This is a genomic window from Collinsella sp. AM18-10 (assembly GCF_003471585.1).
Taxonomy (GTDB): domain Bacteria; phylum Actinomycetota; class Coriobacteriia; order Coriobacteriales; family Coriobacteriaceae; genus Collinsella.
Map to the genome: position 1 here is coordinate 1 of NZ_QRJO01000007.1, position 56,259 is coordinate 56,259.

Sequence of the window (56,259 nt, forward strand, 5' to 3'; positions counted from 1 at the left end):
CTCAAGAAGGAGTAATATCGGGACTTGCAGCGACGGACCTCAGGACGCTCTTACACCACGTCTGCGCGCGCCACCGATTCGGGCGCGTTCAAAATGCGGATTCGGGCGGTGCTTGCCGCCTGCCAGACACGCCAGTGGTCAAAAAACGCCGTTTGTGAGTACTGTCACAAACGGCGTATCACTTTAGGTGCGGAAAATAATGAACAAAGTTATAAGAACTGTACGTTAATGAGTGACCATCGACTTCCAATTTGGCGCTAGCTGACGGTGATTAGGAAGTTTCAAGTCGAGTTTTACCGATTTCGACCAAGAATCGCTGCTACTAAAAAGGTAACAGTACTCATATTTGCCCTTTTTTGGCCACAAGTCCTAAAACAAGCCTCGCCAAGGTCGGGAAGCGGGCCAAATCGCCGGCCTCGAGGCTTATTCCACCGTTCCGTAGACGGCGCCCCAGCCGTGGGCGGCCAAGGCGGAGTTGAGCTGGTCGCAAAGTGACTGGCGGTCGTAGTAGCCGGGCGGCAAAAGGTTCACGATTTCCATGAGGTCGGGCGCCAGGTCCAAGATTTCGGCCTGTACGATCAGATCCAGGCGGTCGATGGCGTGGCGGTCGTAAAACAGTCCGTCGACCAGGCGCTGCAAGTCGCCGAATTCCTCGGCCTGAAACGATCCGTACTCCATAGTGCCTCCTTGGGCGCCCCACGCCGGCATGCGCGGCGATTCGTAATTGATTGCGATGAACTTAATCTATCACGGCTTCATAACGTTGCGACGATGGCGGTCTATACTTAGACGAACTGCAACGTACCGCTTCGCGAAAGGTCGCACCCCATGCAGACGATCTACCAGAAGATGGAAACCACCGAACTCGATGCCGCCATCGAGGCGCTCAAAGCCGAGGTCGCCGAGGTCAAGGCCAAGGGCCTGGCGCTCGACATGGCCCGCGGCAAGCCGTCGCCCTCCCAGGTGGACATCTCTCGACCCATGCTCGATATCCTCAATGCCGATGCCGATCTGCATGACGGCAACGTCGACTGCTCCAACTACGGCTGCTTTGAGGGCATTCCCTCGGCACGCAAGCTGGCGGGGGAGTTCCTGGGTTGTCCTGCCGAGCAGACGCTCGTACTGGGCTCATCGAGCCTGCTGATCGAGCACGATATCGCCGGTATGTTCTGGCGTTGCGGCTCGTGCGGCAGCGACCCTTGGGAGGCTTACGAGGCAGCGCACGACGGCAAGAAGGTCAAGTTCCTGTGCCCTGTTCCCGGCTACGATCGCCACTTTGGCATCACCGCCGATCTGGGCATCGAGAACGTCCCCGTCGCGATGACCGACAACGGCCCCGACATGGACGAGATCGAGCGCCTGGTTGCCGCCGACGATTCCATCAAGGGTATCTGGTGCGTGCCCAAGTATTCCAACCCCACGGGCATCACCTTTAGCGAGGACACTGTGCGCCGCTTGGTCGAGATGCCCACGGCCGCGCCCGATTTCCGCATCTTCTGGGACAACGCCTACTGCGTGCACGACCTGTACGACGAGACCGACGAGCTCGCCAACATCTTCGATCTTGCCCGCGCGGCGGGCACCGAGGACCGCGTGGTGGCCTTTGCCTCGACGTCCAAGATCACCTTCCCGGGTGCCGGCATCGGCTTTATCGGTGCGAGCCCCGCGGTCATCGCCGAGTTCTCCAAGCGCCTGAAGGCTGGTCTTATTAGCGCCGACAAGCTCAACCAGCTGCGTCACGTGCGCTTCCTTCCCACCATCGAGGCGGTCAAGAAGCACATGAAAAAGCATGCCGAGTTCCTGCGCCCGCGCTTTGAGGCCGTTGAGCGCAAGCTCACCGAGGGCCTGGGCGACACGGGTTGCGCCACCTGGACGCATCCACGCGGCGGCTACTTTGTGAGCTTCGATGGTCCCGAGGGCTCGGCCCAAAAGGTCGCCGCGCTCTGCGCCGACTTGGGCGTCAAGCTCACGCCGGCCGGTGCCACCTGGCCTTATGGCAAGGACCCGCGCGACACCAACATCCGCATCGCGCCGAGCTATCCCACGGTCGAGGACCTGGAGGCCGCGCTCGATGTGCTGGTGCTGGCCGTTAAGCTTGTCGCTGCCGAGCTTGCGCGTGCCGAGCGCGCCTAACGCGTAGGGCCCCGCAAGTCCGCGCCTAGTACTATCCGCACTTTCGATACGTAAAGGAGCGTATACATGGATTTGGGTATTTCCACAAACCCCACGCCAGAGCTCTACACCATTAAGGTGACCGGTGAGATCGATATCTCTAACGCCGATAGCCTGCGCAATGCCATCGACCTGGCACTCGAGCAGCCCACCGAGGCCGTTGAGCTCGATTTTGCCCAGGTGAGCTACATTGATTCGACGGGCATTGGCGTGCTCGTGGGCGCCGCGCACCACGCGGTTGACCACGGCAAGCGCTTTAGCTGCACCAATGTGCAGCCCCCGGTGATGCGCGTGGTTCAGCTGTTGGGTGTCGACCAGGAGATTTCGATCACCGCTGCATAATCTTTGCCCCAAAAGGGCGTGCCGTTTGGCATATGTTTGTGATGCGCTCGGACGTTTTGGCGTCCGGGCGCTATACTTGACCGAATGAATAGACGAGTTCCGGCCGAATGGCGCGGTGCGGGCTCGACTCACATCGAGCCTTGGAGGTATGTGTGTTTGGTATTGGAGAGGGTGAGCTCGCGATCATCGTGGTCTTCGGCTTTTTGCTGTTTGGCCCGGATAAGCTCCCGCAGATGGGCCGCACGATCGGCCGTGCCATCCGTCAGTTCCGCGAGACGCAGGAAAAGATGACGGCCGTTGTTCAGTCCGAGATTATCGATCCGGTGAGCGAGGCCGCGTCGGCCCCGGTCAAGCCCAAGAAGACTGCTGCGACCGACGACGATTCCGATGCGGACGAGGATGCCGCCGAGACGGCAGCGCCCGCCAAGAAGGAGACCTTTGCCGAGCGTCGCGCCCGTCTTGCTGCCGAGAAGGCCGCAAGCGAGGGTGCTGCTGAGGGCGAAGGCGCTGTTGATGAGGCCGAGGGTACAGAGCCTGCCGCTGCCGCCAAGCCTGTCGTCGAGCCCGAGCCTGCTGCAGAGCCGGAGCCCGAGCCCGAGCCGGCAGAGCCCACGACGGCTGACCTCTACGCCCGTCGTCCCCGCAAGCGCAAGGCCGTCGTCGACCAGCTCGCTCGCGAGCTCGAGGCCGAGGACGACGCCGTTGCCGCCGACGCCCCGAAGGGAGGCGATGAGTAATGCCTATCGGACCTGCGCGCATGCCGCTCTTCGATCACCTGGGCGAGCTCCGTCGCCGCCTGACCATCGTGGTCGTGTCGGTGTTTGCCGCCGCCATCGTGCTGTATTTCGCCACGCCCGTGGTGCTCGATATCCTGGAAGATCCCATCCGCTCGTTTGTGCCGGACGGTAAGTTCTACATCACCACCACGCTCGGCGGCTTTGGCTTGCGCTTCTCGCTGGCCATCAAGATGGCCGTGGTCATGTGCACGCCCATGATCATCTGGCAGATTCTGGCATTTTTCCTGCCGGCACTGCGTCCCAACGAGCGCAAATGGGTCGTGCCCACGGTGCTCGCCTCGACGGTGTTGTTCTTCCTGGGCGCCATCTTCTGCTACTTCATCATCATCCCGGCAGGCTTTGAGTGGCTCATCGGCGAGACCTCGGCCGTCGCCACGGCGCTGCCCGATCTGGAGAACTACGTCAACATGGAGCTGCTCTTTATGATCGGCTTTGGTGTGGCGTTTGAGCTGCCGCTTATCATCTTCTACCTGTCCGTCTTTCACATCGTGTCCTATGCGGCCTTCCGCAGCGCCTGGCGCTACGTGTACGTAGGCCTGCTCGTGGGTTCGGCTGTGATTACGCCCGATGGTTCGCCCGTTACGCTGGGCCTCATGTATGGCGCCCTGCTCTCGCTCTACGAAATCTCGCTTGCCATCGCCCGCGTGGTCATTACCGCGCGCGAGGGCAAGGAGGGCCTGTTCGTGAGCCGTCTGGACCTGTTCTCGGACGACGAGGACGACGAGGAGTAAATCGGTATGCACGAGGTTGGCATTGTCAACGGCATACTCGATACAGTGATTCGTGCGGCGCGTGGGGCGGGGGCCTCGCGCGCCGTTTTGGTAACGCTGCGTATCGGGGATATGACCGAGGTCGTGCGCGAGGCGCTCGACTTTGCCTGGGAGACGTTTCGCGACGAGGACCCGCTCACGCGCGGCTGCGAGCTTGCCGTAGAGGAAGTCCATCCACAAAGCGAGTGCCTGGACTGCGGCGAGGTCTTTGATCACGACCGTTTCCATTGTCGCTGCCCCCAATGTGGTGGCGCCAACGTGCGCCTGCTGCACGGCCGCGAGCTCGACATCGCCAGTATCGAAATCGAAACCCCCGACGATTAGCCCGCTAGCCATCTGGTGATGGGGTATAAAGGGGCCAAATTAAGGAGCGCTAAGTATGACCGAGAAAACGATTGATATCGCATCGCCGATCCTGTCGCGCAACGAGCGCTTGGCAGATCAGCTGCGTCAGCGTTTTAATGAGACAAACACCTATGTGATCAATGTACTGTCGAGCCCTGGCTCGGGCAAGACCACCACGATTCTGGGCACCAACGAGCGCCTGCGTGACAAGGCGGGCCTGCGTTGCGCCGTCATCGAGGGCGATATCGCCTCGGATGTCGACGCCATCACCATGAAGGAAGCCGGCATGCCCGCCATCCAGATCAACACGGGCGGTCTGTGCCACCTCGAGGGCAACATGATCATGGAGGCCGTTGACGCGTTCGACCAGGCGGTGGGCCTTCAAAACATCGACGTCATCTTTATCGAAAACGTGGGCAACCTGGTCTGCCCAGTCGACTTTGACCTGGGCGAGAACCTGTCCATCATGATTCTCTCGGTGCCCGAGGGCGACGACAAGCCCATCAAGTACCCGGGCATCTTCCAACACGCCGGCGCGCAGCTGCTCAACAAGGTCGACGTAGCTCCGGCTTTCGATTTTGACATGGATAGGTATACTAAGACACTCGATGACCTCAATCCGCAGGCGCCGCGGTTTGCCGTGAGCGCGCGCAAGGGCGAGGGCATGGATGCCTGGTGCGATTGGCTCATCGGGCAGATTGAGCAAGCAAGGGCGTAAGTCGGCCGCCATACGGGCGGGCGTAGCCGCAGAGATACGAGATAGGAGCCTCTTTTGAAGCTCATCATCGCCGAGAAAAACGACGCCGCGCGTCAGATCGCCGAGCGGCTGTCCACGGGTAAGCCCAAAAAGGACAAGGTGTACAACACCGCCATCTACCGTTTTGAGTGGAAGGGCGAGGAGTGCGTGACCATCGGCCTTGCCGGTCACATCCTGGCGCCCGATTTTTGCGACAGCGTGCTGTTCGATAAAAAGCTGGGTTGGTATTCGGTGACCGAGGACGGTGAGATGTTGCCGGCCGATATGCCCGATGGCTTGGCCCGCCCGCCGTACGACACCAAGCGCAAGCCGTTCCTTGCTGATGGCATTTCCATCAAGGGCTGGAAGCTCGAGAGCCTGCCTTACCTCACCTGGGCGCCCGTCATTAAGCTACCGGCCGAGAAAGAGCTCATCCGCTCGCTCAAGAACCTTGCCAAGAAGTCCGACAGTGTCATCATCGCCACGGACTTCGATCGCGAGGGCGAATTGATCGGCTCGGATGCCCTCAACAAGGTGCGCGAGGTTGCGCCCGATTTGCCGGTCGCCCGTGCCCAGTATTCTTCGTTTACCAAGGCCGAGATCACGCAGGCCTTCGACAACCTCGTCTCGCTCGACCAGAACCTGGCCGATGCCGGCGAGAGCCGTCAGCACATCGACCTCATTTGGGGCGCGGTGCTCACGCGCTATCTGACGCTCGCCAAGTTTGGCGGCTTTGGCAACGTGCGTTCCGCCGGTCGTGTGCAGACGCCGACGCTTGCCCTGGTGGTCGAGCGCGAGCGCGAGCGCATGGCGTTTGTGCCCGAGGACTATTGGCAGATTCGCGGCATGGGTGCCGCTCAGGGTGCTGCCGAGGATGACCGCTTTAAGATTGCGCACAAGACGGCACGTTTTACCGATAAAGATGCTGCCGAGACGGCGTACGGCCACGTCGACGGCGCTACGACGGCAACCGTCGCCGCGGTGACCAAGCGCTCCCGCAAGCAGCAGCCGCCCACCCCGTTTGCGACGACCTCGCTGCAGGCTGCCGCCGCGGCCGAGGGCATCTCACCTGCACGTACCATGCGCATCGCCGAGTCCCTCTACATGGCGGGCCTCATCAGCTATCCGCGTGTCGACAACACCGTGTACCCTGCGACGCTCGATCTGGGCGCCGTGGTGAGCGACCTGGCAAAGATCAACCCGGCGCTGGCGCCCGTGTGCAAAAAGGTACTCGCCGGCCCCATGAAGCCCACGCGCGGCAAGGTTGAGACCACCGACCACCCGCCCATCTACCCCACGGGCGAAGGCGATCCGTCCACGCTCGATGGCGGCCAGCGCAAGCTCTACGACCTCATTGCCCGCCGCTTCCTGGCGACGCTTATGGGTCCCGCGACCATCGAAAACACTAAGCTCGAGCTCGACATGAACGGTGAGCCGTTCGTGGCCTCGGGCGACGTGCTCGTGACCCCGGGCTTCCGCGAGGCCTACCCGTACGGCCTTAAGCGCGACGAGCAGATGCCGCCGCTGGAGCAGGGCGACACGGTCGACGTGTTCGACATTAAGCTTGAGGCCAAGCAGACCGAGCCGCCCGCGCGCTACAGCCAGGGCAAGCTCGTGCAGGAGATGGAAAAGCGCGGCCTGGGCACCAAGTCCACGCGCGCGAGCATCATCGAGCGCCTGTATGCCGTGCGCTATCTCAAAAACGATCCCGTTGAGCCGAGCCAGCTGGGCATCGCCATCATCGACGCGCTGACGCAGTTTGCCCCGCGCATAACGAGCCCCGATATGACCAGCGAGCTCGACGGCGACATGACTCGCGTCGAGCGCGGCGAGGACACCGAAGAGCATGTCGTGACGCACTCGCGTGCGCTGCTGGCCGGCGTGCTCGACGAGCTGCTCAAGCATACGCGGGAGCTCGGCGACGCCATCAGCGACGCCGTCACGGCTGATGCGCGCGTGGGCGCCTGCCCCAAGTGCGGCAAGGACCTGGTTATGAAGACGAGCGCCAAGACCCGTGGCAGCTTCATTGGCTGCATGGGCTGGCCCGACTGCGACGTGACCTATCCGGTCCCGAGCGGCGTCAAGGTGAGCCCGCTCGAGGGCGAGGCCGCCGTGTGCCCCGAATGCGGTGCGCCGCGCATCAAGTGTCAGCCGTTCCGCCAGAAGGCTTTCGAGATCTGCGTGAACCCGACGTGCCCCACCAACTACGAGCCCGACCTTAAAGTGGGCGAGTGCAAGGTGTGTGCCGAGGCCGGACGCCATGGCGACCTGATCGCGCACAAGAGCGAGAAGAGCGGCAAGCGCTTTATCCGCTGCACCAACTACGATGACTGCGGCGTGAGCTATCCGCTGCCGGCGCGTGGCAAGCTCGAGGCGACGGGCGAGACCTGTCCCGAGTGCGGCGCCCCCATCGTGGTGGTCAACACGGCGCGCGGTCCGTGGCGTATCTGCGTCAACATGGACTGCCCGACCAAGGAGAAGAAGCCCGCCCGCGGTCGCAAGACCACAACCAAGGCGAGCACGGCAAAGAAGACGACGGCGGCCAAGAAGACGACGGCTAAGAAAGCCACTGCCGCCAAGAAGACGACCGCGAAGAAGTCGACTGCCAAGAAAACAGCCGCCGACAAGTAACGGCGCAGTCGAAACATTGCCCAAAAAAAACGAGCGAGGACCCCGCGATCCTCGCTCGTTTTTTTGACCGGCAGTTAGGGACGTTCTTTTTCTGCCGGCAGTTTGGGAACGTCCCTAACTGCCGGCTCGGGAACGACAAAGCGCTAGTTCACCTCGACAGGCTTGGCGCCGGGATAGCGCTCCTCAAAGTCTAGGCGGTACTTATTGTCATTGGTGCCCGCCACGTTGTCGCGCGACAGCGGCGCCACGATCTCATTCTTGTGGTCCGCAGGCTTGGCGTATTTCAGGCTGATCTCCCAGGCATCACAGATTGCGTCAATGCGGTGATCCAGGTCGTCGTACAGGGCGATGATGTCCTTCCAGGAGCTGTAGTTCTTGGAGCTCGTCGGGACGTCCAGGTCCTCGACGATGTCGTAATACTGCTCGATGGTGTCCTCCGTGCGCTCGGCGACGTCGGCGAGATTTTGACGGGTGGTTCGATCCTCTTCCAGATAGTTGCCGTTGAAGTTCTGCGCGCAGCCACGGACCTGGCTGTCGAGATCTTCGAGCAGGTCGTAGTATTCGCTCAGTCGGCGGTAGAGGTTCTGCTCAGAGAGCGTTGCTTCGCCGCCATCCTCGTCGTCATCATCGTCATCGTCGTAAAGGCTATTGGGATCGCCGAGAGGCTTTAGGCCATCGTCGTCGACGTCATGGTGCAGCTTAGCTACCTCGGCAGTCGTCTGCGTGGCGGCGTTGTCGAACGGTCTGATTGCAAAGAAGATGACCAGGGCGATGATGATCGCCACCAGCACAACGATAACGGCGATAAGCGGCCCGGTGCCGCTCTTTTTGGAAGCGGGGGTTTGTGGCGAAGCGGGCACGTATGCGGGAACCGGCTGCTGTTGGGGCGAGCCGCTCGCGACGGGTATGCGCTGCGTGGTCTCGACGGTCTCGGTCCTTGCGGCGGGGTCGGGGCTATAGGCGAGGGAGTCGTCCGCCTTGGCTTGCGGCGTATCAAGGGAGCCGGTCTGCTCAAAAGCGGGCTGGCTATCGCTCGCGGCTGTTTGCTCAACGGGTGCACCGCACGAGGTGCAGAACTTGGCATCATCTGCAAGACGCTTGCCGCACGAGGCGCAATACCGAGACATTGCCACTCCTTTCGCCACATTTCAATGCAATACGACGATTATACCCAGCATCCAAAATTCCCCATCATAAGTTGCGGTGAAATAGGGACTGTTTGGCGGTCTCAGAGCTTCAATCAGTCCCTATTTCACCGCAACTTTGGAAAGGCGCCTTTAGCCATTGGGGACGTGCCGAGCACTGGGGTATCATGGCTTGGTTGCTGTAACTCGCATTTACGCGCCTTGTAGGAAGGGGCTGCGCCCATGGCTTTTGAGCCTGCTCAACATAGCTTTATCACGCTCGAGGGCGTCGACGGTGCCGGCAAGTCCACGCAGGCGCACCTGCTCGCCCGTGCGCTCGAGCTCGCTGGCCACCAGGTTGTGAGCCTGCGCGAACCGGGCGGCACTGCCATCAGCGAAAAGATCCGTGCTCTGTTGCTCGACCCCGCCAATACGGCGATGGGCGACACCTGCGAGTTGCTGCTCTACGAGGCAGCGCGCGCCCAGTTGGTGCACGAGGTCATCGCACCCGCCCTTGCTGTCGGCAAGGTGGTACTGTGTGACCGCTTCTACGATTCCACAACCTGCTACCAGGCGTTTGCCGACGGCCTCGATCGCCAGATGGTGCGCGATGCCAACAACCTGGCCGTCGCCGGTACGCACCCGGCGCTCACACTCGTCTACCACATCACGCCCGAGCAGGCGGCGTTGCGCATGGCCGCCCGTGGCGCGGCAGATCGCATGGAGGCAAAAGGCATGGCATTCCAGGAGCGTGTCTACCAGGGCTTTTGCGCAATTGCTGCCGAGGAACCCGCCCGCGTAAAGCTCATCGACGCCACCGCGACCATCGAGGAAGTCTTCGAGAAGACGGTCGAACAGGTTCGCGCGTACGGTCTCGACATTCCGCAAGATGCCGTCGCCGCCGCGCTTGCCAAGGAGGCCGAGTAACATGGCCCCCGCTCAGACAAGCCTGCTGGCCAAGCTCGACACCCAACAGCGCGTGCGCGATTTTTTGACCAACGCCGTTGCTAGCGGCCGCGCATCGCACGCCTACCTGTTTTTGGGCGCTCCCGGCGCCGGCAAGCTCGACGCCGCGTGGGCGCTCGCCCAAGCCTTCCTGTGCGAGCAGGACGGCTGCGGCGCATGCGACAGCTGCGTGCGCGTCGCCCGCCATACGCACCCCGACGTGCACTATTACACGCCCGAGAGCGCCACGGGTTACCTCATTGCCCAGACCCGCGAGCTGCTCGATGACGTGCCGCTGGCGCCCATCCGCGCCAAGGCAAAGGTCTACATCATCGACCGTGCCGAGCAGCTGCGCGCCAATACCGCCAACGCGCTGCTCAAAACGCTCGAGGAGCCGCCCGAGGGCGTCATGTTCATCCTGTTGGGTACCTCGGCCGACGTGATGCTGCCCACTATCGTGAGTCGTTGCCAGTGCGTGCCGTTTCGGCTGGTATCGCCCGCCGTCGCCGCGCAGGCCGTGAGCCGCGCCACCGGTCAGGACCCTGCGCGTTGCCGCATGGCGGTCGCCGTGGCGGGAAGCCCCACACGCGGCATCGAGTTTCTTAAGAGCGCCGAGCGCCAAGACGCCCGCCGTCAGATGGTCCGTGCCATCGACTCACTCATTGCCGCCGACGAGGCCGACGTGCTCAGTCGCGCCAAGTCGCTCATCGTCGCCGTTAAGGCGCCGCTCGCCGAGGTCAAGTCCACGCAGGAAAAGGTACTCGAGCAAAACGCCGACTACCTGTCGCGTGGAGCATTGAAGCAGCTTGAGGACCGCAACAAGCGCGAACTCAACGCGCGCGAGCGTTCGGGTATCATGGAAGCGCTGGCGAGCGCGCGGACGCTCATGCGCGACGTGCTGCTGACACTTCAGGACGAGGCAGCCGACGTGGTGAACGAGGATGTGCGCGACACGATCGGTCGGCTTGCCGCCGCGACCAATGTTGCGGGTGCCACCCAGGCGCTCGAGGCGGTCGCGACCGCCGAGCGCAACATCGCCAGAAACGTTACTCCCCAGCTGGCCATCGAGGTCATGCTGTTCGATATCAGGAAGGCACTGAAATGCCGTTAGTCGTACCCGTTAAGTTTACCTACGCCTCGCGCGACCTGTGGTTTGACCCGCAGGACCTGGATATCCTCGAGGCCGATTATGCCATTTGCTCCACCGAGCGCGGAACCGAGATCGGCTTGGTTACGGCCGATCCCTTCGAGGTGCCGCAAGACGAGATCGGTCAGCCGCTCAAGCCCGTGCTGCGCGTGGCGAGCGACATTGACCTGCAGCTTGCCGACGACCTTGCCATCCAGGGCGACGAGGCCATGGTCGATTTCCGCCGTCTGGTCAAAGAACTCGACCTCGAGATGAAGCCGGTCGGCGTCGAGTACCTGTTTGGCGGCGAGAAGGCCGTGTTCTACTTTGCGGCCGAGGAGCGCGTCGATTTTCGCCAGCTCGTCAAGGATCTGTCCTCGACGCTGCACATTCGCGTCGACATGCGCCAGATCGGCGTGCGCGACGAGACTCGCCTGGTGGGCGGCTATGCCCAGTGCGGCCAGGAGCTCTGTTGCACGCGCTTTGGCGGACAGTTTGAGCCCGTCTCGATCCGCATGGCAAAAGAGCAGGACCTGCCGCTCAATTCCTCCAAGATCAGCGGCGTTTGCGGCCGCCTGATGTGCTGCCTGCGCTATGAGTTCGAAGCGTACAAGGACTTTAAGAGCCGTGCGCCCAAAAAGAAGACGCTCATCGATACGCCGCTCGGCAAGGCGCGTATTCAGGAATATGACACGCCGCGTGAGCAGCTGGTGCTGCGCCTGGAGAACGGCAAGGTCTTTAAGGTCAACCTGGCCGATATGACCTGCTCGGAGGGCTGCAAAAAGAAGGCCGCCGAGCAGGGCTGCAACTGCCGCCCCGACTGCGTGACGCGCGACGTGCTCGAGCGCATCGAGTCGCCCGAGATGCGCCTGGCGCTCATGGAGCTCGACCGCGAGAACGGCGTCGACGTGGGCGATGGCCTGTCGAGCGCCGACCGTCTGGCCGGTACGTCGATGCCCAAGCGCCGTCGTCGCGATGCCGATTCCGATGCTCGCGCCGGTCAGGGGCAGGGCGAGGGCCGTGGCCGCGGAAAGGGCCGTGGCAATGCCGCAACGCCTGAGGCCGAGGAGGCCGCCGGTGGCCGTCGTCGTCGCAAGCGCGCGGGCTCGGGCGATGTCGGCGAGGCTGCAGCTGCAGGCAAGAACGCCTCCCGCGAGCGCGAGGTTCAGCAGCCCCAGCAGCAGAATCGCGGCGGTGGTATGAACCCCACGCGTCGTCGCCGCCGTCACCTGTCGAGCGAGGAGCGCGAGGATGCCTTCCGCGCCGCAGCTGCTCGCGAGACCGGTGCCGCTTCCAAGGGTCCCTCGGCCTCCGATGTGCCTGCCGACAAGGGCGGCAAGTCACGTGGCGAGGATGAGCGCGCGCCGCGTCCGCGCCGTCGCCATTCCTCGGGCACGCAACAGAAGCCCTCAGTGCCCTCCGTTGCCGATCAGGTCTCGGATGGTGAGGTCAAGGTCACGCGCCGTCGTCCCGGAGATGGCGGGGGAGCGGCTGCCAAGGCTTCGCGTGGCGCCGCTCGCGACGAGCGCGAGCCGCGCGAGGATCGCGGTGGCGAGGGCTCGGCCGACCAGGGTCAAAAGCGCCGTCGTCGTCGCCGTTCCCGCAAGCCGCGCCAGGATGGTGGCGAGGGCTCGACCCCGTCTGCGGCCGCACCACAACCGCCCGCCGGCGAATAACGCCCGCGAGCGGATTTAGCTCGCCTTACCCCGAGCGCATCGGGGTATCATAGCGCTGAATCAACAACCCTCCCTGCGACCGAACGTAGGGAGGGTTGTGTCTTGAAGAGCCATCTGAACAAATTGAGCCGTCTGCAGGGTGCCGGCACCCTACCGTTTGCGGACGAATTGCTACCGTTTGCCGAGCGGGTGGCACGCGAGACGCTCGAGGCATTGTCGCCAACACGATGTGCCGGCTGCGAGCGCGCCGGTGCGCTTATTTGCCAAGACTGCCTGGCCGCGCTCACGCTCATCGACCCACGTCATAGCTGTACCCGATGCGGCGCCCCGTTTGGGGATTTGCTGTGCACTGAGTGTTCGGTCGAGGGCACGTCCTCGGCAATGGCGGAGGCGCTCGACCGCTGCCTGGCGTGCTCCGTCTATGCGCATCCGCTGCCGCGCATCATTAAAGCGTACAAGGACGCGGGCGAGCGACGTCTGGCTCCGTATCTGGCGGAGCTGCTTTACGACACCGCCCTGCATGCCCAGGTCGTAGCGCCCGAACGCTTAGGAGGCGTGCTGTCCGGTGCGGATGCGGTGGTGTTTGTGCCTGCGACGGCGGCAGCATTTCGGCGGCGTGGCTTTGATCATATGGAGGCCATTGCGCGCCCATTTTGCGAGCTGTCGGGTGTTCCTCTGCTCGATGCTCTCGTCAAGTACGGGCATGGCGACCAGCGCGAACTCGGTCGTGAGGAGCGTCGCGAGCGTGCCCAAGGCATGTACGAGACGGTTGAGGACGTGCACGGCCGCCGCCTACTGCTTATCGATGACGTTATCACCACGGGCGCGACCATGGCAGCAGCCTCGGCGGAGCTCAAGCGTGCCGGCGCTGCGGCAGTCGATGGCCTTGCTATCGCACGTGTTTGGTAGGGGTGGTTTTGTGGCAGTGAAGATTGAGCGGCGCAACGAGCCGACAGGCGAACAGCTAGCGGCTTCCGTAATCCTAACAGGCGCTTCAGCGCTGCGCATGATGCGCGCCGAGCGCCGGCAGATGGGCTATATCAGCTGGAAGGACCTTAATCCCGATGAAGAGCGCCGTGTGCTGCGCATGTCGCCGCCCTCGATCGAGGATATCTATCTTCCCGACTTGGTGCGAATTGGAGCCAAAAGCGGCGAGGTGCAAGAAGATCTGTGCTTGCTGGTGGGATCTGCGGCGCAGCGCCGCCGCATGCCTGGCGTGGGCTGGTCCGTGTGTTCCGGGTTGCCTGCCGGCTCGATTCTAGAGGTGGAACCGGGGGTGTACAGTCTATCTCCCGAGGCCCTTTGTGTTGCCGTTGCCCGCGAGGTCGGCTGTATCCAGGCATTTGCCCTGGCCCAGGAACTGTGTTCCAAGATTTCACTGAGCGATCGCGGGAAGTATCTGCCTCCCTACACCTCGCCTGTTGCGAATAGGCTTGCAAAGGACAAGGACCAGCCAGCAGACGTGGGCTACTTTGAAGTCGAACCGGTGCTGACGCCCGATCGCCTGGCAGATTACCTTGCGACATGCAAGGGGAATGTGGCCAAACAACTGCTGCGTCTGTTTCCCTACCTGTCAGAAAACCTGCTCTCGCCCATGGAGTGCATCATGCTCGCTCTGTTTTCGCTTCCGTTTTCCTATGGCGGGTTTGCCTGCGGTCCCTTTAAGTCCGACTACAAGATCGAGTTCGATGACCGTGCGCAGGCAATCTCGGGGATGCCTCATGCAGTTTGCGATGCGTATCAAGAGACAGCCCGGTTTGACCTGGAATACAACGGTGAGCTGGGCCATTCCTCCCGGAGGGGACGTATCCATGATGAAAAACGCAACACGGGCTTGATTACTATGGGAATCGAGGTCGCGACGGTCAACAACGAAATGCTCTGTGACATGGAAGCGATGGAAGTGCTCGCATGGCGCATCCACCAGCGCATGCGAAAGCGGTACCGGAATCGTGTCGATGCCCGCAGGAAGAAGCAAGAGGCGTTGCTTAACGCGCTGCGGGCGTGTTTTGGGCTTAAGCCGGTCTAATTCACGTCGAAAATAGGGGGTTAATCATATGCCCTGGCCAAAATATGGCAAATATGAGTACTGTCACTAAATCAGTAACAGCAAAATCAAGGAATATAGGACTCGGAGGCGTCATAAAGTAAGAAGATAATAAACAAATGTAGAATAACTAAGCATCAGGTTGGCGACACTGAGCGCATAATCTGTCCGAGAGGCCAAAAATGCCTGTTACTAAATTGGTGACAGTACTCATATTTGCCATTTTTTGGCCACAGCACCCTAGGAAGGGTGCCCCGGAGCTCCCCATAGGGGAGCTCCGGGCTTCACAGGGGCACGAATAGCCCACTCCGACCTGCGAAATCTGTACTCGCGATGCGAATGACGCCCCTAACCTTAAACTTTAGCTTGAACTTAGCTATAATGCGCTACGTTCCTACCAGGCTGTGGTTGCGGACGGACGAAATGCCCGTCCTAGTCCAAGACAGACGCGGTCAAAGGGATCCACGTAAGCGACCGCGTGCGCGCGGCGCGATCATGGCGCGTCCTAGATGTAAGCCGCACCGTCCGTTCTACTTTCTTTGGGGCAATACCGCCTCGCGGGCGAGCGGGCCAGTCGTGAAGGTGGCTGCGGCCTCCCGAGCAAACACCCCGGTGCGCAAGTGTGGGGTCAAATACCAGGTCAGCTGGTGGGAACAATCTGATATTTCGTGCAACGCACGGATCGTATACGACACAGAAGGCAGGGTAGTGGACATGGTGAGGGGCAGCTTGATGCACGCGGCTCGGTTAGGTGCTGGGACCGCAGCGGTCATCGCCGTTTTGGGCCTGAGCGGATGCGCGTTCAACCCGCTGTCTACGTTCACGACTCCCACGATCGACCAGATCGAGTACGAGACCGTCACGCCCGCGGTGTCGGATGATGCCCTGGTCACCCCCGGTACCCTGACGGTTGCCCTCGATACCTCCGATGCGCCGCAGGCCATGCAGGGCGCTGACGGCGAGCTCACGGGGTATGCAGTCGACGCTGCCCGCGCCCTCGCAAGCCGTATGGGCCTTAAGGTCGCCTTTGTCGATGCGTCCTCGGCAGGTTCCGCGCTCGGCGACAAAAAGGCTGATATCTTTATCGGCGAGATCAACTCCACGGACGGGGACGTTAGCTCGCTCGGCACCTGCCTGTACGATGCCGCTTCCGTGTTCGGTAAAACCAGTGATGGTGGGTCGCTAAGCGTTTCCACCGATACCCTTAACACGTCTACTCTAGGTGTCCAGATGTCCTCGGCCTCGCAGGAGGCGCTTGCTAAGCAGAGCATCACCGCCAACCAAAAGACCTACTCCAACATCAACGAGTGCTTTGAGGCACTCGAGTCCGGCGAGGTCGACTATGTAATCTGCGACTCCACGGCCGGCGGCTACCTTGCACGCCTGATGAGCGAGGTCTCCTATGCCGGTTCGCTCGAGGCGCCCTCGACGCTTGGTGTTGCGGGCCTCTCGTCCAATGACGAACTGTGCCGTGCCGTGAGCGATGCCCTCGACGGTATTACGGCCGACGGCACGCTCGAGGCGGTCCACTCTGTCTGGTATGGCAGGATGCCCTACGACCTCACCACTAAGACGGTTTCGGGCGCTAACGTGCAGCCGGGCGACTCTGAGTCCAGCGAGACCACATCCTCCGGCAGCGAGTCCTCCGATTCCAACAATGAGACCGCATCCTCCGAAGACAAATCGTCCAGCCAGGAAGACACCATCACCGACGACGACATTAACAAACTCAATAGCTAGTTATTGCTAGGGGTGGCATCTCCTATGCGCTAGGAGAGGCGCCTCTTCACGGTTTCAACACGCATTGCCGGGCTCTCCCAACAGGGGAGCCCGGCTTTTTCGTTCCCATAAAACCAGCAGGTCAAAGACATTTTTTAGGTGCAAAACCAAAGCCGCCGGCTCCCTCCTATAGCGCACTTTGCCACGGAAAAGTGCGAGACTTCGGTATGCGGTATCAAGCAATCGTTATTCGGGTCTTTAGGAATCCGCGTGATTAAATGCACGGCAATGGGTACATAGCCAGTACAGTAAGTCCCCGAGGCAGATTGGAGCCACGTATGGATATCAAGGTTTCTGGACGCAAGACGACGGTAACCGATGCTCTGCGTGCGCATGTGGACGAGAAGATCGGCGAGGCGCTCAAGGTTTTCGATATCGAGCCCATGACAGTCGACGTCGTGCTTCGCTATGAGAAGAACCCCTCGAACCCCAACCCGGCAATCGTCGAGGTTACGGTTCGTGCCCGCGGTTCGGTGATTCGCGTTGCCGAGCACGGTGCAGATATGTACGCTGCCATCGACCTCTCCGCCGATAAGGTCACCCGCCAGCTGCGCAAGTTCAAGACCAAGGTCGTGGACAACCGCCAGGGCGGTGCCAGCGCCGCGGATGTTGCGCCGGTCGAGCGCGTTGACGATCTGGCCGACCTGCTGCTGCCCGAGGAGGAGGACGACCTGCTCGTCCGCGAGAAGGTCATCGATGTCACCCCGATGACTGAGGAGCAGGCGCTGGTGCAGACCGATCTGCTCGGCCATGACTTCTACGTGTTCGAGAACGCGACGACTGGCCTCATCAATGTGGTGTATCACCGTAAGAATGGTGGATATGGCATCATCAAGCCCCGCATCGAAACACTTGACGAGTAAAATACGTTAACTTGCATGAGTTAACGGCCGGCGGTCATCCCATGCGGATGGCCGCCTTTTTTACGTAAGGAGTCGCTTTGATGGACAAGGCTGCATCTACCGGCCATTCTGACCGCTGCCGCATCGTCGTCGATACCTGCTGCGACTTTAGCCCCGAGGTCGCCGCGAACCTCGATGTCGATATCCTGGGTTTCCCCTTCATTATCGATGGCGAGGAGCGTACGGACGACATCTGGTCGAGCATCACGCCCAAGGAGTTCTACGACCGCATGCGCGCCGGTGCCCGCGTGTCCACCTCGGCTGTGTCGCTCGGTCGCTATATCGAGTTCTTTACCGAGTGCGCCAAAGAGGGTACGCCCACGGTCTACCTGTGCTTTACCTCGGCGCTGTCGTCGAGCTACAACTCCGCGTGCCAGGCGGCGGACGCCGTGCGCGCCGAGTATCCCAACTTTGAGCTGTACGTGGTCGACAACGCTCTGCCCTGTGCGACCGGCGAGCTTTTGGCGCTTGAGGCCGTGCGCCAGCGTTCGGCGGGACTGACCGCCAAGCAGCTGGTCGACTGGGCAAACGAGGCCAAGACCTATGTCCACGGTTACTTTACGCTCGAGAGCTTTGACGCGCTGGCTGCCGGCGGCCGCATTCCGCCCGCGGCGGCACAGCTCACGGCAAAGCTCGACGTCAAACCCGAGCTGTCCTACGACCTGGCCGGCTCGCTGTCGCTGATCGGCGTCAACCGCGGTCGCAAGAAGGCGCTCAAGTCCATTCTCAAGTCGTTCCGCGAGAACTATGTGCCCGATCGCACCATGCCTATCGCCATTATGACGGCCGATGCCGAAAAGGACGGCGACTGGCTCGAAGCCGCCATCCGCAAGGAGGAGGGCTGCGCCGACGTCACGATCATTCGCAGCTCCGTGGGTCCCACCATCGGCTCGCACGTGGGCCCCGGCATGGTGGCCTGCGCGTTTTGGGGCAAGAACCGCGCCGACAAGGCGTCGCTTTCCGACCGCATCGCCCGCCGCGTGCGCGGTCAGTAGGCAAGTAACGCGGCCGTAATCGATCCCAACTCACAGCCCAAACGCTGGCACCGAGTATTCAACCTGGTAACAACACCCAACCCAAAAGGAAAGGTTTCATGGCAAACAAGCTCTCCGTCGCATTTATCGGCACCGGAATCATGGGTGCCCCCATCGCCGGCCACATCCTGGACGCCGGCTATCCCGTCACGGTCAACAACCGCACCAAGTCCAAGGCCGCAGCGCTCGTTGAGCGCGGCGCCGTCTGGGCCGATACGCCGGCCGATGCCGCGGCGAACGCCGATGTCGTCTTTACCATGGTGGGCTATCCCTCCGAGGTCGAGGAGCTCTACCTGGCGGGCGACGGCCTGCTCGCGTGCACCAAGCCCGGCGCGGTGCTGATCGACCTCACCACGAGCTCCCCCGAGCTGGCGCGTGACATTGCCGAGGCCGCCCAGGTTTCCGGCCGCATGGCGTTTGACTGCCCCGTCACCGGCGGCGAGTCGGGCGCTATCGCCGGCACGCTCACGGCTATCGTGGGCGCCACCGAGAACGACATCGCGCCGGTCCGCGACATCCTTGCCACCTTTGCGGCAAATATCTGCTGCTTCGATGGCGCCGGCAAGGGCCAGGCTGCCAAGCTCGCCAACCAGGTGTCGCTGGGCGCCTGCATGGTCGGTATGGCCGATGCGCTGGCGTTTGCCGAGCTGAGCGGCCTTGACCTGGAGAAGACCCGCCAGATGATCCTGGGCGGCACCGGCAAGTCCGGCGCCATGGAGAGCCTGGCCCCCAAGGCGCTCGACGGCGACTACAAGCCCGGCTTTATGGTCGAGCACTTCATTAAGGACCTGCGTCTGGCGCTCGCCTACGCCGATGACCGCGAGCTCGCGCTGCCCGGCGCCGACGTGGCCTTTACGCTCTACGACATGCTCGACGCCATCGGTGGTGCCAAGCTGGGTACCCAGGCCATCACGGTCCTCTACAAGGAGGAGGCCGACGCCATCGCCGCCGGTCTGGACTGGTCGCAGTATCGCCCCGAGGAGCACGGTGCCCACGAGGACGGCTGCGGTTGCGGCGAGCACGGCGACGAGCATGAGTGCGGTTGCGGCCACCATCACGGCGAGGACCACGAGTGCTGCGGCGGCCACGGCCATGATGACGGCCACGAGTGCTGCTGCGGCCACCATCACGAGGAGTAGCGCCCATGAGCTGGACGTTCGTGGTGCTTGCGCTGGTGCTCTTTCTCTTTGCGATCTACATCGGCTTTTTGTGCGGCCAGTGGGCGTGCGAAAAGCGCGTCATCACCAAGCGCGACTACTGGATCGCCAACTTTGCAGGAGCGGCGGCAGTCGTCCTGCTGACCTGGGTGTTCTCGCTGTTCCCGCTGGTGCAGTTTGCGCCGATCGGCTGGCTCGGCGGCTTTATCGCCGGTCTTAAGATGAGCTTTGGCGAGTCCGTCGGCCCGTGGCGCAAGCACGACGAGGTTTTTAACGTCAACAAGGCCCATCGCGCCGCCGCCGATGCGGGCGACGCCGAGGAACGCCGCCGTGCGCGTCGCAATGGTGCGGCCGACCGACAGCTCATCTCGGTCACCGATGACAGCAAGGGTGCTGGCAAGCACGCTAAGAAATAGTAAGAAGAGGTAACTATGGCAGAAAATAAGGAAGAACAGCTCACCGACGAGGAGCTGGCACAGCTTCAGCTGGCAGAGGAGAACGAGAACGCCGTCGACCGCCTGGTCCAAGAGCTCGGCTGTCCCACGCGCCGCATCCGCCAGTTTGCCGCCCGCGTGCTGCATCTGCTTGCCGAGCGCGATCCCCAGCGCGTCGTGCCCTGCGTGCCCGCGCTGATCGAGGCACTCGACCGCCCCGAGGCGCAGACCCGCTGGGAGGCCCTCGATGCCCTGACGGCGCTCGCCACCACCTGCCCCGAACAGCTGGGCGATGCCTTTGAGGGCGCCGAGACCGCGCTGTTCGACGAGATTTCCTCCACGCTGCGCTACGCCGCCTTCCGCCTGCTGTGCGTGTGGGGAGCCACGGGCGTCGAGCGTTCGCGCGAGGCTTGGCCGATCCTGGACGAGGCCATCCAGTGCTACCACGGCGACCTCGAGTATCGCGACATGCTCGGTTGCCTGTACGAGTTTTGCCAGGGCGAGATCGACGCCGAGGTTGCCGAGAAGCTCGCGCTGCGCCTTAAGTTCGATGCCGAGAACGGTAAGGGCAGCTATCTCAAGGCCCGTTCGAGCGAGATTTGCGAAATGCTTGTTAAACGTTTTGGCCTGGATCTCTCCAAAAAGAAGAAGCGTGCTAGCGTTAAAAAATCTGACGACGCCGAAGACGAGGAGTAACAGATTATGGCGCACGATGTAGTCCTGATTCCCGGTGACGGCATCGGTCCCGAGATTACGCAGGCCATGCGCCGCGTGGTCGAGGCCACCGGTGTCCAGATCAATTGGAACGTCCAGGAGGCCGGCGCCGGCGTCATGGACGAGTTTGGCACGCCGCTGCCCCAGCACGTGCTCGACGCGGTCGCCGAGACTAAGGTTGCCATCAAGGGCCCCATCACCACGCCGGTCGGCACGGGTTTCCGCAGCGTTAACGTGGCCCTGCGCAAGCACTTTGACCTGTATGCCTGCGTGCGTCCCTGTCTGTCGCAGCCGGGCGACGGCTCGCGTTTCCGCGACGTCGACCTGGTCATCGTGCGCGAGAACACCGAGGACCTCTATGCCGGCATCGAGTTCGACGAGGGCGCAGCCGAGGTCGAGGAGCTCTCGCAGCTTGTCGAGCGTTCGGGCCAAAAGACATTCGCCGCCGATTCCGCCATCTCGATCAAGCCCATCTCTATCGCCAAGAGCCGCCGTATTGTGGAGTACGCCTTTGAGTATGCCCGCCGCTGCGGCCGCAAAAAGGTGACGGCCGTGCACAAGGCCAATATCATGAAGGCGACCGACGGCCTGTTCCTGCGCGTTGCGCGCGAGGTGGCCGCGGGCTATCCCGATATCGAGTTCAACGACAAGATCGTCGACGCCACCTGCATGGGCCTGGTCCAGAACCCCAACGACTTCGATGTTCTGGTGCTGCCCAACCTGTACGGCGACATCGTGAGCGACCTGTGCGCCGGCCTGGTGGGTGGTCTGGGCATGGCCCCCGGCTCCAACATCGGTGCCGACTGCGCCATCTTCGAGGCAACGCACGGCTCCGCGCCCGATATCGCGGGCCAGGATATCGCCAACCCCACGGCCGAGATCCTTTCTGCTGCGATGATGCTCGACCACTTGGGCGAGAACGATGCTGCCAATCGCATTCGTGCCGCCGTATCTGCCACGCTCGACGAGGGCGAGCAGGTTACCGGTGACGTGCGTCGTGCCCAGACCGGCTCCGTTGAGGGCGCTGTGGGCACGCAGGCCTTTGCCGATGCCGTTATCGCGCACCTGGCCTAAGGCATGCACGCTGCAAACGCCTAAATAGTACTTAAGTGTTTGCGTATAACCTAAGAATCAATACGCCCGGCGCCTCGTCGGGCGTATTCTATTGAAGACTATGTTTCCTAACAAGGAGTAACTGATATGGGTCTGATTCAAAAGAAGGACGAGAAGGACGAGATCGACGGCATCCAGATCATCGAGCGCGGCGAAGGCCCCGACGGTGATGAGGACGAGAAGATCGACCTGGTCGCCGGTACGTCTGCCGAGCACATTGCTGCCGGCACGACCGCCGAGGAAGAGGACGCTCGCCTGGAGGCAAAGGTCGCCGCGGACGCCGCCGACGAGAACCTCATGCCCGAGGAACAGGACGAGGACGACGACTCCGACGCGGACGACCATGCATCCAAGCACAAGAAGACGATGATCGCCGCCTTCGTGGTTGCAGTCGTGATCGCTGCGGTGGTCGGCTTCTTTATTGGCAATGGCGGCTTTGGCGGCAAGGGTGTCGGTTCGTCGACCCTGACCGAGGACCAGCTCGATTCGACCGTGGCAAGCTATAGTTATAACGGCAAGAAGAGCGACATCACCGCGCGCGAGGCCATCGAGAGCCAGTACAGCCTCGATACCGTCAAGGATAGCGATGGCAACTACACCGCTCCTTCTGCCGATGTCATCCTGTCCTACGTGCGCAACAAGATTCTGCTCGATGCTGCCGAGGACGAGGGCATTACCGTCTCTTCTAAGGAGATGAAGAAGTACGCCGAGGATTCCATCGGCACCTCCGACTACAAGACCATGGCAAAACAGTACGGCGTGTCCAAGGATCAGGCCAAGCAGATCGTCCGTCAGTCCGCGACGCTGCAGAAGCTCTACAAGAAGAAGGTGGGCGATGCTTCCGCGAGCATGCCGACCGCTCCGACCGAGCCTTCTGACGGCAACGAGGAGACTGCGAGCAAGGACTACGCCGACTACATCATCAAACTTGCCGGCGACGAGTGGGATAGCTCGAAGGGCACCTGGAAGGACGCCGACAGCACCTACGCTAAGGCCTTCGCCGACGATGCCTTTACCGCCGATAGCGCCACCTATAAGCAGGCCATGACCGCCTATTACACCGCTTACCAGCAGTATTCTTCGCAGGCTTCGAGCGCCAGCTCCAAGTGGACCGAGTACGCCAACAGCCTGTACGCCAAGGCCAACATCAGCATTTACGGCCTGTTTGCGTAAGATCTGCCTGAGCTTACCGATCGCGTAGCCGAACTATCTGAATAAGCCCGCTAGAACGATATCCGTTCTAGCGGGCTTATTACGTCGGAGGTACCGGTAGTTAAATAATCTCAATTAATCTTTAAGTCCAAAGAGGTTATCGGCTTCATCGTCAGGCATATATTCCAGTACATCGCCCGGTTGGCAGTCGAGTGCCCGGCATATCGCGTCAAGAGTTGAAAAGCGCACGGCAGAAACCTTGCCCGTCTTGATGCGCGACATATTGACCTGGGAGATGCCCACGCGTTCCGCAAGCTCTTTGGATGAGATCTTGCGTTCGGCGAGCATGCGGTCGAGCCGCAGAATAATCATGGATTCCCCCTAGAGCAACTCGTCATCTTGTATTTGCAGGATACACCCGTACTGGAAGACGCTGGCAATCAGGCTAATAATCAGGCCTGCAAAGACCATAGAGAGGTCGAGGTGCTGGCCGCCAAGCGCATCCGTAAAGTTGCCGCCAAATCCTGAGAGTATCAGCCCCGTGACTATGGCACCAAGAAGCTTCACAGCAACGCCGCCAATAAGGAACAAATGTCCTACTTGACGTAGTATGCGGATGCATTCGAGGTCAAAGGGCCTGCCCGCCTTTTCAATGGCGGAGAAAAACCTGTATGCGCTTAGCACAATGGCAAGCGCAAGGCATGTCATCATGGCGCTCCCTATGGCAGTATGACCGTCGTGCGCGACAAGCATAAGAGGGGTCTGTTCATTGGCGCCGACGAGAGCGAGAGATGGCCCTTCGCCGGCATTAAGCTCTACGGATTGGAGGCAGAACCCTTGGGAGAGGCTAGGCAATATGAGTAGAAGCTCGATTGCAATGACTGCGAGAAGTCCCAGAGCGAGCGCTACGGCGGTGCAGATTGTGGCCCATTTGCAGATGTGAGCGAGCTTCCTCAGATCGGCTATTGCCTGTTCGCGGTTGATGGATTCATTCGATTTGGATACGTTCCAGCGGATCATAGCTCCTCCAACCAATGTCTAGGATGATATTTAAATCTTATAACATACTTAATGATAAACGATAAACAAATACAGATTAGAGTAAGTTATGTTTGTAAGACGAATAGCGAGAGCTTATGGCATATTTAGGGAGTGAGAGTTTGGCACGTGGGGGATGGACGAGTATCGAAATTTCCCGCAACCGCGCAAGTGCTTCATCGGGTTTCCCCAATTCATCCAGGAAAACGGCCGTAAACGATTGGAAATAACCGCTGAGCGGTCGAAAACTACCGTTCACCGATAATTTCTAAACTGGTTCTAACTGGTATTAAGTCAAAAAGACCAATTCACAAATCTTCACAATGACCTGCAGTTTTTCTACATGCCATTTTTGGCCACCCTGCGTTGTTTAGGCACAGAAAAGGTTCCGATCATTCGTCGAACCATTTCGAAACGGTTTCAAAGCCGCAGGTAGAAGTGTTAACGAGCGGTAAACGGTCGATTTATCGCCGTGAGCGGTGCAAAAACGTTTTACTGCGTGAATCAGCGAAAGCGACCTCTTCTGTGATGATATAGTGACAACAACACGTCACGTGGTTACTACCAGTTGAGAGACCACTGGTCTTCAAAGAACGCTTTCCAAGAAGCTTTAAGGGCGTCCGCCCGCTGGCTTCCGAAAACATCGGACTCAGATCGTACACACCTTCGGAAGGGAAATTTGAATGGTTGGCTTTATTCTTACCGGTCATGGACAGTTCGCACCCGGCCTCGCAAGCGCTATCGCTATGGTCGCCGGTGATCAGCCCGCTTTTACCGTCGTTCCTTTCGAGGGCGACCAGGCTGCTTCCTACGGTGAGGATCTCCGCGCCGCTATCACCGCCATGCGCGAGGAGTGCGATGGCGTGCTCGTCTTTACCGACCTGCTTGGTGGTACCCCGTTCAACCAGGCAATGATGATTGCCCAGGATGTCGACAACGTCGAGATTCTGACTGGCACGAACCTTCCCATGGTTATTGAGCTTCTGTTCCTCCGCGGCAACGCTACGCTCGCCGAGCTTGGCGAGCAGGCCGTGACCGTTGGCCAGACGGGCATCACCGCCCAGACGGTTGCCTCCGTCGCTGGTGCCGAGGAAGAGGATATCTTCGGTGACGAGGACGGCATCTAATGGCCGATTTCGGAGCCAACGTCCTGAGCTCCTCGGTCGCCCTTTTAGGCTTGCTTGTCATCATGGGCTTGATTTACACCATCTGGTCGCAAATCAACATGAAGAAGAAGCAGAAGTACTTCAAGGAGCTGCACACGGAGCTCAAGCCGGGTCAGGAGGTTCTTTTCGCCGGCGGTATCTACGGAACCGTCAAAGGCATCGAAGGCGAAAAGGTCCAGATCAAAGTCCGATCCGGTGCCGTCGTAGATGTTTCGCGTTACGCGATTCAGGAGATCAAGTAACTGTCGTCAGCAAATAACGAAAGGAAGCTGATCAACATGGCAGAACCCAACATTCTTCTTACCCGCATCGATAACCGACTGGTCCATGGTCAGGTCGCTACCCAGTGGAACTCCACCCTGGGCTCCAACCTTATCCTCGTCGCCAACGACGATGTGTCGACCAACACCATGCGCCAGAACCTCATGAAGATGGCCGCTCCCGCCGGCGTCGCTACGCGTTTCTTCTCCCTGCAGAAGACCATCGACGTCATTGGCAAGGCGAGCCCGCGCCAGAAGATCTTCATCGTGGCCGAAACACCGGAAGACGTGCTTACGCTCGTCAAGGGCGGTGTGCCTATAAAGAAGGTAAACATCGGCAACATGCACATGTCGGAAGGAAAGCGCCAAGTCGCCACCTCCGTCGCAGTTAACGACGAGGATGTCGCTGCGTTTAAAGAGCTGCAGGAATTGGGGGTGGAGTTGGAGATCAGGCGCGTTCCGAGCACGCCTGTTGAGGACACGAGCAAGCTCTTCTCGTAATCCTCGTGATCCACGTTGTCAGGAGTGAAACCCTGACGTTCTGTACGTGATATCCAAAGTGCGTACATACATTTTGAAAGGAGGAGCAAGATGGAATACTCGATCATCCAGGTCGCTCTGGTCTTCATCGTCACGTTCGTCGCGGCAATCGACCAGTTCAACTTCCTCGAGTCTCTCTATCAGCCCATCGTCACCGGCGCCGTCATCGGTCTTATCCTTGGCGACCTCAACACCGGTCTTCTCGTGGGTGGTACTTATCAGCTCATGACGATCGGCAACATGCCGATCGGAGGCGCTCAGCCGCCTAACGCCGTCATCGGCGGCATCATGGCAGCCATTCTCGCTATCGCTACGGGTCTCGAGCCCAACGCGGCAGTCGGCCTTGCCATTCCGTTCGCTCTGCTTGGTCAGCTCGGCGTTACCCTGGTCTTCACGCTTATGTCGCCCCTCATGTCCTCCGCGGACAACATGGCTCATAACGCTGACACCAAGGGCATCGAGCGTCTGAACTACTTCGCCATGGCTTTGCTCGGCCTGATCTTCGCTGTCGTCGTCACCCTGTTCTTCATCGCTGGCGCTACCATCGGTCAGACCATCGCTTCCGCCATCCCGACTTGGCTGCAGACCGGTCTGTCCGCTGCAGGCGGCATGATGCGCTTCGTCGGCTTCGCCGTCCTGCTCAAGGTTATGATGAACCGCGATATGTGGGGCTTCTTCCTCATGGGCTTTGGCCTCGCGCTCATCACCGTTGCCAACGATTCCCTGGCAACCCCTGCCCTGCTCATCCTCGCTCTCATCGGCTTCGGCATCGCTTTCTGGGACTTCCAGCAGCAGACCGAGCTGAAGGGTGCAGCTGTTTCTGACGGAGGTGACTTCGAAGATGGCATCTAATGAGTATGTGATCCCGGAGCACTACGAGGATCTCACTCCTGCTCCGCAGCTCGACCAGAAGACCCTCAACAAGATGGCTTGGCGCTCCTGCTTCCTGCAGGCATCGTTCAACTACGAGCGCATGCAGGCCGCTGGCTGGCTTTACTCCATCATCCCCGGTCTGGAGAAGATCCACACCAACAAGAACGACCTCGCGGCTTCCATGAGCCACAACCTGGAGTTCTTCAACACCCACCCGTTCCTCGTCACCTTTGTTATGGGTATCGTGCTTTCGCTCGAGCAGAACAAGGTTGACATCCCCACGATCCGCGCCGTCCGCGTCGCCGCAATGGGCCCGCTCGGTGGTATCGGTGACGCCCTGTTCTGGCTGACGCTCGTGCCTATCACGGCCGGCATCACCTCCAACATGGCCATCAACGGCAACGCCGCTGCGCCGATCATCTTCCTGGTGATCTTCAACGTCGTCCAGTTCGCTCTGCGCTTCTGGCTCATGAACTGGTCCTACAAGCTTGGCACCAGCGCTATTGACGCTCTGACTGCCAACATGCAGGCCTTCACGCGTGCCGCTTCCATCATGGGCGTCTTCGTCGTCGGTTGCCTGGTCGTCACCATGGGTGGCACCCAGATCAACCTCCAGATCCCCAACGGCACCACCCGTGGCCTCTCCGCTACTACCGTGATCGTCTCCGAGAAGGAGGCCGAGAACTTCACCGGTATGGAGGGCATCGATACCGAGACCGCTGAGGCCGGTACCATCGCCATGACCGATGAGGACGGCAACGCCCTCACCGCTTCCGATGCCGACGGCAACGCTGTCGAGTGCGGCGTCACCGATCTGGGCAACGGCATGGAGTCCGTTACCTACGGCACCGTCACCGAGGATCCGGTCAACTTCTCTGTTGCCGACACCCTCAACACCATCGTCCCGAAGCTCGTCCCGCTTATGCTTACGCTGCTGCTTTACTACATGTTCGCTAAGCACAGCTGGACCCCGACCAAGGGCATTCTGCTGCTCTTCGTCCTGGGCATCCTGGGCGCTGGCCCGCTTGGTCTCTGGCCGAGCATCTGGTAAGGCTCTAGCTTGAGGGGTGTGTCCCTACGCGGCTCACACCCCGACCCCTTAAGCCATGTGTATGTTAAAAGCCGCGTGCTCGAAAGAGCGCGCGGCTTTTGTTTTCTTGATGATTCGGGTGTTGCAGACCGATAATGCTTAACACCCAAGGTAGTAGCCTAGTTTGAGCAAAAGGGAGGATAGGATGGCGATTGGAGCGCGTAAGCAACCGCTGTACGATCAGCTGGTCGATATTCTGACCGAAAAGATTGACCATGAATATCGCGCCGGTGACATGATTCCTTCCGAGCGCGAACTTTCGGAGCGCTATGGTCTCTCGCGCACTACGGTACGCCTGGCTCTGCAGGAACTGGAGCGTTTAGGACTGGTGGTTCGGCAGCACGGTCGCGGTACCTTTGTGACCGACCGTTCGGCAAAGGCAACCAATCTTATGCAGTCCTACAGCTTTACCGAGCAGATGCGCGCGATGGGTCGCGACCCCGAGACCACGATTCTCGATTTTTGCGAGATGGAGGCCGATAAGAATCTGGCCGAGCATATGGGATTACGTATCGGTGATCGCATTTTTAAGCTCAAGCGCCTTCGTTCTGCCGACAACATGCCCATGATGGTCGAACGCAGCTATCTACCGGTTCGTCAATTTCTGTCCCTAAAGCGACCGCTGCTGGAGCGCAAGCCGCTTTACGATGTGATTGAGCAGGACTTTCAGCAAAAGATACGCGTGGCTGAAGAGGAGTTCTATGCGAGCATAGCCCGTCCCACCGACGCCCACCTTTTGGGAATTGTCGAGGGCTCGCCTGTGCTCGATTTGGTCAGGACTACGTATAACGAGTCAAACGAGGTTGTGGAGTATACACTCTCGGTTGCTCGTGCCGATCAGTTTAAATACAAGGTTTACCATCAGCGTAGCAACTAGTGTCCGCATCGTTTCCATATGGTGATTCTTTGCATTTAACTGGTTACTACCAGATAACCAACCGAAGTGTATAATTGCACGTCAGAGGATTACTTCTAGAGAGAGGTATTAGAAATGTTCGAGAAGAGTGTCGAGGAGCTCACCGAGCTCGGCGCCCAGATCACCACGGCCGAGATTGCTCAGCAGCCCGAGCTTTGGCGTGATACGCTCAACATCTATCGCGAGAACAAGGAGGCCATCGAGGCCTTCCTGGCCGAGGCTCGTGCTATGGGCGAGGGCCGTCTGTCCGTTGTCTTCACCGGTGCCGGTACGTCCGACTACGTTGGCGATACCTGCGCCCCGTACCTGCGTCACGCTGGCAACACTGATCTCTACGACTTTAAGCCCATCGCCACGACAGACATCGTGAGCGCTCCGCGCGATTTCCTGCGCGCCGAGGATCCCACGCTCGTGGTTTCCTTTGCCCGCTCTGGCAACAGCCCCGAGAGCCTTGCCGCCGTTGCCGTTGCCAAGGAGCTCGTTCACAACGTCAAGTTCCTCAACATCACCTGCGCTCCCGAGGGCAAGCTCGCCGTTGAGTCTGCCGATGATCCCAACGCGCTGACGCTGCTCATTCCGCGCGCCAACGACAAGGGCTTCGCCATGACCGGCTCCTACACCTGCATGACCCTGCTCTCTACCCTCATCTTTGACGAGGCTTCCGACGAGCAGAAGGCCGAGTGGGTCGAGACCATCGCCAAGATGGGCGAGGAGGTCATCGCTCGCGAGTCCGAGGTTGCCGACTACCTCGCTGGCGACTTCAACCGCGTGACCTACTTGGGCTCCGGCTCCTTTGGCGGCCTTGCTCAGGAGAGCCAGCTCAAGATCCTCGAGCTCGCTCACGGTCTGGTTGCTACTTCCTACGACACCTCCATGGGCTATCGTCACGGACCTAAGTCTTTCGTCGACGATAAGACGCTCGTCTTCGTATTCGTCAACAACGACGCCTACACCCGTCAGTACGACATCGACATCCTCAACGAGATCGGTGGCGACGATATTGCTCAGCACACCGTTGCCGTTCAGCAGGATGGCGCTACTGTCTACGAGGGTGAGTCCTTCACCTTTAAGGGCTATGAGGCACTCCCCGAGGGTTACCTTGCTCTGCCGTTCGTGATGTTTGCCCAGGCAATCAGCCTGCTCAACTCCGTGCGCGTGGGCAACACGCCCGATACGCCGAGCCCCACCGGCACGGTCAACCGCGTGGTCAAGGGCGTGACGATTCACCCCTTCACCGCTTAATCGCGTCCCCCTGTAAGGGCGCCCGTCCGCTCATAACGGCGGGCGGGCGCTTTTTGTTTTACGTGAGCTGGGTATAAGCATCACCACAGTCAACTGCTTTAGAAGCAAGGAGTGCATATGAGCACGTACGCAATTAAGGCTGACAAGTTCTTCTTGCCGGCAGGCCCGCAACTGGGCGGCTATCTTATGGTCGAGGATGGCGTCTTTGGCGCCTGGCAGGCCGACGAGCCCTCTTGCGAGATTAAGGATTACACGGGATCGTGGATCGCACCGGGTATGGTCGACACCCACATCCATGGCTTCTATAACCACTCGACTACCGATAACGATCCCGAGGGCATCGATATCAGCTCGACCGAGCTCGCCCGTCGCGGCACCACCAGCTGGCTGCCCACGACGTTCACCGATGGCGTCGAGCAGATCAAGGACGCCTGCGCCGCCATCGCCCAGGCGGACGAGGGTCGCGGCCCCGACTTCTGCGGTGCTCGCATTCAGGGCATCTACCTGGAGGGCCCCTTCTTTACCATGAAGCACGTGGGCGCGCAGAACCCCGCTTATCTGATCGACCCCTCCGAGGAGGTCTTCGATCAGTGGCAGGAGGCTGCGGGTGGCCGCATCGTTAAGAGCGCCATGGCGGCCGAGCGCGACGGTGCCGCTGCTTATGCGGCTGCTCTGAACGCCAAGGGTGTGGTGACCAGCATCGGTCACTCCGACGCCACCTACGATGAGTGCATCGCCGCCATCAACGCCGGCGCCAGCTGCTTTACGCATACCTATAACGGCCAGCGCGGGCTGCATCACCGTGAGCCCGGTGTCGTGGGTGCTGCCATGTCCACGCCCGAGACCTACGCCGAGATCATCTGTGACGGCAAGCACGTGAACCCTGCCGCCATCAAGGCGCTGCTGCAGGCAAAGGGCTGGCAGCATACGGTGCTCATCACCGACTGCCTGGGCTGCGGCGGCATGCCCGAGGGCAGCTACACCAGTGGCGGCATGGACGTCATCATGAAGGACAACTTGTGCTGGCTCGCCGACGGCAAGAGCATTGCCGGCTCGGTGCTCACGCTTGCCCAGGGCGTCAAGAACATCGTCGACTGGGGCATCGCCAGCGCCGATATCGCCATTCGCATGGCAACCGAGGTGCCGGCGCGCTCCGCGCACATCGAGGATAAGTGCGGCAGCATCATGCCGGGTCGCGACGCCGACTTTGTCGTGTTCGACCGTGAGCTCACCCTCGTCGAGACGTATGTTGGCGGCCAGAGCGTCGGCAACGCCTTTACCGAGTAACGATAGAAAAAGACGGCGGGCCCGAATCTGCTCGGACCCGCCGTATGGGTTAAACGCTCAAAAGCACCTTAACAGTTACAGCTTGTTAGCGATCTTCTTTGCCGTGCGCTTAACGCCGGCCACAAGACCTCCCGCAGGATGCTCCTTTTCGTAGGCTAGACGCTTCTCGCGCTTGGCGTACTCTTCGACGATGATGTCGCCATACTCGTCTTCGATCTTGTCGAAGAAGTCGACGGCGCCCTTAATTTCCTCAGCGGTCGGGTGTCCCTTTTGGACACCGCCGGTGAGTTTGAACGGCCCCCACGTATCAAAGCCGGGGCAGCCGTAGACGCCCATAAAGATGGCCTGCCTCATGCGGCAGATTCCATCGATATCCTTGCCGTACCACTTGTTTTTGCCACCGTAGGTCATAAGGCCAAACACCTTGTCCTGCGGCTGCAGCACGTTAGTGAGCACGCGCGCCATATCTTTGTCGATCTCGGAGTAATAAATGCCCGTGGCGACGCCGATCAGATGGTATTCGTGCAGGTCGGGGTACTCGTTTTTACCGAGCGCCTTGACGTCGAGGGTATCGATTTCGGGGTGCGCCTCAACGATGGCGTCCACGAGCTTTTTCGTATTGCCGTGGTGGCGTGAGGCATAGAGGATGATGGTTCGCATAAGAACGCCTTTCAGCTGTAATTGCATCAATGTCTATATGGTACCCCGTTGCATGGCTGGGATACCGGACACATCGATGAACGTGCGGGTTTGTCCTTTGGTCAGGGCCGAGACGGGTACTTGCGAGCAAAAAGCAGTTGTTCGAAAGGATGGGCAATGGAATACGCTCTCTCCAACGATTCGATTTCTATTAAGGTGTCTACGGCCGGCGGCTCGTTTACCTCGATTGAGGCCGACGGTCGCGAGTATCTGTGGCAGGGTGATCCCACCGTGTGGTCCGGCCAGGCGCCGATTTGCTTCCCGATTTGCGGAGGCTTGCGCGACAACAGCGCCATGACGTTTGCCGGGCATCATGTAAAGCTCGCTCGCCACGGCTTTGCGCGCAAGCAGGAGTGGAAGCTGCTGAGCCAAAGCACGAACGAGCTGGCTGTGTGTCTGGCTTCGGAGGATAACGCCGCGCTGCTGAGCGATTATCCGTATCCGTTTAGGCTCGTCGCCCGCTATACGCTCGAGGACGCCGCCGTGCGTGTCTCCTATGAGGTTACCAACGAGGGCACCGAGGACATGCCGTTCTTTATCGGTGGGCATCCCGGCTTTAGGTGCCCGCTCGATGAGGGCGAGGCCTATACGGACTACGAGTTGCGCTTTGAGAAAGAAGAGGCTGCAGAACTTTGCACCGCTGTCCCTTCGACTGGCTTGATTGACGTGGATAAGCGCTCCAAGAACCCCATGGTGGGAAAGACGCTGCCTCTATCGCACGAGCTCTTCGATTTTGCGGAGACCATCTTTGACGTGCTCGAGAGCCGCCAGGTCACGCTTTCCAAAAAGGGCGAGGACAAGGGCGTCCGCCTGAGCTTTGAGGGCTTCCCATATCTCATTGTGTGGAGCAAGCCCGAGGGTGATTTTGTGGCAGTTGAGCCTTGGGGCGGCCTTTCGACCTGCTCCGATGAGGACGACGTGCTTGAGCATAAGCGTGGCTGCCTTGTCGCCAAGCCCAAGGAGACCGTCGTTCGCTCGTTCACGATTGAGATTCTGTAATTCCGTTTTGTCGACTCGTATCGCGAGGCACAAGGAGCCTGCGAGATAAGGAGCTAAAAATGATCCTCACCGTTACGATGAACCCGTCCGTCGATACACGCTATCAGCTCGATGAGCTCATTATCGACGACGTTAACCGTGTGACGCCCGAAAAGACCGCCGGCGGCAAGGGTCTCAACGTGGCCCGTGTACTGGGTCAGCTGGGCGACGACGTTGTGGCAACCGGTCTACTCGGCGGCCACATGGGCGCCTACATGGCCGAGCTCATGGATGCCAACGGCATTAAGAATGATTTTGTACCCATCAAGGGCGAGACTCGCATTTGCCTTAACATCCTCCACGCCGGCAACCAGACCGAGCTACTCGAGAGCGGCCCGACGATTGCCCCCGAGGAGCTCGATGCCTTTACCGCCAAGTTCGCCGAGCTTGCGAGCAAGGCCGCTGTCGTTACCATCTCGGGTTCGCTGCCCCGTGGTGTCGAGGCGGGCTACTACGCCAAGATCACGGGTATTGCCGAGAACGCCGGCGCCAAGGTGCTGCTCGATACCTCGGGTGCTTCGCTTGAGGCCGCCCTTAAGTCCGAAATTAAGCCCGAGCTGGTCAAGCCTAACCTGACCGAGATCAACGGCCTTTTGGGTACGAGCTTTACCACCGACGATGTGAACGAGCTCCGCGCCGCGCTCGCCTCTGATGCCCGCTTCTCCGATATCCCCTGGGTCGTCGTGTCCATGGGCGCTGCCGGCTCCGTGGGCTTCCATAATGGCCGTGCATTCCGCGCCAAGACCCCCGATATCCCCGCCGTTAACGCTACGGGCTCTGGCGATTCGACCATTGCCGGCTTCGCGCATGCGATTGCTGCTGGCGCGGATGACGAGACGGTGCTGCGTACCGCCAACACCTGCGGCAAGCTCAATGCCATGGATCCCATGACCGGCCATCTGGTCATGGACCGTTGGGACGAGGTCTACAACGGCGTTGTCGTGACCGAGCTGTAAAAGCCTGGGCGTCGGCCCCGGCATTGCTTGCTAGCTCATGTCGACGACAAGTGCGGTAGCATTATGCTGGGGCGCGACGCCGAGTTTGTCGTGTTCAATCCCGACCTTACCCTGGTCGAGGCGTATGTGGGTGGCAACAGCGTCGGTAACGCGTTTGCCGAGTAGCCGCCAAAGAAGCGATCCGAGAGGGGATTTAGATGATTTACGGTGCATTGGGCGATATCGAGGAGTACCGCGGAATGCTCAAGGGCCTCGACGTGCTGATCGACTGGCTCGAGGAGAACGACCCGGCACAGCTCGAGGTCGGCAGCCATCCGATTTTGCGTGAGAAGGTCTTTGCGAACGTCATGTCTCCCACGACGCGTCCCGAGGCTGAGGCTCACTATGAGACGCATCAGCGCTATCACGACCTGCAGATCGACGTCGAGGGTCGCGAGGCCTTTAAGGTTGCCACGGGCAGCCTGACGCTGGTCCAGGAGTTTGACGAGAAGGACGACTACGACCTGGTCGATTCCGACGCTTCGATCGCCGGCGATCTTGCTGACGACAAGTTTGCACTGTTCGTTGCCGGCGAGCCTCACATGCCCACACTCGAGTTCCCGGGCGATGGCGCGCAGCCGGTCAAGAAGATCTGCTTTAAGCTGCTTGCAGACGCTTACTGGGAGGAGTAACGCGCTGCTCGGCTGAGTTGCGCGTCTGATGGCGTGATTTCCCCAGGGAAATCACGCTAGGACCCCGCCAAGCGTATTTCCCTGGGGGAATCACGCTTGGCGGGGTTTTCTGTTTTTGAATAGGGAAGCCTCATTTATTTGCGAAGAACATCGGCTAGCCGCAGGATTGAAATCATCGACCGATAAGTGAGTTCCACTTTTTCGCCCGCAAGCAGTCGTTTCGAGCCAATCTCATCTAGCCCCACAAGCCGAGAAAACAGCGGGCCGCTCATCGTGCCCTCGTCAATTGACTCCCTTATGGTCTTCAAAACGTCCGTATCATGAAGCGATGCCGAGCTGTAGGGGGCAACACGAGCGGAACTCTCAATTAACGACGAGACAAAAGGATGGAGATGCTTTGGACATAGTCCATCAAACACCACATCCCCATTGTCGTTCGAGCCGACCAGGCGCCAAGTATAATGATCGACCCAGTCATCCCCGTCATATATGGCGTCCATGAGCAACTTCCCGTCTAGAGAGAGAAACCTATTTGGACATCGGGGCGCAAGACCGCAATCCATATCGGGCCTGCAGCAGCTCCAACCCAACGCACCACATAGGTTCCCTTTCGTACATGTGTATCAATCTGCCCCGAAATGCCGGTGAATGCAATTCCAGACCCGTTTGTCGGATAGCAATCGACGTATTTTTGTTTTCCGCTCACAACCTTGTATAGATATATCGTTCCAGCAAAAGAGAAGGGATCGTTCGCAATTTTGTCCGGAAGAACTTGCCACCTCAAAATCCCGCTACCAATATGGTCAAGCTTGACCGTTCCGCCGTCCCCCTCAAAAGTGGCAAGGGGATTTACCCCAGACTGAGAGTCGGCATCGCCCTCCTTAGCAGTTATCAGCAGGCTGCCCGTATAAGACTGCTGAGGCTCACCTTCAGGACAGACAGCCTCGGCCCAAGAAGGGCCACTCAGGCAGAACAGTCCGAGCAGCATCAATACCAACAAAAGAAAACCCTTAGTTCTTTTCATCTATATCCCCAATGCCTCTCGACATTTGTATATTGTGACTATTTTAGATCTATATGGCCAATTCGAGCCCTCACCATGGCAATTGTTGCAGCTGGGTTTCTTTTCATTAAAATTTCACTCTGGTAAATCCCCGCCTCTAAGCATTAAACCCGAAGTCCACCGAGTGGGCCGCTGTTGACGTGGCGATGCTTGGATTGGCGCGCACGCACTCAAAATCGGCAACAAAAAAGCCGCCCGAAGGCGGCTATCTTGTTCAATGGAGCCAGCGACCGGGCTCGAACCGGTGACCCCCGCTTTACGAGAGCGGTGCTCTACCAACTGAGCTACGCTGGCGGCCATGTGGTGACGCAACTGAGGCGCCAACGGGTGTCTATGATACGGGACATCGCAAATCCGCGCAAGGGTTCTGGCAGCTTTTCTCACTTTTCATGCACTAATATTGGAGACGCGATGTCTTGCTCTTACGGGTCTCAAACAGAATGGGGCAGCGATGGCTCAACCCAAGATTCTTCTCACACGCATCGATGACCGTTTCATTTACGGGCAAGACGTTAAGCTGTGGAACGAAGCCGTGGGTTCCAACCTTGTCCTAATCGTCAACGATGAGATCGCGGCGGATTCGCGCCAATGGGCCCCTATGAGGGTGGCGGCGCCCGATGGCGTGTGGACGCGGTTTTTCTCGGTGCAAAGGACCATCGACATCATTCATACCGCAACGCCGCGCCAATGGATTCTCATCATGGTGGCGTCGCCCACGGATGCACTCGCGCTGGTTAAGGGCGGTGTGCCGATCACCAAGATTAGCATTGGCCATATGCAAGCAGGGGAGGGCAAGCGCTCTGTAACGCCCGCAGTCGCCATAGGCGATGCAGACGTCGCTGCTCTCAGAGAGCTACAAAAGCTCGGCGTAGAACTAGAAATCCGCTATCTCCCCAGCTCCGACCCCGATCCCATCGAGAACCTGCTCACGTGATTACCTGGGGGCGGAGGAAAACGGATCGTATTTTCCCGTGGAGGAGCGGCGAGATACCCTCGGCCAGGAATTGGGGCCATCTACTACTTTTGGTCGCTTACCTCGAAGCACGATGAAAATCGCAATATTAAAACTGCAGGTAGCGAACGTGCAATTTTTGAAAATAGGGGCGTATGGTCAGGGGTGCGGGAGTAAAAGTAGTAGATGGGCGCAATCTGTAGCGCGCCGATTTCAGGCATGTTGGCGCATGTGTCGGAGCTATGAAAAGAGTGTCCCTTTCGACTAGTCTTTTAGAACGTCAATGACTGCACCACAGCTTAAGCCGTTCGCAAAAATGGCTCCTAAATCTGTTTCGTTAATTGAATTGCGTAAATATGGTTAATCACAGAACCGAAATTTGGTTAAATGTAAACTGTAAATTAAGTTAAACGCGCTGGTAGCAATGGTGATAAATATGCCAAAAAAGTACTACACTAGAATTGTCGAAAATGAGCTCGACCAGCTGCTGGGTATATTCGGTGCCGTTCTCATCGAAGGACCGAAATGGTGTGGAAAGACGACCACGGCCGAGACCCGTGCGGCGTCCAGGCTCCTTCTCATGGACCCGTCCCGCAACTTCGAGAATCGCTTACGCGCCGAGACTGACCCGGCTCTTGCCGTTTCTGGCGAGGTGCCACGGCTGATTGACGAGTGGCAAGAGGTTCCGAAACTCTGGGACGCGGCACGGTTTGAGTGCGACAACCGCGGCGGTGAGCCCGGTCAGTTCATATTTACGGGATCGGCAACACCGCGAGACGACGAACGCCCGATGCACAGCGGCGCTGGAAGATTCGCCAAACTGCGCATGGACACCATGACGCTTTTCGAACTCGGGAAATCCAGCGGTGCGGTTAAGCTATCGGGCATTATTTCTGGCGAAAAGTTCAATGGAGCTTTCGGGTCGCTGGATTCTGCCTCGATTGCCGAGTGCGTTGTTCGCGGTGGATGGCCCGCCGCGGTCGGACACGATGCGCGGGCGGCGTCCGCGATGGCCAAACGCTACATCGGCATAGTCGCCGAAGAAGATTTATCTCGTGTTGATGGCTCTCGCCGCGACCCTGAGAAGGTCAAAGCCGTCATCGAATCGCTTGCGCGCAATGAATCCACTTTGGCGACACTCAAGACGCTCGTAGCCGATCTTGGCGGAGAGGTGTCGAGACAGACGGCGGCATCATATATATCTCTTCTTGCTCGGGTTAGTTTCGTTCGCGATATTCCCGCGTGGAACCCTGCAATGAGATCTCCGGTGCATTTAAGAGACTCAAAGAAGCATCACCTCGCCGACCCGTCGCTGGCGGCCGCCGCACTCGGGGCGACCCCGGAGACACTACTGCTAGATTTCAAGACGCTCGGACTGCTTTTTGAATCGCTGGTGCTTCATGATTTGTGGGTTTATGCGCGAGCAAACGGAATGGGCCTCTATCACTATCATGATTCTCGCGATCTAGAAGTCGATGCGGTCATTGCGGCTCCCGGCGGAACGTGGATTCCGGTCGAAGTTAAACTCAGCTCTGCTCAAATCGAAGAGGCGTCTGACAGCCTTGTTGCTGTCGAGAAACGCATGGTTGCCGCCGGAAACAACCCGCCGGTTTCGAAAGTCGTGATCATCGGGTTTGGTTCGCAAGCCTATGTTACCGAGCGTGGCGTCCAAGTTGTTCCGCTGGATGTTCTCGCGCCGTAACGCGACGGTCGAAGCGGGACGGACGCCACCATTGCGCGCGAGGACACGGCATCATCGATGATGCGGCGGCCACATTCGGCAAAGAGTGTCCCCAACGACTAGTCATTTAGGAACGTCCCCAATGACTAGGTAGAAAAACGCCCGCCGGCGGTGGTGCCGGCGGGCGCTGCTGTGCGATATGTTGCGTTATGGGCTTAGTGCCTCATAAAGTGGTATTCGATCACATTGCTGTAGGGGTGACCCGGGCCCACAATGCCCTGCGGGAACAGCGGCTGGTGTGGTGTGTCGGGGTACATCTCGGCCTCGAGGGCAAAGCCAGCGCCCCAGCCGTAGTTGGCATCGTCCTTGGCGTGCTCGTCGCCCAGCCAGTTGCCGGTGTAGAGCTGCACGCCCGGGGCGGTGGTGTAGTAGTCCAGCTCACGACCGGCCCACATCTCCTCAACGTGCATCGCGCGGCGCAGATTACGGCCATACTGATAGCCATCGATGCACAGGCAGTGGTCGTAGCCACGGGCCTGCTTAATCTGCGGATCGTCGGCCTCCATGCCAGGCGCGACGGGGCGCAACTCACGGAAGTCAAACGGCGTGCCCTCGACCGGAGCAATCTCGCCGGTGGGGATGTTCTGCTCGTTGATGGGCAGGTAGTGGGCAGCGTTAGCAACAAAGAAGTGCTCGCAGTCCATGCCGGCGTTATGGCCGGCAAGGTTAAAGTACGTGTGGTTGGTCATGGACACGTACGTGGCGCGGTCGCTCTCGCAGCCATATTCGATACGGAAGCAGCCGGTGCGCGTAACGGTAAACACGGCCGTAAAGGTTCGGTTGCCGGGCAGGCCCAGCTCGCCATCCTTAAGCGAGGTGGTCATGCGCACGGCGTTATGGACCTCGTCGAGCTCAACATCCCACACACGTTTGTGCAGGCCGTGCTCAAGGTCGCTGTGCAGGTTGTTGGCGCCCTCGTTGGCGGGCATATGCCAGTCCGTGCCGTCGATGGTGATCGTGGCGCCCGCGGTGCGGTTTGCCACGGGGCCGATGGTCGCGCCAAAGCAGGCGGGGTTGTCAAAGTAATCCTCGAGCTTATCGAAGCCCAGCACCACATCGCGCACGTTGCCGGGAATGTCGGGCACATCGATACCCAGCACGGTGGCGCCATAGTCCATAATGCGAACGCAGATCTCGGGCCCGTTGAGGGTGTAACGATGAACGGGGGTACCGCACGGCGCGGTGCCGAAAAGCTCGGAAGTGATCATTTGGTTCCTAACATCGAGGTATTTCCGACAAACTGTAGCGCGAACAGGCGAGATTATCACTACACCCCACTAAAGCTGGGGGTATTTTTCTCAAAAAAGTGATGATTGGAGCTGCGCGGGCGTTCATTTTTGACGCGTACGAGTCTGATACAATTTGTTCGTTACTGTTTGAATGATATGCGCGCAAAGAACGGCGAGGATTCATCGTGATTAAGGCAGAGCGACAGGATAAGGTTCGTCAGCTGCTCGAGGAGCAGGGCACGGTCTCGGTCAAGGAGATTTCGGATGCGCTGGGCGTTTCGGACATGACGATTCGCCGCGACCTCGAAGAACTTGCGAGCCTAGGCGAGATCGAGCGCGTGCACGGCGGAGCCCGCAGTGCGCAGGGCCGTCCCCACGCCATGTTGCGCCATGAGTATTCGCACAGTGAAAAGCGCACCAAGCATGCCGAGGAAAAGCTGCAGATCGCACGCCGCGCTGTGGAGCTTATCGAGGAAGGCTCGACCATCTTTTTGGGTACGGGCACCACGGTTGAGCAGATGGCCTCGATGCTGCCGACGTTTCGCCTGCGCATTGTGACCAATTCGCTCTCGGTATTTAACCTGCTCGAGGCGCGCGAAGACTGCGAGCTGTGCCTCGTGGGCGGTATGTACCGTCGCCGCACCGCCGCTTTTGTGGGACCAACGGCCGAGGATACCCTGCGCGCGCTGGGCATCGATGCGGCGTTTATCGGCGCCAACGGCATCTTGGACGGTGACGTGTCTACGTCCAACATGGACGAGGGCCGTATCCAGCAGCTCGCTTTTAGCAAGGCAGACTCGCGCTATCTGATCGCCGACTCCAGCAAGATCGGCAAACGCGACTTCTACACCTTCTGCCGCCTGGACAGCTTGGACGCCGTGGTGTGCGAGCCGGATATTGCCGACGAGGACCGCGCCGCCATCGAGGAGCACACGCAGGTCATTTGCTAGCGAGTGCCGCGGGAGATATTGCGTGTTTCGGCCATTGCAATGGTCGGTATTTTTGTAGATATAAGCTCATTTAAAGGTCGGTATTTTTGTATTATTAGATATATCTGAAGGTCGGTATTTTTGTAAACTAGCACGTAAATTATGCTGAGGTGAGATTATGTTTAAACGGAAGGCATATGATCGTCTGCAGGAGTGGAAAGAACGCTCGCAAGGGCGCACTGCGGTGCTTATTGAGGGTGCAAGACGCGTTGGCAAAACGACGCTCGTCAAGTGCTTCGCGCAAAATGAATACAAGGACTACCTTTACATTGACTTTTCGGCTGCAAGCAAAGCCACGCTCGATATATTTCTGAATCATCGTGAAGATGTCGATCTTTTTTTACGCATGCTTCAGCTGCAGTATGGCAAGGCCCTCGTGCCGAGAGAATCACTGGTCATTTTTGATGAAGTGCAGCGGTTTCCCATCGCGCGCGAATACATAAAGCATCTTGTAGAAGACGGCAGATTTGATTACATCGAGACGGGCTCTCTCGTCTCCATCAAAAAGAATGTCGAAAGCATTGTTATTCCGTCAGAGGAAGAAAGAATCCCTCTCGAGCCCCTCGATTTTGAGGAGTATCTTTGGGCGACCGGAAAGGATCTTTACGCGGAAGAGATCCGTAAAGCGTGCGAATCTCGGACCGCGCTTCCGGACGGTGCTCATGCGACGTGCATGAGATTGTTTGATGAGTATATGCTTGTCGGTGGTATGCCTCAGTCGGTAGATTCCTTTGTGGCAGAGAATGATTTTAGAGGAAGCGACAGGGTTAAACGGCAGATTATCGCGCTGTACAGGGAGGACATTGCCAAGTTTGGAGGTTCGGACGCTAGACGTGCGCGGGCGGTTTATGACGACATTCCGGGTCAATTATCTGCGGCAAATAAACGGTTTAAATTTGACAGCTTGGAGAAAGGGTCCCGTTTTGAGACATATGAGTCGGCGTTAATTTGGCTTGAGGATGCGCGACTGATTAACCGTTGCTATTTATGCAGCGATCCGAGCGTGGGTTACCGCTTGCACGAGGACGCGTCTTCGCTTAAATGCTATATGGCGGACACGGGATTGCTCGTGAGCTTGGCGTTTGATGATGGTCCGGACCTTATGGATGTCCATAGAGATATTCAGTTTGGAAGAATTTCGATTAATAAAGGAATGTTGATCGAGAATATCGTGGCACAGCAGCTCAAGAGTCTGGGGCATTCGCTTTTTTATTACAGCTGGCAGGAGCCTTCCAAAACGGAGGGGAGTCGTCCCAGAACGCGTGAGATTGATTTTCTTGTTTCGCGCGGCTTTGAAGATGCGGCTAGAAAACCGCGGGTCACTCCTGTTGAAGTTAAATCTTCCAAATCGTATTCAACAATTTCACTTGACGATTTCGGCAGAAGATTTGAACGACGAGTCGGAGAGGAGATAGTTCTTCACCCAAAACAGCTCAGGGCTGAAGGGCATAGGATATATCTACCTCTGTATATGACGATCTTTATCTGATCGGTGGAATGCGGCCAAAAAGGGGGCATGCGGCTGAGATTGTCAGCTCGGTCTATTTTATTTGTCTCGATCTGTAACAGCTAGGGGCGAAAACACAAGCTAGTTGTTACAGATTTAGATTGAAGGGATTGGCTCGCACGTTTATCTAAATCTGTAACAACTGGACATCAAAAACCGGGTTTAGTGTTACAGATCGAGACAATCCGGCTCGGACTCCCCGGTTCATCTCGATCTGTAACAGGTAGGACCGAAAAACTCGGCTAGATGTTACAGATCGAGACAAACGGCCCTCGACGACCCGTCCAAAAACATAAAGACCGGGGGCGGCGCGCCGTGTGACGTGCCGCCCCCGGCTGAGAAATGGGGACAGGTTATGTGAGCGGGGCAATTCCGCCAGACGCTAACCGCAGGCCATTAGTCCAGACGACGAGTCTCCGCCACGTGCTTGTACCAGTAGGCGCTTGCCTTGGGCGTGCGCTTCTGGGTTTCAAAGTCTACGTAGAAGAAGCCATAGCGCTTGTTGTAGCCGTTGGTCCAGGAGAACTGATCCTGCAGGCTCCACAGGAAGTAGCCGCCCACGTTGACGCCCACCTCCATGGCCTTGAGCAACCAGCGCAGGTGCTGCTCGATGTAGTCGATGCGCGGCTGGTCATCCACAAAACCGTCCTTGTAGGGGTCCTTGTAGCCCATGCCGTTCTCGGTGATGAAGATCTGCTTGTAGTTGGGGTAGCGCTGCTTAATGTAGACGAGCAGATCGAACAGACCCTCGGGATAGATGATCCAGTCCCAGTCGGTGGTGGGGATGCCGGGCTTGTTCACATGCTCGCCAATGCCCTTGACGCGCCAGCGGCCGGTGCCCTTCTCGCCCGTACCGTTGTGGTGCAGGTCGTTCTCGCCATCGTAAGCCTTCAAAAAACGGCACTGGTAGTTGTTGACACCCAGGTAGTCGTTGTAGAGCGCTGCCTCGCGCATAATCTCGAGGTCCTCGTTCTGGATCTCGATGGTGCCGCCCGAGACGGCAGCCAGGCGGTTGGCGCACTCGAGGGTGTCGGGGGCATAGTCGCCGCGGAAGGTGGCGTCGAGCAAAAACTGGTTCTGCAGCACGTGCTCGTTGTTGGCGGCCTTGATGTCGGCGGGGTCGTTCTCGTTGAGCGGGTACTTAAACTCCAGCGACTGAATGACGCCGATCTTGCCCTTAAAACCACCGTTGTGGAAGGCCAGTACTGCCTTGGCGTGGGCGAGCATCATGTTGTGCTCGCACTGGAAAGCCTCGGCCAGATGCGCCTTGACGCCGCCGGGGAAGGTGCCCTCGATGTAGGTGTTGGAGGCGTCGGCCCAGATCTCGTTAAAGGTGAACCAGTAGGTCACCTGGTCGGCGTACTCCTTAAAGCAAAAGGTGGCAAAGTCCACAAAGGCGTCGATGGTCTCGCGGTTGAGGAAGTCGCCCTTCTCAAAGAGGGGAAGCGGCGTGTCAAAGTGATGCAGCGTGACAAACGGCTCAACGTGGTGCTTGTGGCACTCGGCAAAGAGGTCGTGGTAGAACTGGACGCCCTCGGGGTTGATTTCGCCGGTGCCGTTGGGGAAGATGCGGCTCCAGGCGATGGAGAGGCGGATGCCGTTGATGCCAAACTCCTCGCACAGCTCCAGGTCGACGGGGTACTGGTTGTAGAAGTCCGAAGCGGGATCGGGAGAGAAACGCCCCTGGGCCTCCAGGAAGTCGTCCCAGGCAACCTTGCCCTTACCGTGAGTGCGGGTCTCGCCCTCTACCTGGTAGGCAGCAGTGGCGCCGCCAAAGACAAAGTCCTCGGGAAACTGCGCGGGCGGGTTGGTGACGCTAGCAGGATTAACGGACATGATGATCCAATCGTCTAAATCGAAGGGCCAGCCGGCTGTTGATGGTCGACTGGCCCTGGGCGTTAGTTACTTCGAGAGTTGCTCGCTTACGAAGGCGAGAGACTTATCGCCGTTCTGGGAGAGCTCGATGTACTGCTTGCCGCGGCAGGCGACGCACTTGTTGCCCACGCGCCCGCAGTCCTTCTGCAGGTCTGCCAGGTAGCTTGCGGCCTGCGGGGCCAGGACGACCAGGTCAAAGTCGGGGAGCATATCCACGTGGTTGCCATAGGCCTCGGCAGCGGTTTCGAGGTTAATGCCGCGCTCCTTGGCAGCCTTGGCCAGCGCGTTGGCGAGCAGACCCGAGGTTCCGCCACCCTGGCAGAGCACGAGCACGCGCTTGCCGTTGAGGTCGCTGGCGGTCGTTGCCTCGGCAGCGGGTGCTGCAGAAGCGGCAGGGGCGTCGGCCTTCACGGCCTCGGCTGCGGCGCCGGCGGCAACGCTCTTGGCATCGGCCTTGCCCTGGAAGGCGTCGTTGAGCTTGGCGGCCTTCTCGGCGTTCTTGGCGGCGAGCTCCTCCTGGGAGATCTCGGCCTCCTCGGCGCACTTCTGGGCGTCATAGGCACGGAAGAACGGATAGTACAGGACAAAGTCGACGACCAAGATGAGGGCGAGCATCACAAAGGCGAGCGGCTGGAAGCCCAAGCCCATGATGGTGCCGATGGGGCCGGGGACAGTCCAAGGCAGGGTGTACATAAAGCCGTTCATGCCCAAGAAGTCGATAAAGATCTTGAGGATCCAGATGTTGGCGATCGGGGCAAAGACAAACGGGACAAAGAAGACGGGGTTGAGCACGATGGGTGCGGCGAACAGCAGCGGCTCGTTGACAGCAAAGCAGACCGGGACGATGGCGGCCTTACCGACGGCGCGCATCTCCTGAGACTTGGCCAGGAAGCAGAACATAAAGACCAGGACGAGCGTGGCACCGGTGCCGCCCATGCAGACGACGAAGTACTGGGCACCCTGGGTCAGGACAGCGGAAGCGTGCTGACCGGCCTGGAACGCAGCCAGGTTGTCGGTCATGTTGGCAACGAGGGCGGCGGCGATGGCGGGCTCGACGATCGAGGGGCCGTGGACGCCCACGAACCAGAAGAGGCTCATGGCGCCGTAGATTACAGCGAGGCCGATGTAGCCGTCGGCAGCGGTGAACAGGGGCTGGAACACCTGGATGACGCCCTGGGCAAAGCAGAAGCCAAAGGCGGCGCGGAAGACGATGTCAAAGACCCAAAAGACGGTGATGCAGACGGAGAAGGGGATGATGTCCTTAAAGGTCTGCGAGATATTGGGCGGAACCTGCTCGGGCATCTTGACGGTGATGTTGCGCTTAATGAAGAACTTGTAGATGATGCCGGTCACAAACGCAGCGATGAAGGCGGTCAGCAGGCCCTTGGAACCAAGGTAGGTGGTGTTGAAGCCGCTGGCGGCGTCCGTGGCGATCGTGTCGCTCGAAAGGAGCAGGAAGCCGATGATGGCCGCGCACATGCACGAGATAAAGTTGATCTGGTTATTCTTGGGCAGGTCGCGGTTCTGCGCGTCGGCGAAGTGCTTGGCCGTGGTGGCGGCACAGGCGATGGCCAGGATGCCCATGGAGTAGTTGTAGCACTTCCACAGGGCGTTGTTGATGTCATCGGGCCAGTAGAAACCCCAGATGTTGGGGACCGAGGCTACCAGGCAGAAGATGGACGAGAAGATGATGATGGGGATGACGGAGATAAAGCCGTCGCGGATCGCCTTGAGGTACTTGTTGCGGGCGATCGCGTTGAAAAAGGGCTGGCCCTTTTCGATGATGGCGATGAGTTGCTCCATACAATGCTCCTAAGAGTCGGTGGGTTAGCAACGATGGTAGCTTTTGGCGTTCGGTTGCCAAAATGTTGACGTTGCCATTTTGCGACACAAAAAAAGACGCGAACCGGTGGTTCCTATGCCTGCGAACCATCGATTCCTTACGCGTGAACGTTTGAGCCGCCCGGTGGCTCTGTGTTTGCGCAATGGCAACGTTAACATTTGGACGACAAAAGCCGTCCGGGGAAGCGGAATTGTCGGTGAACGGTAGGTTTTGGGTGGTGAGCGTATGGTGGGGGAGGCGTTAGATATACTTGGAGGCGTTCATTTTGTCTGTTGGGATGCCCGCGATGGCATCGTTGACATAGAAAGATCGACCTATGGCCGCTGTTAAAAAATCGGTTTCCGTTAAGGACGTGGCGCGTCTCGCGGGCGTCTCGGAGCAGACGGTCTCGCGCACCGTGCACGATTCGCCCAGCGTGCGCCCCGAGACCAAGGAGCGCGTGCGTGCCGCCATGCGCGAGCTGGGGTATCGTCCAAACTTTGCCGGCCGTTCGCTGCGTCGCGGCAAGTTTAAGACCGTCGGCGTCGCCATGTTCAACATTACCGGTACCGGCAACCTCGACCGTATGGAGGGCTTTGCCGCCGCGGCCGACAAACATGGCTATGCCATCACCCTTACTAAAGTAGATGGACATCCGTATACCCTCGAGAGCGCATCGTCGCGCATGAGCGCGCTGCCGGTGGACGGCATGGTTGTGATCATGAACCGCATGCCGGCGGATTTTGGCACCTTTGAGCCGCTGCCCGGTATGCAGACGGTGCTCGTTACCATGCTGGAGCACCCGCTGTGCTCGACGGTCGATAACGACCAGTTCGATTGCTCGCGCCAGGTGGTCGAGTACTTGCTGGGGCAGGGGCACAGGACCGTGCACTTTATCTCGTGCCCCGAGCGCTCGCTTTCGGGCATGCAACGCGAGGAGGGCTGGCGTGAGACATTGCGCGCGCATGGTATTGAGCCGCCGCGACTCGTCCGTGGCGATTGGACGGCACGGAGCGGGTATGCTGCCGGTCAGGCTCTGGCGGACGATCCGACCTGTACGGCCATTTATGCTTCCAACGATGCCATGGCCTACGGCTGCATTCGCGGGCTCGAGTCGTGCGGAAGGCGCGTGCCCGAGGACGTAAGCGTGGTGGGTGTTGACGATAGTTTGGGCGATATCGTGCCCGATCGTCGCCTGACTACGGTGCGCTTTGACAACAAGCGCGTCGGCATGTGGGCGGTCGACAAGATTGCCGGCGCCGAGGGGGTTGCGTCTGGCGTGGAGCACATGCTGATCCCCGGCATGCTCGTAGAGGGTGATACGGTGCGCGATGTACGCTAGGGTGTGGACCTGTTTGGGTTGCCACTAATTGTGTTCGATATTGTTTGCATTGGTTTAAAAACCGTTCACGGGCGAAAATCGACCGTTCATAGCTCGAAATTGCGTTTTGCATTGTTCTGTTTTGTTTGAATGTTAATGTTTCTGTCATACACAACGCAGCGCGTATGCCCGGACGCGATGCTCTCCATTGGTTCATATGTGAAAGGAACGCAATATGGCAACCAAAGAAGAAATCTCGATGGTTGGATTCGAGATCGTCGCATACGCGGGTGACGCCCAGACTGATCTGCTTGCAGCGCTCGATGCTGCTCGCGAGGGTGATTTTGAGAAGGCCGAACAGCTGCACAAGGATGCGAGCGATGCACTCATTGGCGCCCACGACACGCAGACCAAGCTGCTTTCGCAGGAGGCCGGCGGCGGCGAGATGGAGATGACCTTCATCATGGCCCACGCTCAGGACACCCTCATGACCACCATGATCTTGGAGAAGCAGACCCGCTTTACCATCGATGCCTACAAGCGCATCGCCGAGCTCGAGGCCAAGCTCGCCTAACGAACCCTCACAACCTCGTCCCCTTCCAAAAACCCTGCCGCTATCCGCGGCAGGGTTTTTCTGTATCCCACCTATCTAGGTTGCGGCGAAATAGGGGCCGACAGCCCCAAATGACCCGCTTTTCCCGTCCCCGGAGGATCGGTTGGCAGCGCTCGCCACGAAACTGGCTCATCTACTACGTTTAACCCGATACCCTCGAACACACCCGCGTTTCATGAAAAATCGCAGGACTTCTACCTGCGGTTTTGTTTTTTCGCTTTGTGGCATGGTCGGGGATGGGCGGTTAAACGTAGTAGATGGGCCCATTTCATGGCGGGCGGATCATGCAGCAGCTTGTTGCGCCTCCTGCCGTTCGGTTTTTCGATGGGTGGGTATACTTCCATCCGCAATACAGGCCGGAATGAGGAGGTATCCAAATGCCGGACAACGGATCAATTCAAAAAAGAGACGCGTATGAGATGGCTCATGGGCGTCCTGTCCAGATAACCGAGCATACGACGGTAACCGAGCTGCAGCCCAGCCTGTCCGATGTCGTGTGCGCAAACAAAAAGCTCCAGATTGGCTTTATCGTTGCGCTCGTGGTGCTGGCGCTGCTGTCGGGCTTTGTAGCTCGTCCGCATTTTGCCGATACCAAGACTTGGGACTCCACCATCGAGGTCATCGATCAAAAGAAAGGTAACGTACTGGCGCTCACGACCTCGTGCGTGGCGCTATCTGCGGGCATTACCGCGCTGCCGGGTGATACGGGAACGCCGGTTGCCGAGCAGCTCGCGCAGCTTTCAGGCAACTTGGGCATCGTGCTTGCCGTGCTCTATCTCGAGAAATATCTGCTGACTATTTTGTGGTCGGTTGGCCTAGGCATCTTAATCCCGTTTGCGTTGGTGCTCTTTGCGGTGTCGCTTGGCATTCATGGGCGCTGGAGCACGAGCGCCGTCCTGCGCCGCGTGGCGACGCGCGTGCTGGTGGTTGCCGTGATCGGCATGGCGCTTGTACCCGCGAGTGTGTGGGTATCGCAAAAGGTCGACGAAACGTATCGAGTGAGCATCGAAGCGGCGGAGCAAAAGGCGGCCGACGCTGCGGGTACGGCAGATAGCGACAGCTCCAAGGCAAGCAAGAAAAAGACCGAGTCCACAGAGTCCAAGAACGTGCTTGAACAGCTTGCCGACGGTGCCTCGAGCCTGTTCACGTCGGTAACCAGTGGTGCCAAGCAAATGACCGACGAGATCGTGCAACAGGTGACCGACCTAATTGAAGGCGTCATCGTGATGATCGTGACCTCGTGCGTTATCCCGCTGCTGGTGCTTGTGGCGTTTCTGTGGCTGGGCCACACCCTGCTGGGGATTGATATCTCCGGCCCGGCGAACTATTTGACGGGCCGCTTTCTGAGTGCTCCGTCCAAGCACGCCAAAAAAGGTGGGCAGTCTGAGTAGATAAAACGGCTGGATTTGCTGGGGCATACCGCCATAGGGCGGCCGAGATGCGTTCTCGGCCGCCCTTTCTATTTGTTGAATACGTGGCAGGCCGGGCCTTTCTTGAGCCCAAACGATCAGCAATCATCCGTAAACGGTATTTGTTCAAAAAAGAACAAAGACAAACAAATAATTGTTGCAGTCGGTGTTCGAATGTGTTCAAATAAACATGAACAGTGAAGAACCGCACATTCAGATGCCCGGACCTGAACGCGATTCAACACTTCCAAACAGAAACTACGCACCTGCGTATCTCTCAAGGAGGATGTCATGAGGGTTGTAATCGCTTCCGATGCCGACGGTATGTCGATGAAGGAGTCCATCAAGGAGATGCTCATCGCCGACGGTCACGAGGTCGTCGACTATTCCGAGACCCCTGCCGCGGACTTTGTCGATTCCGCGACCGCCGTTGCCAAGGACCTGCTGGAGCACAAGGATTCCCAGGGCTTCGCATTCGATAAGTACGGCGTCGGCTCCTATATGGCCGCCGTCAAGATCAAGGGCATGGTCGTCGCCAACATTTCCGACGAGCGTTCCGCCTACATGACCCGCGAGCACAATGGCTCGCGCATGGTCACCATGGGCCCGGGCGTTGTGGGCACCGAGGTCGCCAAGAAGATCGCCCGCGAGTTCCTGCGCGCCCAGTACGCCGGCGGCCGTCACCAGATCCGTGTCGACATGCTCAACAAGATGGCCTAACGAGAGCCACCGAGAACTCGAACTTCTACCTCAACTTGTGAATTCAGACGAAAGGACGTTCTGATGAAGAAGACCATCGCAATCGGTTGCGACCATATCGTTACGGACGAGAAGATCTATCTGGCCGACCGCCTGGAGCAGGCTGGCTACAAGGTGCTCGACTGCGGCACCTACAGCCACACCCGTACGCACTATCCCATCTACGGCAAGGCCGTGGGCGAGGCTGTTGCCAGCGGCAAGGCCGACTTTGGTGTGGCCCTGTGCGGCACCGGCATCGGCATCACCAACGCCGTCAACAAGGTCCCCGGCGCCCGTTGCGCCCTGGTCCGCGACATGACCTCTGCCCTGTATGCCCGTCGTGAGCTCAACGCCAACATTGTGGGCTTTGGCGGCAAGATCACCGGCGAGTTCCTGATGGCCGATATCATGCTTGCCTTCCTGGAGGAGCCCTACGAGAAGACTCCCGAGCACGATGCCCTGATCGCCAAGATCGATGCCTGCAATAAGGCCGACGCCGAGGCTCAGGCTGACCCGCACTTCTTTGACGAGTTCCTCGAGAAGTGGGACCGCGGCGAATACCACGACTAATTAGGTTCCGGCGTTTTAACAAACGCCGGACCGGTCGACGCTGCGAAGCCATCTGGCGGGCAATCTGCCGCTCAGCTTCGACGGCATGACCAGAAGGTCAATGCCGTCTCGCTTCACGGCACCTTGCCTCGCCAGCTGGCTTCTCGCTGATGTCTGAGTGGCCTGTGGGCTTACCGCAGTTGTTGCGAAGCGTTCTGGTATGGCAAGTTGCTCCGATAACACGTTTGCTTGCTTGGCTTGAGTGCTTCGCTCTTGGCGGTACCAGGCATTCTGCAGCTTTTCAATTGACGGCTCGCGTTTCTGTGAGGGGGCGCGGGCCGGTTTTCTATCAGCCCTATTGACTTGGCGGGCTGTCGTAAGAAAGGGAAGGCTCCTATGGAGTTTGTTCTTGATAACGGTTTGATTCGTGTGGCGTTGACCACGGCGGGCGGGTCGTTCACTTCTATTGCGGCCAACGGCCGTGAGTACCTGTGGCAGGGCGATCCGGCGGTCTGGTCGGGCCAGGCACCCATTTGCTTTCCGATTTGCGGCGGCCTTCGTGACGGCCGCGCGATGACCATGGGCGGCCGCGAGGTCAAGCTTGCCCGCCACGGCTTTGCCCGCAAGCAGGAGTGGAAGCTCGAGGAGCAGGGCGACAGCATGGTTGCGCTGAGCCTAAGCTCTGCCGACCACGCCGAGCTACTCGAGCAGTATCCGTATCCGTTTAAGATCGTCGCGCGCTACACGATCGATGCGGCTAAGGTGGCCGTGTCGTACGAGGTGACCAATGAGGGCACCGAGGATATGCCATTCTTTGTGGGCGGTCACCCCGGCTTTAAGTGCCCGCTCGACGAGGGCGAGTCCTATGACGATTATGAGCTTCGTTTTGAGCAGCGTGAGGCCACCGAGCTCTGTACTGCCGTTCCCTCGACTGGCCTGATTGATGTTGAGCATCGCAGCAAGAACCCCATGATCGGCCAGAACCTGCCGCTTACCCACGAACTCTTCGACTTTGCGGAGACCATCTTTGACGTGCTCGAGAGCCGCGTGGTTACGCTGACCAAGAAAACCGAGGACAAGGGCGTGCGCCTGACGTTCCCCGATATGCCGTACCTGATTGTGTGGAGCAAGCCCGAGGGCGACTTTGTGGCTGTTGAACCGTGGGGTGGTCTGTCCACCTGCTCCGACGAGGACGATATTCTGGAGCACAAGCGTGGCTGCCTGGTGGCCAAGCCGGGAGAGACCGTCACTCGCTGCTTTGAGATCGAGATCCTTTAAAGAGCTATCGTATGTTTGGGGTCGCACACGTCGTGCCCCGGAAACAGGAGTTCAATATGATTCTGACCGTTACCATGAACCCGTCGATTGATACGCGTTATCAGCTCGACAAGCTGATCATCGACGATGTTAACCGTGTGACGCCCGAAAAGACCGCTGGCGGTAAGGGCCTCAACGTGAGCCGCGTGCTGCTGCAGCTGGGCGACGATGTGCTTGCGACCGGTCTGCTCGGCGGCCACATGGGTGCCTATATGGCCGAGCTTATGGATGCCGATGACGTCAAGAACGACTTTGTGCCCATTGCCGGTGAGACGCGCATTTGCCTGAATATTCTGCACGAGGGCAATCAGACCGAGCTGCTGGAGAGCGGCCCGCAGATCGCCCCGGCCGAGCTCGAGGCCTTTACGGCTAAGTTCGCCGAGCTTGCAGCGAAGGCGGACGTTGTGACGCTTTCGGGCTCGCTGCCGCGTGGCGTCGATGCCGGCTACTATGCCGAGCTCGTCAAGATCGCCGAGGAGGCGGGCGCTAAGGTGCTGCTCGACACCTCGGGTGCATCGCTGGAGGCCGCGCTGGAGTCCGACGCTAAGCCTGAGCTCGTAAAGCCCAACCTGACCGAGATTAACGGCCTGCTGGGTACGTCCTTTACGACCGATGATGTCGATGCCCTGCGCGAGGCGCTTGCCGCCGATGGCCGCTTTGCCGATATTCCCTGGGTTGTCGTTTCGATGGGCGCTGCCGGTTCGGTGGGCTTCCATGAGGGTCGCGCGTTCCGCGCCAAGACGCCCGCGATTGCGGCTGTGAACGCGACGGGTTCCGGCGACTCGACCATCGCCGGCTTTGCGCATGCCATTGCTGCTGGTGCCGACGATGTCACGGTGCTCAAGACCGCCAATACCTGCGGCAAGCTCAACGCCATGGATCCCAAGACCGGCCACCTGGTTATGGACCGCTGGGACGAGATCTACAACAACGTTGAGGTCGTAGAGTTGTAGCGGTTGCGACTTCTAATAGAATGAGCGTGGATAATCTCCCGCTTTTGGTGCCCATACGAGCTCAAAGTGGGAGATTTTCCACGCTCGAGTCATTAGTCGTTGGGGACGTTCTTGTTTGACTAGTCGTTTAAGAGCGTCCCCAATGACTACACGCAAAAACGGCGCCCGCTGGCGATGTTGCCGGCGGGCGCCGTTGTCTTGAAGACGAAATGATCCGTTTTCCTTTGTCCCCAGGGGATCATTACAGTGAGTCGATAAAGCGCTGTTGGGCGGCGCGGCCGGCTTCGTCCCACTTAAAGACGCCGGCGTTGTCGAGCACGTGGCCAAACACCACGCCGACCTCCTCGTGCAGGATATCGATGGCGTTGTCCGCCGTAAGCTCGTCGGCACGGCGGGCGTAGACGTCCTCAGCCCATGCGGCGTGGCTGCGGCAAAGGTCGTCGCTCTCGAGAGCGCCGGCAAGATCGTAGCTGGCATCGGCTTTGGCCGCCAGCAGGTGCTCGCGAACAGCGCCGAGCTCGGGAACCAGGCGCGGCGGCAGAATGGCCAGGCCCATGACCTCGATCAGGCCTATGTTCTCCTTCTTAATGTGGTGATACTCGGCATGCGGGTGGAACACGCCCAGCGGATGCTCGTCGGTCGTGATGTTGCAGCGAAGCGCCAGGTAGGCCTCGTAAATCTCGCCGCCGGCGTTGCCGCGGGAGTCGACGCGGCGGATGACGGGCGTCACGGTGTTGTGCGCTACGCCGTCGGCCGTGTGCGCGATAACGCCCGCAGACTCGTCGGTCCACTCGCGCCAGGCGAGGATAATCTTCTCGGCAGCGTCGAGCAGCTGAGCGCGGTCATGCGAGCGCAGGCGCAGCACCGAGAGCGGCCACTGCAGCACAGTGCCGGTGACCTGGTCAAAACCGGGCATGCTAAACTGCGAGACCTCGGCGGCATGCATCATGGGGAACTCGTGCGCGCCGCCCTGGAAGTGGTCGTGCGACAGAATCGAGCCGCCCACGATGGGCAGGTCGGCGTTGGAGCCGATGAAGTAATGCGGGAACAGGTCCACAAAGTCGAGCAGGCAGGTCAGGCCCTTGCGTTCGACGTGCATCGGACGATGCTCGGAGCTCATGGCAATGCAGTGCTCGTTAAAGTACGCGTACGGGCTGTACTGGAAGCCCCAGCGCTCGCCGTCGAGCTGGATGGGGATAACGCGCAGATTCTGGCGGGCGGGGTGAGCTCCGCCGTCGGCTGCGGCGGAGCGTCCGGGATAGCCCTCGTTTTCGATGCAGAGCTGGCAGGCGGGATACTTCTCGCCCGTGTTCTTTGCGGCGCCGGCCGCGGCAATGTCGCGCGGGTCCTTCTCAGGCTTTGACAGGTTGATGGTGATCTCAAGATCGCCCCAGTTGGTGGGGGTGCTCCATTTGATGTTGCGTGCGATGGCGGCGCGGCGCACATAGCCGGCATCGCAGCACAGGCCGTAGAACCAGTCGGTCGCGGCGCGGGGCTCGTTGACGCCCATACGCCCATTGAACTCTTCGTTTACAACCGAAGGCCTCGGCATGAGCGCGCCCATGATGCGCATGGCGATGCGGTCGCGCCCCGATGCCGTGTCCTCGGCAGCACCGTTGGCAACGGCGGCCTCGGCAAGCGCGGCAAGCGTGCCCTCCAGGTCAAAGTTGGGGAGTGTATCGGGGTGCAAGAGCGAAATCTTCTCGGTCTTGAGTGCCCAAGCCATGTCGAGTGCGGGGCCCGTGGCGCCGATGCACTCCAGAATGGTGTTGTATGCCCAGATGCGATCGTCCTGGCCGATCATCGATCGATGAATGGCGTACTCGATCAGGTTCTGCGCGGCTTCGCGCACATCAATCATTACAGCCATGCCGCGTAAGCCCCCTTGTCAGAAATCGCGTAGTGGCGGGCAGAGTCCTCGCCCAGCCAGTCGTTCATCTTGGCAATGAAGGTGTCGACGAGGTCGAGCGGCGCGAAGGCCTGGATGGTGCCGCCAAAGCCGCCGCCGTGGATACGCACGGCGCCGCGGCCGTCGAGCACGTGCTCGGCCAGTGCCAGGGCATACATGGAAGGCTGCTCGGAACCCAGCTTGGCGACGACATTCTGCAGGTACATGGCAGAACTGGCACCGGACTCACGTGTCAGGACCAGGAACCGATCAATGTCGCCGGCGTTGAGGGCCGCCCAGCGCTTATCGACCAGGCCGTTCTCGTACCAGTAATGAACGGCGCGCAGGCAGGCGCGGTCGCCCAGCTTGGCGCGCAGCTCGGGGAGCTTGGCGTCAAAGTCGGCAACGTCGACCTCGCACAGGCGTGCCTTGCCAAACTCGGCGGCGACGTCCTGCATCTCGCGCGGAACGGCGGCGTAGTCGTCGGTAGCCGCCACGTGGTCGGCGCCGACCTTAACGAGCACGAGCGCATAGCCGTGATCCTCAAAGTTGAGCTCGAGCTTCTGGGTCTTAGGTCGAGCCTGATCCTCAAAGTCCATGTAGGCGAGGCCGCCCAGGCACACAGCCGCCTGATCCATAAGACCGCAGGGCTTGCCGTAATAGTTGTTCTCGGTGCGCTGGCTCATCTGGGCGAGCGTGACGGGCTCAATGGCGGGCGCGCCCCAGAGCGTCTCCATGGCGCGGCCGTAAGCCGCCTCGACAGCGGCGGAGCTAGAAAGGCCGCCACCCGAGGGGACGGAGCAGGTAAAGGCAAAGTCGAAGCCTTGGGGCTCAACGCCCAGAGCAGCGATTTCGTGGGCCATACCGCGCACGAGGCTTGCGGACGTGCCCTTCTCGGACTCCTGAACATCCAGCGTGTCGAGCGTGATCTCAAACGTGGGATAGCCCTCGTCGGCAACGCGGACCTTGTTGGAATCGGTTGCCACGGCGATGCCGTCAACGGCGACATCGAGCGAGCCGGCGATAACGTGGCCACCCTCGTGGTCGGTGTGGTTGCCGCTGATCTCGGAACGGCCGGGCGCGTGCACGTAGAGCACCTGGCGGTCGCCGATGGGGCCAAACTCCTCCTCAAACAGCTTGGTGAGTGTGGCGAGTGTCTTTTCGTCGGGGGTGGTCATGAGGGTCCTTTCCTTGGCGCATACTGACGAGTTTTCCGTCGTAGTGAGTACGTTAACAATCTGAAGCGGCATAAACTCAGCATCTACGATGCCGCACGTTACGGGCTATGTTAACGTACTCATAACACAACACTTATCACTTTTTGAGAATCTGGTAATCGGTAGAAATTCAGCCGTGAACGGTACTGCCGTATGGACTTATAAAGCAGAAGAGATGCAGATAGAAAAAGTAGAGTACGTTAACATGCGTCCGACGATAGCGGGCCTCGGCGCGGGATGTATTTCTGCCCGGGCCGGCATTCACGCTATTCAGATCTCTCAAGGGTGAAGGTGATCCTGTGGC

At 59.4% G+C, this 56,259-nt stretch carries 54 protein-coding genes and 1 tRNA gene; 42 read left to right on the forward strand and 13 right to left on the reverse strand.

Annotated elements, in window-relative coordinates; genetic code table 11:
- Positions 1 to 423 precede the first annotated feature (423 nt).
- Positions 424 to 678, reverse strand: coding sequence for a hypothetical protein (locus DW211_RS05855; RefSeq protein WP_022093864.1), 255 nt, complete (start codon positions 676 to 678; stop codon positions 424 to 426).
- A 150-nt stretch (positions 679 to 828) separates the two neighbouring features.
- Between DW211_RS05855 and DW211_RS05860 the strand changes: the two genes are divergently transcribed.
- From DW211_RS05860 to DW211_RS05890, 7 genes are all read left to right on the forward strand, one after another.
- Positions 829 to 2,133: an aminotransferase class I/II-fold pyridoxal phosphate-dependent enzyme gene (locus DW211_RS05860; protein ID WP_118259796.1), complete on the forward strand. Its 1,305-nt coding sequence runs from the start codon at positions 829 to 831 to the stop codon at positions 2,131 to 2,133.
- A gap of 66 nt (positions 2,134 to 2,199) precedes the next feature.
- Positions 2,200 to 2,514 carry an STAS domain-containing protein gene (locus DW211_RS05865; protein ID WP_035137695.1) on the forward strand — a complete coding sequence of 105 codons (315 nt, stop codon included), beginning with the start codon at positions 2,200 to 2,202 and terminating at the stop codon, positions 2,512 to 2,514.
- A gap of 152 nt (positions 2,515 to 2,666) precedes the next feature.
- On the forward strand, positions 2,667 to 3,251 hold the full coding sequence (locus DW211_RS05870; RefSeq protein ID WP_158568499.1) for a twin-arginine translocase TatA/TatE family subunit: 585 nt from the start codon (positions 2,667 to 2,669) through the stop codon (positions 3,249 to 3,251).
- A complete protein-coding gene (gene tatC / locus DW211_RS05875; RefSeq protein WP_055285525.1) occupies positions 3,251 to 4,042 on the forward strand; it encodes a twin-arginine translocase subunit TatC in 792 nt (263 codons plus the stop codon). The genes DW211_RS05870 and tatC overlap by 1 nt, the downstream gene beginning before the upstream one ends.
- 6 nt (positions 4,043 to 4,048) lie before the next feature.
- On the forward strand, positions 4,049 to 4,405 hold the full coding sequence (hypA, locus tag DW211_RS05880) for a hydrogenase maturation nickel metallochaperone HypA (RefSeq protein WP_022093859.1): 357 nt from the start codon (positions 4,049 to 4,051) through the stop codon (positions 4,403 to 4,405).
- 55 nt (positions 4,406 to 4,460) lie between these two features.
- Positions 4,461 to 5,144 (forward strand): hydrogenase nickel incorporation protein HypB, encoded by a 684-nt coding sequence (hypB, locus tag DW211_RS05885; protein ID WP_118259800.1) that lies wholly within the window; start codon positions 4,461 to 4,463, stop codon positions 5,142 to 5,144.
- A 54-nt stretch (positions 5,145 to 5,198) separates the two neighbouring features.
- On the forward strand, positions 5,199 to 7,793 hold the full coding sequence (locus DW211_RS05890) for a DNA topoisomerase I (RefSeq protein WP_118259802.1): 2,595 nt from the start codon (positions 5,199 to 5,201) through the stop codon (positions 7,791 to 7,793).
- Positions 7,794 to 7,936: 143 nt separating this feature from the next.
- Here DW211_RS05890 and DW211_RS05895 read toward each other — a convergent pair whose 3' ends face one another.
- The gene (locus DW211_RS05895) at positions 7,937 to 8,920 is read right to left on the reverse strand and encodes a zinc-ribbon domain-containing protein (protein ID WP_118259804.1); all 984 of its coding nucleotides are present in this window, start codon (positions 8,918 to 8,920) and stop codon (positions 7,937 to 7,939) included.
- Between the two features lie 240 nt (positions 8,921 to 9,160).
- Here DW211_RS05895 and tmk point away from each other — a divergent pair, with 240 nt between their 5' ends.
- From tmk to DW211_RS05960, 13 genes are all read left to right on the forward strand, one after another.
- A complete protein-coding gene (gene tmk / locus DW211_RS05900; protein ID WP_118259806.1) occupies positions 9,161 to 9,844 on the forward strand; it encodes a dTMP kinase in 684 nt (227 codons plus the stop codon).
- Position 9,845: 1 nt separating this feature from the next.
- Positions 9,846 to 10,973 (forward strand): ATP-binding protein, encoded by a 1,128-nt coding sequence (locus tag DW211_RS05905; protein ID WP_118259808.1) that lies wholly within the window; start codon positions 9,846 to 9,848, stop codon positions 10,971 to 10,973.
- A complete protein-coding gene (locus DW211_RS05910; protein WP_118259810.1) occupies positions 10,964 to 12,664 on the forward strand; it encodes a regulatory iron-sulfur-containing complex subunit RicT in 1,701 nt (566 codons plus the stop codon). The genes DW211_RS05905 and DW211_RS05910 overlap by 10 nt, the downstream gene beginning before the upstream one ends.
- 102 nt (positions 12,665 to 12,766) lie before the next feature.
- Positions 12,767 to 13,573, forward strand: coding sequence for a ComF family protein (locus tag DW211_RS05915; RefSeq protein ID WP_233540961.1), 807 nt, complete (start codon positions 12,767 to 12,769; stop codon positions 13,571 to 13,573).
- Positions 13,574 to 13,583: 10 nt separating this feature from the next.
- Positions 13,584 to 14,693: a hypothetical protein gene (locus DW211_RS05920; RefSeq protein WP_118259812.1), complete on the forward strand. Its 1,110-nt coding sequence runs from the start codon at positions 13,584 to 13,586 to the stop codon at positions 14,691 to 14,693.
- Between the two features lie 750 nt (positions 14,694 to 15,443).
- Entirely contained in the window at positions 15,444 to 16,451 is a 1,008-nt protein-coding gene (locus DW211_RS05925) for an ABC transporter substrate-binding protein (RefSeq protein ID WP_158568500.1), read from the forward strand.
- Positions 16,452 to 16,768: 317 nt separating this feature from the next.
- Complete coding sequence (gene hpf, locus DW211_RS05930) at positions 16,769 to 17,353, forward strand: ribosome hibernation-promoting factor, HPF/YfiA family (protein ID WP_117790550.1); 585 nt, start codon at positions 16,769 to 16,771, stop codon at positions 17,351 to 17,353.
- 80 nt (positions 17,354 to 17,433) lie between these two features.
- Positions 17,434 to 18,387, forward strand: a complete 954-nt coding sequence (locus tag DW211_RS05935) for a DegV family protein (protein ID WP_118259815.1) — start codon at positions 17,434 to 17,436, stop codon at positions 18,385 to 18,387.
- Between the two features lie 98 nt (positions 18,388 to 18,485).
- Positions 18,486 to 19,565, forward strand: coding sequence for an NAD(P)-dependent oxidoreductase (locus DW211_RS05940; RefSeq protein ID WP_118259816.1), 1,080 nt, complete (start codon positions 18,486 to 18,488; stop codon positions 19,563 to 19,565).
- A 5-nt stretch (positions 19,566 to 19,570) separates the two neighbouring features.
- On the forward strand, positions 19,571 to 19,999 hold the full coding sequence (locus DW211_RS05945; RefSeq protein ID WP_055310425.1) for a hypothetical protein: 429 nt from the start codon (positions 19,571 to 19,573) through the stop codon (positions 19,997 to 19,999).
- A 15-nt stretch (positions 20,000 to 20,014) separates the two neighbouring features.
- Positions 20,015 to 20,713, forward strand: coding sequence for a HEAT repeat domain-containing protein (locus DW211_RS05950; protein WP_118259818.1), 699 nt, complete (start codon positions 20,015 to 20,017; stop codon positions 20,711 to 20,713).
- 6 nt (positions 20,714 to 20,719) lie between these two features.
- Positions 20,720 to 21,805 carry an isocitrate/isopropylmalate dehydrogenase family protein gene (locus tag DW211_RS05955; protein WP_117637059.1) on the forward strand — a complete coding sequence of 362 codons (1,086 nt, stop codon included), beginning with the start codon at positions 20,720 to 20,722 and terminating at the stop codon, positions 21,803 to 21,805.
- Positions 21,806 to 21,931: 126 nt separating this feature from the next.
- Complete coding sequence (locus DW211_RS05960; RefSeq protein ID WP_118259820.1) at positions 21,932 to 23,017, forward strand: hypothetical protein; 1,086 nt, start codon at positions 21,932 to 21,934, stop codon at positions 23,015 to 23,017.
- Positions 23,018 to 23,131: 114 nt separating this feature from the next.
- Here DW211_RS05960 and DW211_RS05965 read toward each other — a convergent pair whose 3' ends face one another.
- Positions 23,132 to 23,368: a helix-turn-helix transcriptional regulator gene (locus tag DW211_RS05965; RefSeq protein ID WP_117564746.1), complete on the reverse strand. Its 237-nt coding sequence runs from the start codon at positions 23,366 to 23,368 to the stop codon at positions 23,132 to 23,134.
- Positions 23,369 to 23,377: 9 nt separating this feature from the next.
- Positions 23,378 to 24,016, reverse strand: a complete 639-nt coding sequence (locus DW211_RS05970; protein WP_118259822.1) for a DUF2975 domain-containing protein — start codon at positions 24,014 to 24,016, stop codon at positions 23,378 to 23,380.
- 701 nt (positions 24,017 to 24,717) lie between these two features.
- On the opposite strand from DW211_RS05970, the gene DW211_RS05975 reads away from it, so the two are divergent.
- The 8 genes from DW211_RS05975 to nagA all read left to right on the forward strand — a co-directional run bounded on the left by DW211_RS05975 (position 24,718) and on the right by nagA (position 31,408).
- Positions 24,718 to 25,161: a PTS fructose transporter subunit IIA gene (locus tag DW211_RS05975; protein WP_117564748.1), complete on the forward strand. Its 444-nt coding sequence runs from the start codon at positions 24,718 to 24,720 to the stop codon at positions 25,159 to 25,161.
- Positions 25,161 to 25,442: a preprotein translocase subunit YajC gene (gene yajC / locus DW211_RS05980; RefSeq protein ID WP_022094612.1), complete on the forward strand. Its 282-nt coding sequence runs from the start codon at positions 25,161 to 25,163 to the stop codon at positions 25,440 to 25,442. The genes DW211_RS05975 and yajC overlap by 1 nt, the downstream gene beginning before the upstream one ends.
- 36 nt (positions 25,443 to 25,478) lie before the next feature.
- Positions 25,479 to 25,961, forward strand: a complete 483-nt coding sequence (gene agaV / locus DW211_RS05985) for a PTS N-acetylgalactosamine transporter subunit IIB (protein ID WP_089572404.1) — start codon at positions 25,479 to 25,481, stop codon at positions 25,959 to 25,961.
- A gap of 90 nt (positions 25,962 to 26,051) precedes the next feature.
- Positions 26,052 to 26,852, forward strand: coding sequence for a PTS sugar transporter subunit IIC (locus DW211_RS05990; protein WP_089572403.1), 801 nt, complete (start codon positions 26,052 to 26,054; stop codon positions 26,850 to 26,852).
- Positions 26,842 to 27,924 (forward strand): PTS system mannose/fructose/sorbose family transporter subunit IID, encoded by a 1,083-nt coding sequence (locus tag DW211_RS05995; RefSeq protein WP_022094609.1) that lies wholly within the window; start codon positions 26,842 to 26,844, stop codon positions 27,922 to 27,924. Before DW211_RS05990 ends, DW211_RS05995 begins: the two co-directional genes overlap by 11 nt.
- A gap of 184 nt (positions 27,925 to 28,108) precedes the next feature.
- Entirely contained in the window at positions 28,109 to 28,840 is a 732-nt protein-coding gene (locus tag DW211_RS06000; RefSeq protein WP_089572401.1) for a GntR family transcriptional regulator, read from the forward strand.
- A gap of 114 nt (positions 28,841 to 28,954) precedes the next feature.
- Complete coding sequence (locus DW211_RS06005) at positions 28,955 to 30,121, forward strand: SIS domain-containing protein (protein ID WP_117772906.1); 1,167 nt, start codon at positions 28,955 to 28,957, stop codon at positions 30,119 to 30,121.
- A 117-nt stretch (positions 30,122 to 30,238) separates the two neighbouring features.
- Entirely contained in the window at positions 30,239 to 31,408 is a 1,170-nt protein-coding gene (gene nagA, locus DW211_RS06010; protein WP_117772908.1) for an N-acetylglucosamine-6-phosphate deacetylase, read from the forward strand.
- Positions 31,409 to 31,483: 75 nt separating this feature from the next.
- On the opposite strand, the gene DW211_RS06015 is transcribed toward nagA, so the two are convergent.
- The gene (locus DW211_RS06015) at positions 31,484 to 32,068 is read right to left on the reverse strand and encodes a flavodoxin domain-containing protein (RefSeq protein WP_117772910.1); all 585 of its coding nucleotides are present in this window, start codon (positions 32,066 to 32,068) and stop codon (positions 31,484 to 31,486) included.
- A 156-nt stretch (positions 32,069 to 32,224) separates the two neighbouring features.
- On the opposite strand from DW211_RS06015, the gene DW211_RS06020 reads away from it, so the two are divergent.
- From DW211_RS06020 to DW211_RS06035, 3 genes are all read left to right on the forward strand, one after another.
- A complete protein-coding gene (locus DW211_RS06020) occupies positions 32,225 to 33,106 on the forward strand; it encodes an aldose 1-epimerase family protein (protein WP_118259824.1) in 882 nt (293 codons plus the stop codon).
- Between the two features lie 59 nt (positions 33,107 to 33,165).
- Complete coding sequence (locus DW211_RS06025) at positions 33,166 to 34,101, forward strand: hexose kinase (RefSeq protein ID WP_118259826.1); 936 nt, start codon at positions 33,166 to 33,168, stop codon at positions 34,099 to 34,101.
- A 197-nt stretch (positions 34,102 to 34,298) separates the two neighbouring features.
- The gene (locus DW211_RS06035) at positions 34,299 to 34,772 is read left to right on the forward strand and encodes a YhcH/YjgK/YiaL family protein (protein WP_118259828.1); all 474 of its coding nucleotides are present in this window, start codon (positions 34,299 to 34,301) and stop codon (positions 34,770 to 34,772) included.
- Between the two features lie 134 nt (positions 34,773 to 34,906).
- On the opposite strand, the gene DW211_RS06040 is transcribed toward DW211_RS06035, so the two are convergent.
- From DW211_RS06040 to DW211_RS06050, 3 genes are all read right to left on the reverse strand, one after another.
- Positions 34,907 to 35,272, reverse strand: a complete 366-nt coding sequence (locus DW211_RS06040; RefSeq protein WP_117736085.1) for a hypothetical protein — start codon at positions 35,270 to 35,272, stop codon at positions 34,907 to 34,909.
- 14 nt (positions 35,273 to 35,286) lie between these two features.
- Entirely contained in the window at positions 35,287 to 35,796 is a 510-nt protein-coding gene (locus DW211_RS06045; protein WP_118259830.1) for a hypothetical protein, read from the reverse strand.
- Positions 35,797 to 36,053: 257 nt separating this feature from the next.
- Positions 36,054 to 36,129 (reverse strand) — tRNA-Thr (locus DW211_RS06050).
- A 157-nt stretch (positions 36,130 to 36,286) separates the two neighbouring features.
- On the opposite strand from DW211_RS06050, the gene DW211_RS06055 reads away from it, so the two are divergent.
- Positions 36,287 to 36,769: a PTS sugar transporter subunit IIB gene (locus DW211_RS06055; RefSeq protein ID WP_118259832.1), complete on the forward strand. Its 483-nt coding sequence runs from the start codon at positions 36,287 to 36,289 to the stop codon at positions 36,767 to 36,769.
- A 454-nt stretch (positions 36,770 to 37,223) separates the two neighbouring features.
- Positions 37,224 to 38,489 (forward strand): ATP-binding protein, encoded by a 1,266-nt coding sequence (locus DW211_RS06060; RefSeq protein WP_158564966.1) that lies wholly within the window; start codon positions 37,224 to 37,226, stop codon positions 38,487 to 38,489.
- Positions 38,490 to 38,683: 194 nt separating this feature from the next.
- On the opposite strand, the gene DW211_RS06065 is transcribed toward DW211_RS06060, so the two are convergent.
- Positions 38,684 to 39,736: an aldose epimerase family protein gene (locus tag DW211_RS06065; protein ID WP_118259834.1), complete on the reverse strand. Its 1,053-nt coding sequence runs from the start codon at positions 39,734 to 39,736 to the stop codon at positions 38,684 to 38,686.
- 206 nt (positions 39,737 to 39,942) lie between these two features.
- Between DW211_RS06065 and DW211_RS06070 the strand changes: the two genes are divergently transcribed.
- Positions 39,943 to 40,707 carry a DeoR/GlpR family DNA-binding transcription regulator gene (locus tag DW211_RS06070; protein WP_117716302.1) on the forward strand — a complete coding sequence of 255 codons (765 nt, stop codon included), beginning with the start codon at positions 39,943 to 39,945 and terminating at the stop codon, positions 40,705 to 40,707.
- Between the two features lie 157 nt (positions 40,708 to 40,864).
- The gene (locus tag DW211_RS06075; protein WP_118259836.1) at positions 40,865 to 42,235 is read left to right on the forward strand and encodes an ATP-binding protein; all 1,371 of its coding nucleotides are present in this window, start codon (positions 40,865 to 40,867) and stop codon (positions 42,233 to 42,235) included.
- Positions 42,236 to 42,649: 414 nt separating this feature from the next.
- Here DW211_RS06075 and lacG read toward each other — a convergent pair whose 3' ends face one another.
- Together lacG and DW211_RS06085 are read right to left on the reverse strand one after the other, a co-directional pair.
- On the reverse strand, positions 42,650 to 44,089 hold the full coding sequence (lacG, locus tag DW211_RS06080; RefSeq protein WP_118259838.1) for a 6-phospho-beta-galactosidase: 1,440 nt from the start codon (positions 44,087 to 44,089) through the stop codon (positions 42,650 to 42,652).
- Between the two features lie 66 nt (positions 44,090 to 44,155).
- Entirely contained in the window at positions 44,156 to 45,931 is a 1,776-nt protein-coding gene (locus tag DW211_RS06085) for a lactose/cellobiose PTS transporter subunit IIB (protein ID WP_117785939.1), read from the reverse strand.
- Between the two features lie 356 nt (positions 45,932 to 46,287).
- On the opposite strand from DW211_RS06085, the gene DW211_RS06090 reads away from it, so the two are divergent.
- The 7 genes from DW211_RS06090 (at position 46,288) to DW211_RS06120 (ending at position 52,850) form a co-directional block, all read left to right on the forward strand.
- Positions 46,288 to 47,292 (forward strand): LacI family DNA-binding transcriptional regulator, encoded by a 1,005-nt coding sequence (locus DW211_RS06090; protein ID WP_118259840.1) that lies wholly within the window; start codon positions 46,288 to 46,290, stop codon positions 47,290 to 47,292.
- A 214-nt stretch (positions 47,293 to 47,506) separates the two neighbouring features.
- Positions 47,507 to 47,845, forward strand: a complete 339-nt coding sequence (locus DW211_RS06095) for a PTS lactose/cellobiose transporter subunit IIA (protein WP_006234827.1) — start codon at positions 47,507 to 47,509, stop codon at positions 47,843 to 47,845.
- A gap of 416 nt (positions 47,846 to 48,261) precedes the next feature.
- Entirely contained in the window at positions 48,262 to 49,275 is a 1,014-nt protein-coding gene (locus tag DW211_RS06100) for a hypothetical protein (protein ID WP_147357246.1), read from the forward strand.
- 309 nt (positions 49,276 to 49,584) lie between these two features.
- The gene (lacA, locus tag DW211_RS06105; RefSeq protein ID WP_006234830.1) at positions 49,585 to 50,013 is read left to right on the forward strand and encodes a galactose-6-phosphate isomerase subunit LacA; all 429 of its coding nucleotides are present in this window, start codon (positions 49,585 to 49,587) and stop codon (positions 50,011 to 50,013) included.
- A gap of 63 nt (positions 50,014 to 50,076) precedes the next feature.
- Positions 50,077 to 50,601, forward strand: a complete 525-nt coding sequence (gene lacB, locus DW211_RS06110; protein WP_006234831.1) for a galactose-6-phosphate isomerase subunit LacB — start codon at positions 50,077 to 50,079, stop codon at positions 50,599 to 50,601.
- 375 nt (positions 50,602 to 50,976) lie between these two features.
- On the forward strand, positions 50,977 to 51,858 hold the full coding sequence (locus DW211_RS06115; RefSeq protein WP_118259844.1) for an aldose 1-epimerase family protein: 882 nt from the start codon (positions 50,977 to 50,979) through the stop codon (positions 51,856 to 51,858).
- Between the two features lie 56 nt (positions 51,859 to 51,914).
- Positions 51,915 to 52,850 (forward strand): hexose kinase, encoded by a 936-nt coding sequence (locus tag DW211_RS06120; protein WP_118259845.1) that lies wholly within the window; start codon positions 51,915 to 51,917, stop codon positions 52,848 to 52,850.
- 241 nt (positions 52,851 to 53,091) lie between these two features.
- Here DW211_RS06120 and DW211_RS06125 read toward each other — a convergent pair whose 3' ends face one another.
- On the reverse strand, positions 53,092 to 54,711 hold the full coding sequence (locus tag DW211_RS06125; protein ID WP_118259847.1) for a UDP-glucose--hexose-1-phosphate uridylyltransferase: 1,620 nt from the start codon (positions 54,709 to 54,711) through the stop codon (positions 53,092 to 53,094).
- Complete coding sequence (locus tag DW211_RS06130) at positions 54,711 to 55,916, reverse strand: galactokinase family protein (RefSeq protein WP_089572380.1); 1,206 nt, start codon at positions 55,914 to 55,916, stop codon at positions 54,711 to 54,713. The genes DW211_RS06125 and DW211_RS06130 overlap by 1 nt, the downstream gene beginning before the upstream one ends.
- Between the last annotated feature and the right edge of the window lie 343 nt (positions 55,917 to 56,259).

Bases quoted from the DNA above. Each gene is read 5' to 3' on its own strand.
- DW211_RS05855 (WP_022093864.1), bottom strand. From the start codon at position 678: ATGGAGTACGGATCGTTTCAGGCCGAGGAATTCGGCGACTTGCAGCGC.
- DW211_RS05860 (WP_118259796.1), top strand. From the start codon at position 829: ATGCAGACGATCTACCAGAAGATGGAAACCACCGAACTCGATGCCGCC.
- DW211_RS05865 (WP_035137695.1), top strand. From the start codon at position 2,200: ATGGATTTGGGTATTTCCACAAACCCCACGCCAGAGCTCTACACCATT.
- tatC (WP_055285525.1), top strand. From the start codon at position 3,251: ATGCCTATCGGACCTGCGCGCATGCCGCTCTTCGATCACCTGGGCGAG.
- hypA (WP_022093859.1), top strand. From the start codon at position 4,049: ATGCACGAGGTTGGCATTGTCAACGGCATACTCGATACAGTGATTCGT.
- hypB (WP_118259800.1), top strand. From the start codon at position 4,461: ATGACCGAGAAAACGATTGATATCGCATCGCCGATCCTGTCGCGCAAC.
- DW211_RS05895 (WP_118259804.1), bottom strand. From the start codon at position 8,920: ATGTCTCGGTATTGCGCCTCGTGCGGCAAGCGTCTTGCAGATGATGCC.
- tmk (WP_118259806.1), top strand. From the start codon at position 9,161: ATGGCTTTTGAGCCTGCTCAACATAGCTTTATCACGCTCGAGGGCGTC.
- DW211_RS05905 (WP_118259808.1), top strand. From the start codon at position 9,846: ATGGCCCCCGCTCAGACAAGCCTGCTGGCCAAGCTCGACACCCAACAG.
- DW211_RS05910 (WP_118259810.1), top strand. From the start codon at position 10,964: ATGCCGTTAGTCGTACCCGTTAAGTTTACCTACGCCTCGCGCGACCTG.
- DW211_RS05925 (WP_158568500.1), top strand. From the start codon at position 15,444: ATGCACGCGGCTCGGTTAGGTGCTGGGACCGCAGCGGTCATCGCCGTT.
- hpf (WP_117790550.1), top strand. From the start codon at position 16,769: ATGGATATCAAGGTTTCTGGACGCAAGACGACGGTAACCGATGCTCTG.
- DW211_RS05935 (WP_118259815.1), top strand. From the start codon at position 17,434: ATGGACAAGGCTGCATCTACCGGCCATTCTGACCGCTGCCGCATCGTC.
- DW211_RS05940 (WP_118259816.1), top strand. From the start codon at position 18,486: ATGGCAAACAAGCTCTCCGTCGCATTTATCGGCACCGGAATCATGGGT.
- DW211_RS05945 (WP_055310425.1), top strand. From the start codon at position 19,571: ATGAGCTGGACGTTCGTGGTGCTTGCGCTGGTGCTCTTTCTCTTTGCG.
- DW211_RS05950 (WP_118259818.1), top strand. From the start codon at position 20,015: ATGGCAGAAAATAAGGAAGAACAGCTCACCGACGAGGAGCTGGCACAG.
- DW211_RS05955 (WP_117637059.1), top strand. From the start codon at position 20,720: ATGGCGCACGATGTAGTCCTGATTCCCGGTGACGGCATCGGTCCCGAG.
- DW211_RS05960 (WP_118259820.1), top strand. From the start codon at position 21,932: ATGGGTCTGATTCAAAAGAAGGACGAGAAGGACGAGATCGACGGCATC.
- DW211_RS05965 (WP_117564746.1), bottom strand. From the start codon at position 23,368: ATGATTATTCTGCGGCTCGACCGCATGCTCGCCGAACGCAAGATCTCA.
- DW211_RS05970 (WP_118259822.1), bottom strand. From the start codon at position 24,016: ATGATCCGCTGGAACGTATCCAAATCGAATGAATCCATCAACCGCGAA.
- DW211_RS05975 (WP_117564748.1), top strand. From the start codon at position 24,718: ATGGTTGGCTTTATTCTTACCGGTCATGGACAGTTCGCACCCGGCCTC.
- yajC (WP_022094612.1), top strand. From the start codon at position 25,161: ATGGCCGATTTCGGAGCCAACGTCCTGAGCTCCTCGGTCGCCCTTTTA.
- agaV (WP_089572404.1), top strand. From the start codon at position 25,479: ATGGCAGAACCCAACATTCTTCTTACCCGCATCGATAACCGACTGGTC.
- DW211_RS05990 (WP_089572403.1), top strand. From the start codon at position 26,052: ATGGAATACTCGATCATCCAGGTCGCTCTGGTCTTCATCGTCACGTTC.
- DW211_RS05995 (WP_022094609.1), top strand. From the start codon at position 26,842: ATGGCATCTAATGAGTATGTGATCCCGGAGCACTACGAGGATCTCACT.
- DW211_RS06000 (WP_089572401.1), top strand. From the start codon at position 28,109: ATGGCGATTGGAGCGCGTAAGCAACCGCTGTACGATCAGCTGGTCGAT.
- DW211_RS06005 (WP_117772906.1), top strand. From the start codon at position 28,955: ATGTTCGAGAAGAGTGTCGAGGAGCTCACCGAGCTCGGCGCCCAGATC.
- nagA (WP_117772908.1), top strand. From the start codon at position 30,239: ATGAGCACGTACGCAATTAAGGCTGACAAGTTCTTCTTGCCGGCAGGC.
- DW211_RS06015 (WP_117772910.1), bottom strand. From the start codon at position 32,068: ATGCGAACCATCATCCTCTATGCCTCACGCCACCACGGCAATACGAAA.
- DW211_RS06020 (WP_118259824.1), top strand. From the start codon at position 32,225: ATGGAATACGCTCTCTCCAACGATTCGATTTCTATTAAGGTGTCTACG.
- DW211_RS06025 (WP_118259826.1), top strand. From the start codon at position 33,166: ATGATCCTCACCGTTACGATGAACCCGTCCGTCGATACACGCTATCAG.
- DW211_RS06035 (WP_118259828.1), top strand. From the start codon at position 34,299: ATGATTTACGGTGCATTGGGCGATATCGAGGAGTACCGCGGAATGCTC.
- DW211_RS06040 (WP_117736085.1), bottom strand. From the start codon at position 35,272: ATGGACGCCATATATGACGGGGATGACTGGGTCGATCATTATACTTGG.
- DW211_RS06045 (WP_118259830.1), bottom strand. From the start codon at position 35,796: ATGAAAAGAACTAAGGGTTTTCTTTTGTTGGTATTGATGCTGCTCGGA.
- DW211_RS06055 (WP_118259832.1), top strand. From the start codon at position 36,287: ATGGCTCAACCCAAGATTCTTCTCACACGCATCGATGACCGTTTCATT.
- DW211_RS06060 (WP_158564966.1), top strand. From the start codon at position 37,224: ATGCCAAAAAAGTACTACACTAGAATTGTCGAAAATGAGCTCGACCAG.
- DW211_RS06065 (WP_118259834.1), bottom strand. From the start codon at position 39,736: ATGATCACTTCCGAGCTTTTCGGCACCGCGCCGTGCGGTACCCCCGTT.
- DW211_RS06075 (WP_118259836.1), top strand. From the start codon at position 40,865: ATGTTTAAACGGAAGGCATATGATCGTCTGCAGGAGTGGAAAGAACGC.
- lacG (WP_118259838.1), bottom strand. From the start codon at position 44,089: ATGTCCGTTAATCCTGCTAGCGTCACCAACCCGCCCGCGCAGTTTCCC.
- DW211_RS06085 (WP_117785939.1), bottom strand. From the start codon at position 45,931: ATGGAGCAACTCATCGCCATCATCGAAAAGGGCCAGCCCTTTTTCAAC.
- DW211_RS06090 (WP_118259840.1), top strand. From the start codon at position 46,288: ATGGCCGCTGTTAAAAAATCGGTTTCCGTTAAGGACGTGGCGCGTCTC.
- DW211_RS06095 (WP_006234827.1), top strand. From the start codon at position 47,507: ATGGCAACCAAAGAAGAAATCTCGATGGTTGGATTCGAGATCGTCGCA.
- DW211_RS06100 (WP_147357246.1), top strand. From the start codon at position 48,262: ATGCCGGACAACGGATCAATTCAAAAAAGAGACGCGTATGAGATGGCT.
- lacA (WP_006234830.1), top strand. From the start codon at position 49,585: ATGAGGGTTGTAATCGCTTCCGATGCCGACGGTATGTCGATGAAGGAG.
- lacB (WP_006234831.1), top strand. From the start codon at position 50,077: ATGAAGAAGACCATCGCAATCGGTTGCGACCATATCGTTACGGACGAG.
- DW211_RS06115 (WP_118259844.1), top strand. From the start codon at position 50,977: ATGGAGTTTGTTCTTGATAACGGTTTGATTCGTGTGGCGTTGACCACG.
- DW211_RS06120 (WP_118259845.1), top strand. From the start codon at position 51,915: ATGATTCTGACCGTTACCATGAACCCGTCGATTGATACGCGTTATCAG.
- DW211_RS06125 (WP_118259847.1), bottom strand. From the start codon at position 54,711: ATGATTGATGTGCGCGAAGCCGCGCAGAACCTGATCGAGTACGCCATT.
- DW211_RS06130 (WP_089572380.1), bottom strand. From the start codon at position 55,916: ATGACCACCCCCGACGAAAAGACACTCGCCACACTCACCAAGCTGTTT.